We start from the raw sequence: 57,671 nt of genomic DNA, 5'->3' as shown, positions 1-57,671 counted from the left end.
GCAACTTGGTCAAAATCCATTCCAAATCACCTTCGGTGATGGGATTTTGCCCCGTATGTCTCGGGATTTTGCCATATTCATGGCAAAACACCTCGCGGGATATTACCTGTGAACAGTAACAGGTGAAATTCAGTATCAAATATGTGAGAAATGATAAAAAACAACAAAAATCATAAGAAATATTAGCGGATTATACAAAGATATAGTATAATTAAATCATCGTAAGCAAAAACAAAAGGTGAAGTACAGGAGAAAAAGTAAAGATCGGCTATTATCCGGTAATGGTGACGGAGTTTGGTATGTCAGCAGCAAATGGTGGCGGCAGAATCAGTAAGTCTTCGACAGGCAAATACATACGATCAAAATACAGAGCAAGAAGGAGAAGCTGATGAGGCTTCTTCTTTTGAAAAGCAGAGAATGGATATTATGCAGGAAAATCGCATAAAAACTCTTGACGTGACGAAAAATGAGAGGTAAAATAAAAACACCTTTTAACAAGGTAAAGCATAAGAGTAAATTCTATGAAGGGAATCAGTAGAAGCAGAGGAACCTGTCTACAGAGAGCTGTGCATGGTGGGAAGCAGCGACAGAACTGTTTTGAATATCATCCCTGAGAAGGAAGACCGAACGTTTTATAGAACTGCCAGTAGGTTTTCACGGTAGCTCCCCGTTACAGGAGACGCGTATGCCGGTACGTTGCAGAATCGTACTTGTTTCAATGGAGAAACAGGGTGGTTGCGGAATGATATATCTATCCGTCCCTGATGGGGCGGTTTTTTTTATGCCCAAAAGATCTGAAACCAGGAGGTCTGAAACCGGAACAAAATACAAAAAAGGGGAAGAGAGTATGAAAGTTTACAAAAAACTCATGAATGCACTTGCAGCAGTCGAAAAAGTCGTACTGATCGTTTCTACGCTGCTGATCCTGGTGCTGACAGTGGGAAATGTATTTTCCCGTAAAGTGATCCACCGCTCATGGTCATTCACAGAAGAGCTGGTTGTAGCGGTATTTGTTCTCATCACACTTCTGGCAGCAGCACTTGCATGTCGGAAAGGCGAACTGGTCAGTCTGTCACTGTTTACTGACCGTCTCCCGGAAAAACTGAAAAAACCGTCTGTGATCCTGATCACGGTTCTGAGCATTGTTTTTTCAGCAATTCTTTTTAAATATGGTATGGATAAGGTCATTACCCAGCTTGCAAACGGTAAGAGAACCTTCGTACTGAACTGGCCGGAATGGATTTTCTGGTCCTTCGTACCGATCGGTGCAGGATGCATGATTCTTCATTTTATCGAGTTCTGTCTGGATTTCTGTACAGGATATAAAGAAAAGGAGGACAAATAAATGATCAGTGCTGTTTTATTTATTTCATTCTTTATCTTTCTGATCCTTGGTGTGCCGATTGCAATCTGCCTTGGACTTTCCTCTGTATGTGCGATCCTTTACTCGGGAACTTCACTTACGATCGTGGCAACCAACATGTATGCCGGAATCAGTAAATTCCTGCTTCTGGCAATTCCGTTTTTCGTATTATCCGGTAACATCATGGCAAAAGCCGGTATCTCCAAACGACTGATCAACTTCGTTGATACCTGCGTCGGCCATAAAAAAGGTGGTATCGCCATCGTATGTGTTATCGTTGCATGTTTCTTCGGAGCAATCTCCGGTTCCGGACCGGCAACTGTAGCTGCTCTCGGCGCAGTCCTGATTCCGGCAATGGTAGAGCAGGGAGGATTTTCCGCACCGTTCTCCACGGCGTTGATGGCGACATCGAGCTCGATCGCGATCGTTATACCTCCGAGTATCGCATTCGTTGTATATGCATCTATCACAGGTGTTTCTATCGCTGATATGTTTACGGCAGGTATCGTACCTGGTATTCTGATGGGTGTTGCGCTTGTAATTGTTGTTATGCTGGAAGCAAAGAAACACAACATTCAGCCTTCCAGAAAAAAAGCAACTGCAAAAGAACGCTGGGCTACATTTAAAGATGCATTCTGGGGATTTTTGATGCCGATCATCATCCTCGGTGGAATCTACGGTGGTATCTTTACGCCAACAGAAGCAGCAGCCGTATCTGTTGTATATGGTCTGTTTGTAGGTATGGTCATCTATCGTGAAGTCAAATTCCGTGATCTGATCGATATTTTTGTAGAATCAGCAAAAACAACAGGTGGTATCATGCTGATCGTTGCATGCGCATCCCTGTTCTCTTATGTATGTACAAAATTCGGTATTGCAGAAGCTGCATCCGGACTGCTTGCATCCATTGCACACAACCAGTTCGTATTTCTTCTGATTGTAAATATCATTTTCCTGATCGCAGGATGTTTTATCGATGCAAACTCAGCTATGTATATCTTCATCCCGATCATGCTTCCGGTATGCAAGGCACTGGGATATGACGTTGTTGCATTTGGTGTTATGGCAACCGTCAACCTTGCAATCGGTCAGGTAACACCGCCGGTTGGTGTCAACCTGTTCGTTGCGATCAGTATCAAGATCAAAAAAGGCATGGAGGTTACTCTCCAGCAGATTTCAAAGGCAGTCATGCCGATGATCGCTGCTTCTGTAGCAGTACTTCTTGTAATTACTTATATTCCGGCCGTTTCCACAGCTCTGCCGAAAGCACTTGCAAAGAACGGCGCTTATACAGGGGATCAGTCCTCCTCTGACACAGGAAGCACATCTTCCAAAGATGCCGGAGACGACAATGATTCCTTCAATACTATCGCGGATTACAGTGATCTTGACTGGCCGGAAATGACATGGAATTTTGCATGCTCCACAACAGAGACAAGTACATGGGCTGACGGCGGACGTAAGTTCGGTGAACTTATGGAAAAAGCAACCGGCGGAAAGATCAAAGTCAATGTATATGCAGCAGACCAGCTTACCAACGGAAATCAGTCCGAAGGTATTCAGGCGCTGATGAACGGAGACCCGGTACAGATCTCCATGCATTCCAATCTGATCTATTCAGCATTTGACCCGAGATTCAATGTTGTATCTCTGCCGTTCATCTATGATTCTTATGATGATGCAGATGCAAAATTTGACGGCGCAGCCGGAGAGAAACTGAAAGAGATCCTTTCTGAGTATGGCCTGCACTGCATGGGTATTGCGGAAAACGGTTTCCGTGAGCTGACTAACAGCAAGCATGAAGTAAAAACTGTCGATGACATGAAAAACTTAAAGATCCGTGTAGCAGGCTCCAATCTTCTTATGGAATGCTATAAGAGATGGGGCGCAGATGCGACCAACATGAACTGGTCCGAAACCTACACCGCACTGCAGCAGAACACAGTAGAAGGTCAGGAAAACCCGTTACCGGCAATCGATGCGGCAAGCGTACAGGAAGTTCAGCCGTACTGCTCCATGTGGGATGCAATCTATGACTGTCTGTTCTTCTGTATCAATCAGGAAATCTATGACAGTCTGACCGCAGAGCAGCAGGCAGTTGTTGATGAATGTGGACAGAAAGCTGTAGAGTATGAGCGTTACATCAACCGTTCAGGTGACGAAGAGATCATGAGCCGCTGGGAAGAAAGCAATGGCGTAACCTTCACAAAGAAAGAAGATATGGATATTGATTCCTTCAAAGAAGCTGTTGATGGTGTAGACGATTGGTTTGTTCAGGAACTGGAGAGTCAGGGCTATGATGATGCACAGGATCTGGTAGATCTCTTTACAGAAGATTCCATGGATACTGTAGATGATCACAGTGACCTTGACTGGCCGGAAGCAACATGGAACTTTACATGCTCCACAACGGAGACAAGCACATGGGCAGAAGGCGGACGTAAGTTCGGTGAACTGATGGAAAAAGCAACCGGCGGAAAGATCAAAGTCAATGTATACGCAGCAGACCAGCTTACCAACGGAAACCAGTCCGAAGGTATTCAGGCGCTGATGAACGGAGACCCGGTACAGATCTCCATGCACTCCAACCTGATTTACTCTGCATTTGACCCGAGATTCAATGTTGTATCTCTGCCGTTCATCTATGATTCTTATGATGATGCAGATGCGAAGTTTGACGGCGAGGCAGGAGAAAAACTCAAAGAGATTCTTTCAAGCTACGGTCTGCACTGCATGGGTATCGCGGAAAATGGTTTCCGTGAACTGACCAACAGCAAACATGAAGTAAAAACTGTCGATGATATGAAGAACCTGAAAATCCGTGTAGCAGGATCAAACCTTCTTATGGAATGCTATAAGAGATGGGGCGCAGATGCGACCAACATGAACTGGTCCGAAACCTATACTGCACTGCAGCAGAATACCGTAGAAGGTCAGGAGAACCCGCTGCCGGCAATCGATGCGGCAAGTGTACAGGAAGTTCAGCCATACTGCTCCATGTGGGATGCAATCTATGATTGTCTGTTCTTCTGCATCAACCAGGATCTTTACGATACTCTGACACCGGAGCAGCAGGCAGTTGTTGACGAGTGTGGACAGAAAGCCGTAGAGTATGAGCGTTACATCAACCGTTCCGGTGACGAAGAGATCATGAACCGCTGGGAATCCAAGAATGGTGTAACATTCACAAAGAAAGACGATATGGACATCGATTCCTTCAAAGAAGCAGTAGACGGTGTAGATGAGTGGTTTGTAGAACAGCTTAAAGATGCCGGATACAAGGATGGACAGGAACTTGTAGACCTCTTCGAAAAATAAAAATAAAAAGTTTTAAGGCAGAGAAATCCCTGAATTCCAATGGAGTTCAGGGATTTTTCTGCTTGTTGATTAAATGTGCGGACAAGGGTATAATATACTTGTATTATTATGTGATTTTGGAAAATGAGGGGGAAATACACGATGAATCCGATCTTGCAAAAAGATATGGAGGATATTTTTTCACGCAATAACAGCTGGGAACGACTGGAGAACAGTACGGTACTTCTGACGGGTGCGTATGGGATGCTGGCATCTTATATTGTCCATTTTCTGCTGTATGTCAGAAATGTCAAAAATATAAATGTAAAACTGATCGCAGTAGTTCGAAACAAGGACAAATTTGTGCAGAGATTTGGGCATGCAGAGGGATTTGACAGTATAGAGATCATTCAGAATGACCTGTCAGAACCGATAGAGATAGAGGAAGATGTAGACTATATCATTCATGCTGCATCACTGGCAAGTCCGCAGTATTACAGCGTTTGTCCGGTGGATGTACTGAAGCCGAATACAATTGGTAATTATCATCTGCTTGAACTGGCAAAAACCAAAAAGGTAAAGGGTTATCTGCTGTTCAGTTCATGTGATGTTTATGGGACACCGAGAGTTGACGGACTGATTAATGAGAACGCATTTGGACATATGGATACGCTTGACATACATAATTGCTACAGCGAGAGCAAACGTATGGCAGAAACTATGTGCCGTGCATTCTGGGTACAGCATCAGGTTCCTGTCAGAATTGCACGAATCGCACATACATATGCGCCAACGATGGATATTCAGAACGATCCCCGGGTTTTTGCTTCTTTTGTGAAAAACATCGCTGCAGGTGAAGATATTGTATTAAAGAGTGATGGTTCCGGAAAGCGCACATTCTGCTATATTACCGATGCGGTTGCCGGTTATTTTAAGATTCTGTTTGACGGTGCAGAAGGTGAAGCTTATAACGTATGTAATACTTCACAGTTTGTAAGCATTCGTGAGCTTGCCGAGTGTCTGACGGAGATTTATCCGGAAAAAAATCTCCATGTGATCTGTAAACAGCGCAGTGAATCTGAAAATTATACAGAAAATAAGGCTGTTGTCGGGCATGAAAGGATTCCTGACAATCGCAAACTGCAGGAATTGGGCTGGGAGGCCAGAGTTGATATTCGGGAAGGATTCAAAAGGGTGATCCAGTATATTGAAAATGAAAAACAGTGAAACAAAGATTAAAAGAATTTATTTACGGGAGCGCTTATACGGGAATGAAAAATTTCGATTTTAACTTTTATAAAGGCAAAAAAGTTTTAGTAACAGGCCATACGGGATTTAAAGGAGCATGGCTTTGCAGGATTCTGCTGGGACTGGGGGCAGAGGTGACAGGATATGCACTGGAACCACCGACAGATCCGGAACTTTTCGGGCTGCTTGATCTCGAAAAAAATATGAACTCTGTAAAAGGCGATATCCGGGACTTATCCAGATTATCCGGTGTTCTGAAGGAGACACAGCCGGAGATCGTGCTTCATCTTGCAGCACAGCCGATCGTTCGTGAATCTTATGCGAATCCGGTCTATACTTATGAAACAAATGTAATGGGTACAGTCAACATACTTGAGGCAGTAAGAAATGCAGGAAGTGTAGTTTCGTTTTTGAATGTTACTACAGATAAAGTATACAAAAACAATGAATGGGAATGGGGATACCGTGAGACAGATGAACTGGATGGTTATGATCCATATTCCAACAGTAAATCCTGTTCAGAGCTTGTTACACACAGTTACGAAAAAGCTTTCCTTAAAGAAGCCGGTATTGCAGTATCTACTGCGCGCGCCGGAAATGTAATTGGCGGCGGTGACTTTGCTGCAGACCGTATCATTCCGGATTGTGTCAGAGCTATGGCTGATGGCAGAGAAATTGCCGTGCGTAATCCGCATTCCACCAGACCGTATCAGCATGTACTGGAACCGTTGGGTGCATATCTGATGATTGCAGGTGTGCAGTATCAGGACAGCTCGAAAGCCGGTTCCTATAACGTAGGACCGGGAGATGAAGACTGCATTACCACCGGAGAGCTTGCAGATCTTTTCTGTGAGGCATGGGGAGGAAATGCTGCATGGAAAAATCTGTATCAGGGTGGTCCTCATGAAGCAAATTTCCTCAAGCTGGACTGCTCCAGAATCCGCAGTACTTTTGGCTGGAGAGCACGGTGGCACGTACAGGATGCTGTACGATATACGGTACAGTGGTATCAGGCATGGCTTGAAGGTGCAAATATGGCAGAATACACAGACCGCCAGATAAAAGAATATTTCGAATAAAAGAATATTTCAGATAAAAGAACAAAATGGAGAGAAAAGAGGGAATGAAAAAGAATCGGGAAATGTTCAGCGGACTGACGGCATGGCTGGTGTCGGCCTGCTTTTTTCTCGGGTGTTTTGCAAATAAGCAATTGCTGGAAAAAATCAGTAAACTGGGAAACAGTCATATTTTAATCTATGGTCTTACACTGGTTCTGTTTTGCCTGGTGTTTCTGGCAGCTATGGGTGTTACAGGAAGAATGAAGGAGAAACAAAGCTGTTCTGATGGAAATGCGGCAGGGGAGAATTGAGTGACTCGTATCATGGCCATGCATATTTTAATTCGGTTTATAACATTTATCAGGGAATGCCGTATACACACAATGTTACCAGTATTTACGGACACTATGCTTTATTTTTTAAGATTCCGCTGAAATTATTTCATGGGGACTTCAGAGCATTTGTCATGATGCTTGCAATGGTCGGTACACTTGCACATGTATGCGCATTTCTGACATTACAGCTGCTGGTGGAAAGCAGAGTATTGCGGATAGCCGGAGCACTGGCTGTCGCATTTCCAATCCTCGGTATGCGTGGTGGATATTACTGGCAGGTGTGGCCGCACAGAGTAGTTTTTCCGATGATCCTTCTGTTGTATGGTGCAGTGATCCTTAAGAAAAATTACCGGGGATTTATAAGCACGGCGGGTGAAGATCGGAAAGCTTCTTATAAATACAGCAGTACATATTATCGGAATTGCGTGTAGTATTTTGGGCGCGTATGGTGCTGTGAATCTGTATAATGTTTTGAAACACAGTCCGGCAAATTCCATGGAGGATTTTCTGGTACCGCTTCTTTCGAGTAATTATATGGAAGGTATCCTTCATCTTGATATGCCGCTTTATCCATGTGCGTATATGGCAGTGATTCTTTCGGCATATTTTGGACAGCATGGTCTTACATTTATCAGAAATAAAGAATGGAAAAACTTTGGAAAAATTTCATCGGCGCATGTGTTTCGGGCAGGCATCGGACTGATCTGTGCAGCCGCTGTGCTTGCCATGTCTACGGGTACGGTGCTGCAGTTTTCTCAGAACAGTCAGATAAAAGCAAACTTTCATAATATGGAAGATTTTGAGGAACTGGCAGCTCAGGTGGCTGAGATGGTGCCGGAAAACACACCGGCGTTCGGAATCAATATACCGGAAATTTACAGTCTGCTTCATCGAAGAACGGAATGTTTTACAATGGATTTCAGTGATATGCTTGTCCGTCCGGACAGCCTGAAAGAGCTTCAGGATCAGCTGGAACATGCGGAAATCCGGGGGCATTTACCGAAAAATCCTCGATGAGAATCTGGAAACGTAACGATCCGGAGACTTACCGGTGGTTTAGGGAACACTATAAACTAAAAGACACGATTTCTTTCCAGCAGGAAGAATTTCAATATTACATAGAAAAATAAAATACAGAAGGAGAATATTATGTTTGAAGAAATGACAGAACAGCAGGCCAGAGAACAGATTCTGGAAATGACAAGAGATTACTGCAACAAATATCATAATCAAAAGAAACCATATCAGGAGGGTGACCGCATTCCATATGCGTCCAGAGTATACGATGCAGAAGAAATGGTAAATCTTGTAGACAGTTCTCTTGAATTCTGGCTGACAGCCGGACGTTATACAAACGAATTTGAACATGCATTTGCGCAGTATCTCGGTGTGCGTTACTGTTCGCTGGTAAACTCCGGATCTTCTGCGAATCTGCTTGCTTTTATGACACTGACTTCCCCGCTCCTGAAAGAGCGTCAGATCCTTCCGGGCGATGAGGTGATCACGGTTGCGGCAGGTTTCCCGACAACAGTTTCTCCGATGATCCAGTATGGAGCAGTGCCGGTATTTGTCGATGTGGCGATTCCGCAGTACAACATTGATCCATCTCTTCTGGAAGCTGCATGGTCTCCGAAGACAAAGGCTGTCATGCTTGCACATACCCTCGGTAATCCATTTGACCTGAAGACAGTAAAGGAATTCTGTGACCGCCATAAGCTGTGGCTGATTGAGGACAACTGCGATGCACTTGGTTCTGTCTATACGATCGACGGTGAGGATAAACTGACCGGAACGATCGGTGATATCGGAACTTCCAGTTTTTATCCGCCACATCATATGACAATGGGAGAAGGAGGGGCTGTCTATACGGACAATCCGCTTCTGAACAGAATTGCGCGTTCTTTCCGTGACTGGGGAAGAGACTGCATCTGTGCACCGGGTCAGGACAATCTCTGCGGTCATCGTTTTGACCGTCAGTACGGCGAGCTTCCGGTTGGCTACGATCACAAATATGTTTATTCTCATTTTGGATATAACCTCAAAGCAACTGATATGCAGGCTGCAGTCGGCTGTGCACAGCTTAAGAAGTTTCCGTCCTTCGTAGAACGGAGAATCCACAATTTCAATTATCTGAAAGATGCACTCAAAGGAACAGAAGACAAACTGATTCTTCCGGAGGCCTGTGAGAATTCCAGACCGAGCTGGTTTGGTTTCCTGATCACCTGCCGTGATGGTGTGGACCGTAATCAGATTGTTCAGCAGATTGAAGCCAGAGGTGTGCAGACGCGTATGCTGTTTGCAGGCAACCTGACAAAGCATCCGTGTTTTGACCAGATGCGTGCAACAGGTAAAGGCTACCGCATCGCCGGAACACTCGAAAATACAGACCGTATCATGAGAGATACTTTCTGGATCGGTGTATATCCGGGAATGACAGATGAAATGCTGGAAGCTATGGCAAACGCAATCAAAGATGCAGTGAATGGAGTAAAATAAAATGATTTTAGATGAAAAACTGCGGTGGGCAGGATTTTGGATTCTGGATGGGCTGCGTGGCGGTCAGACACGCAAATATTATGACAGAATCCGTTATGCATGGAAAGAAGGAAGCTCTGTTGCAGAGACAGAAGAAAGAATTCAGAATCTGATCAGACATGCAGTAAAAACAACAGATTTTTATAAAGATTATCCGGAAGATATCCCACTTGAGAAACTTCCGGTAGTAAATAAAGATACGTTCCGGCAGCATTATGACAGTTTTCTTTCTTCAACTTATAAAGATGCAGAGGATAATCGTATAATGTGTACCAGCGGTTCAACCGGTACACCACTGCGTATGATCCAGAATAAAGACAAGATCTGTCACAATACTGCAGGTGGGATTTTTCTTGGGGCAGCAGCAGGATACTATATCGGAATGAAAGAGGCATTTATCCGTGTTTGGGTAAACAATGTCCGCAAAAGTAAATTCCGCCTTCTGCAGGAAAATCTCATTATGATGGACAGCTCACGGATGGATGACAAAGCACTTGCCGGAATGCTTAATGTAATCGAAAAGAAAAAAGTCAAATGTCTGGTCGGATATTCTTCCGCACTTGGTGAGCTGAGCGAATATATCCGAAAAAACGGACGGGACTGCAGCAAATTCAGAGTAAAAGCAATCATTCCGATTTCCGAGACGATGCCGGAACCGGTGCGCCGTACACTGTCAGAACAGTTTGGGTGTCCGGTGCGTGCCTGGTATTCCAACGAAGAAAACGGTATTATGGGACTTCAGAACGAAGACAACGAAGGATATCATATTGATACGGAAACTTATTATTACGAAATATTAAAAATGGATTCTGATGAACCGGCAGAACCGGGTGAACTCGGAAGAATCGTGATCACAGACCTTTTTAATTATGCATTTCCGATCATTCGTTATGACAATGGTGATACAGCAGTGGCAGTCCGCAGGGAAAACAACGGTCGTTTTAAACTTTATCTGTCCGTGCTTTACGGACGGCGTAGCGACCTGATCTATGACTGTGACGGCAAGGCCGTTACACCATATATCATTACAAATAATCTCTGGGATATTCAGGGTGTAAAACAGTATCGTTTTATTCAGGAAGACATAAAAGATTATACGATCTGGCTGAATGGAGATCCAAAGAAGATGGATCAGGAAGAAATCCTTCGCAGAATCCGTCCATATCTGGGAGAGGAAGCACGCATTAAAATTGAGATGGTTGATGAGATTCCGGTGCTTGCTTCCGGTAAACGTAAATACATAGAAAACCGCTGTCAGAAATATCAGCAGCATAAAGGATTCTGTGGCTGACATGCAGGAGGTAAAGATTTGAAAGACAGGGAACAGAAAAAAGGAATTGCGGTAAACACCCTGTATACGATGGGCGGACTGCTCTGGATGAATGCAGTCCTGCAGATCGTGGTAACTCCGCTTCTCAATCGACTGATGGGAGCAGAGCAGCTTGGAAATCTTCTTTATATTACCGGTCTTGTGGCAATCATCTGCCCGTCGGTGGGACAGGCATTAAATACAAGCCGCCTTGTTGTTCGCAGAGATTGCGAGGTAACAAACGGAGATTATGACTGGTTACTTCTGCTTTTTGGTGTCATTGGAAGTTTTGTCGCTCTTGTGATGTCAAGAAACAGCATTACCAATATGGCTATGGCAGCCGGCGTTTTTATCATGTTTATGCTGACTGTTTTTCGGTATTATGGAGATGTGGAATATCGTCTGAACCTGAATTACAGGAGATATTTTATTTATTATCTGCTGATTGGAATCGGATATCTGGCAGGATTTGGTATATATTATGTAACAGGACAATGGGTATGGATCTATCTGACCGGCGAGGGTGCCGCGCTTGTTTTTGTGGGAATTACAGGAAAAGTATTTCACAATTTCTGGAACAGGAGCAGATTTTTTTCTACTGCGCTCAGCCGTGGATTTTTCCTTATGTTGTCGTATCTGGTCACGAATACAACGTTGAATATTGACCGTCTTGTGATACGTCAGGTACTTGGAAATGAACAGGTAACATGGTACTATGTGACTTCACTGATCGGGAAGACGCTGGTTCTTCTGATCGCTCCGATCAATACGATCGTGATTTCCTATCTCACAAAAAGAAAAGAACGTCTGACACGTTTACAGTATGGCAAGGCAGCACTTGCAGGAGGAATCGTAAGTTTTGTATTCTTTCTTGCCTGCCAGGTGGGAACACCGCTTTTTGTGTGGCTCTTTTACAGAAATCTCTATGATTCGGTAAAAGGCATTGTAACTGTTGTAAATCTGGCGCAGATTCTTGGATTATATTCTGCGTTTCTGTTTATTCTTGTGCTGACATTCACGGATGAGAGATGGCAGCTTGGTATACAGCTTGCACATTTTGGAATACTTCTTGCAATATCGATACCGGCAGCAAAAATATATGGACTGGCAGGATTTGCCTATGCGTCACTTGGTGCAAATATTCTGCGTGTGGCGGCTGTGATCATTCTGGGACTGGTGAAAGCACAAAACGGAAAGGAAAGTAAAGATGAATACAGGTGAAGTACTGAGAAGGATTGTTTTTAATCTGCTCGATGCCTCAAAGGGTGGCAAACTGCAGAAATTAAAAGAAGTGAATAAGCGGGAAATCGTGGAAGGCGTAACCGAAGAATATATGGAACGCCGCCTGAATACTCTGCTTGACTATGTAAAGAAAAATTCAGCGTTTTACCGCAAACATCCGGAATGGAAAGAACTCAAAGATTTCCCGGTTATGACAAAAGGTGACTTTATTGAACATTATGACGAGGTTCTTGTGGATCACTATCAGGAACAGGGCAAACTTTACCGCCTGAGTACAAGTGGTTCTACGGGTACACCGTTTACAGTATTGTGTGACGGTGACAAAATGAGCCGCATCAATATGAACTTTATTTCCTGTATGGAACTGAACGGCTTTCGTATGGGAATGAAGCGTGGCGAATTCCGTGCGTGGATAAAAGGAAAAAATACGATCAGCAAGTGGAAATCTTTCAAAAATAATCTGATCATGGTGGACATCTCCAATATGAGTGATGAGTCTCTGGAAAAAATCTGCCGCAATATTGAGAAAAAGAAGATTCAGGTGCTGGTTCCGTATTCCAGTGCGCTGACTGCACTGACGCAGTATCTGAAAAGAACAGGAAGAGATATCAGCCACTGGCAGGTCGAGATGATTTATACAATGGGAGAAGCGCTTCCGCAGGAGACATATGATCTGTCAAAAGAGCTGTTTGGTTTTACTCCGGTACGTACTTATGGAAATAACGAGAATGGTTTTATTGCAGTTCAGCTTGGCGAAGATCCGGAATATTCTATTGATATGTTTAATTATTATCCGGAGATCCTTAAGATGGATTGTGATGAACCGGCAGAACCGGGAGAGCTTGGAAGAATCGTTGTGACCGATTATTACAATAAGACATTTCCAATGGTGCGTTATGATACCGGAGATACCGGAAAAATGCGAATCGACCGGGATGAAAAAGGACGCATCCATGGAAAATATGTGGAAATCTATGGAAGACGCGGATCTCTGATGTATAACACAAAGGGAGAACCACTGTCCATTCATGTATTTATGAACACACTTTTGAAATTTGAGGGAGTCGTATATCAGGCGAGATGTATCCAGTGGGGAGAAAAGGAGTACGAACTTCTTGTCAATGCGGACAGGACAAAACTGAATGTTGAAGAACTTCTTGCGGCATACCGCCACTATCTGGGAGAAGACGCGGAAATCCGTGTTACTTATGTAGAGGAGATACCGATTCAGGCATCCGGTAAATTTATGGTCTGCGAGAATAAGTGGGATGGAAGGAAATAAGCTTTATGAGACAGAAAGTATCTGATTATATAGCGGATTATATTGCAAACTGGGGAATTAGGGATGTGTTTACCGTGACGGGTGGCGGAGCCATGCATATGAATGATGCATTTGGACATCATCCGAAACTACACTGCACTTACCAGCACCATGAACAGGCATGTGCGATGGCAGCCGAAGCATATGCACGTATGGATAACCGTATGGCAGCAGTCTGCGTGACGACGGGGCCCGGGGCGACGAATGCCATAACAGGTGTGCTTGGCTGCTGGATGGATTCGATTCCCATGATTGTTTTTTCCGGACAGGCACGGTATGCGACGACAGTTGCAGCTTCCGGATTAAAGCTTAGAAGTATGGGAGTGCAGGAATGCAATATCGTTCCGGTGGTAGCTTCGCTTACGAAATATGCACAGATGGTCATTGATCCAAAAGAAATCCGTTATCATCTGGAAAAGGCACTCTATATGGCGGTGAACGGAAGACCGGGACCGGTATGGCTGGATATTCCGCTGGATGTACAGGGAGCAACGATTGAGACGGAGGAACTGAGCGGTTATGATCCGAAAGAAAATCCGGAAGAAACACCTGTGGAGATCACACAGAATACGGTAAAAGAAATTCTGGACAGGATTGCACAGAGCCGTCGTCCGGTACTGTTTCCGGGAAATGGTGTGCGGCTTGCGGGTGCAATAGAAGATTTTCACAGACTGGTAAATATTCTGGGCATTCCGGTGATCACAGGAATGAGCAGTGTTGACGCTCTGGAATCGGATCATATGTACTTTGTGGGAAGGAGCGGAGGTACCGGAACACGTCCGGGAAATTTTGCACTTCAGAACAGTGACGTGCTTCTTTCCATAGGAAACCGGCAGGGCTTTGCGCAGACAGGCTTCCAGTACCAGGACTGGGCAAGAGAGAGCTTCACAATATTGAATGATATTGATGAAAATGAACTGAAAAAACCGAATCTTCACGTGAGTCTTCCTGTAGTCGGGGATGCGGGCGAGTTGATCCGCAAACTGATCTGTGAGGCAGAGCGTCGCGGGGCAGACGAAAAACATCCGCTCTTTCAGGGAGAGGATTGGGTTCATCAGTGTCAGATCTGGAAACAGAAATATCCGGTGGTGACGGCGAAACATTACGAAACAATAGAAGAAGGCTGTACTAATATTTATGCTTTTTATGAAGAACTGTCAAAGGCAATGCAGGAAGGCGAGACACTGATGGTCAGTGTTGGAACTTCAAGAGTTGCCGGAAGTCAGGCTTTTCGTGTAAAAAAAGGACAGCGTTTTATTACGAATCCAAATACGGCTTCTATGGGATTTTGTCTTCCGGCGGCAACCGGAATCTGCGTGGCACATCCGGGAGAATCGGTGGTCTGTGTCACAGGTGAAGGAAGTCTTCAGATGAATATTCAGGAATTACAGACGATCCGTCAGAATCGGCTTCCGGTGAAACTGTTTGTGATCAACAATCAGGGATATCATTCTATCCGTCAGACACAGCAGAGTTATTTTGCTCCGCCACTTGTAGGAGTAGGTGAGGAGAGCCGGGACTTAAGCTTCCCGGATCTTGAAAAACTGGCACCGGCATATGGCTTTACTTACAGAGCAATTCACCATGCAGAGGAACTTCAGGACGTGATACGGGAAGTGCTGGGGATGGATGGAGCGGCAGTATGTGAGGTCTATGTAACGAAATATCAGAAGACGGAGCCGAAGACCTCAGCGAAAAAGCTTGCTGATGGAAGTATGGTATCTGCACCGCTTGAAGATATGTATCCGTTTTTGGATCATAAAGAGTTGGAAGAAAACATGTATATTCCGCTTCCAAAGAAATACTGACAGCGGAGGAAATCAGAATACAGGAGAATGAAAATGAGGAAGAAAATTTCAATTGTAATACCGACTTACAATGAAGAGGCAAATGTAGTGCCCCTCTCAAAAGCGGTAACAGAAGTGATGGAGCGGGATTTAAGTGAATATGATTATGAAATCCTGTTTATTGACAATCACTCCAAAGACAACACACAGGCACTGCTTCGAGGACTGTGTGCAAATAACAAAAAAATCAAGGCAATCTTTAATGCGAAGAATTTTGGACAGGCGCGTTCACCGGTGTATGGAATGAAACAGGCATATGGAGACTGCGTGGTACGTCTGACAGCAGATTTTCAGGATCCGGTTGACATGATTCCGAAATTTGTCCGTGAATGGGAAAAGGGAACAAAGATTGTCATCGGAATCAAGAGTGCAAGCAAGGAACGCAGGACCATGTACTGGATTCGTTCCTGCTATTACCGGATGATCAACAAAATCACAGATATTGACCATATCAATCAGTTTACCGGTTTTGGCCTGTATGACAAAAAATTTGTTGATGTTGTGCGTGATCTGCATGACCCGCTTCCATATCTTCGAGGCATTATCGCGGAACTGGGATTTGACTATACCGCAATTGAATATACGCAGCCGAAGCGCCGTGCAGGAAAGAGCAAAAATAACTTCTACAGCCTGTATGATTATGCGATGATAGGAATTACTTCCTATTCTAAAGTAGTGATGAGACTTGCAACTTTTGCAGGATTTATTATCGGTGGTTTAAGTATGGTAGCTGCAATTGTTTATCTGATCATGAAGCTGATGTTCTGGAATCGTTTTTCAGCAGGCATTGCGCCATTGCTGATCGGAGTATTTTTCCTCGGAGCACTGCAGCTGTTCTTTATCGGATTCCTCGGAGAATATGTTCTGAGTATTAATACAAGGGTGCTTGACCGGCCGCTTGTTGTCGAGGAAGAACGTCTGAATTTCGATGAAGAGGAAACAGAAAAAGAGGAGGACACACAGTGACAGATACAAAGAGAAAACCGATTTGGAAAAATGAACTGGTGTGGCTTTTTCTGATCACGAGCGGACTTTTTGCACTCCTGTACAGTAAATTTATTCTGGGCGGTTTCGCGTATGTGTTTACTGATTGCGGAGCGGATACTTTGCAGATCAATTATGCACAGTATGAAATGTTTTCTTCATTATTCAGAAGTGGTGACAGCGGTTATATATTGCAGGCCGGACTTGGAATGGATGTGTCTTCTTATTATCCGGCATATCTGATTCCATATAATCTTCTGCTTCTTCTTGCGCCGCAGAGACTTCTGCCGTGGGCAGTGCTTGCATCTGCATATCTGAAACTTCTGACGATATCTCTTGTGGGATATCTGTTTTACCGTAAACTGATGGGTGAGGGAATCGGAACGATGGCAGCTGCACTTGCGTGGACGTTTTCCGGCTATGTGATCCTCTGGGGTCAGCAGTACGGATTTTGTACATGTATGGCACTTTTCACTGTTTTTATGTATTTCCTTCAGTGTTATCTTAACGGAGAAAAACGGTGGAAAAATGCCGGATTTGTACTTACAGTGACAATGTTATTGTTTGCAAGTTATTATTTCCTCTATATGATTGCTTTTTTTGCTGTATTTTATGTGGTTATATACAGCATAATGCAGAAATGCTCCATCAAGTTTGCAGCAGGAAAAATGATCGGCCTTGGGGGAATAGGAATACTCGGTACACTGATCGGTGGAATCGCTCTTGTGCCGATTGCAGATACATTCCTTGAAAGTGCGCGTGCAGGTGCAGTGAGCGGAGGAAGTACTTCAGGTTTGTTCCATCCATATAAGGGAAAAACACTGGGAACAATTTTTGCCCGATTTTTTTCCAATCAGATGCTTGGTATCGATAAAGATTATTCCGGAAATCTCAATTATTATGAGGGTATCGTACTGGCGGTCAGCATTCTGACAGTTTTTGCAATCAGCTATTTTCTTGTAAAAAAAGCGACCAGGGTAAAGGCAATTTTTCTGACTGCGTTGATGGCATTTCTGGTTGTGATGCCGTTTACCAGCCGTGTGCTTGTATTTACCAAAAACTCACATCGCTGGTGCTTTATGATCTGTTTTGTAGAAGCTCTTGCTATTGGACTCTTTCTGCAGGATGTTTTTAGAGAGAGAAATAAAAAAACGGTTTTGTGCGGCGGTACGCTTGCGACCATTATCTATGCAGCAATGCTGGCATTTGTGTACAGCTTCAAAAATATAAAAGTAAATAATAAGATTGCTGCAGAGGTCTGTGCCTTTTTTGTGGTATATCTGCTTCTTATAGTGGGCGGAACGAGAATCAGAAAACTGTACAGGGTATTCCCGGCTGCTGTTTTACTGGTGCTTGTATGTGAGCTTTTTGCACTGAATTATCCATCACTCTGGCACCGTGAGTCACCGACCAGAAGTCAGCTGGCAACCGAGTACTATAATGATGGTACCAAAGATGCGGCAGCTTATCTGAAAGCTCAGGATGATTCTCTTTACCGCATCGAAAAGTCCTACAAGTCGACAGCGGAAAATGATGGAATGGCACAGGGCTATAATGGATTATCGGTTTATATGAGTACGAATCCGTCGTCACTGGTACGCTATCACAAGATGTACGGACCGGAAACACTGTCTGTTAATTTTGTGGATTTTAACAAGGATGATTACATAAGAAATTCGCTGCTTGGTACAAAATATCTGTTTGGCAGTGCCGGTTACAATGCTCCCCAGAAGGTATATACACCGGTGGGAGAAGCCGGGGGCAAAACCATATTCGAAAATAATTATGCACTTCCGTTTGGATATCTTTATGATAAAGAATGGAATGCAGACGGACTTGAAAAATTATCAGGACTTGATAAGACGCTCACTTCTCTTTCCGGATTTTATTATACCGATGCAAAAAAGAGCGGCTCTTATGAGGATGCATCTCTGCCGGAGGGAACAGATACTTCTCTGATGGAGAATGTGAGTGAAGCAGTCGACTGCACGATGGAAAACAATGCTGACGGCATTACCGTTCGTGACCTTGGTGCAGATCCAAATGTGATCTTTCCGGGAGTGGAATCCGACTTTGCAGATGAAAACAAATTATATGGACTTTCTCTGACAATGGACGTATCTGAGGATACCGAGATGGCAGTTTATTATCAGACAGAAGGCGACAGGGGATTTTCGGCAGATAAAGTTTATACTTTCTCCATCACGAAGGAAAATAATACGTGGGAACATGTGGTTCCGGCAGGAATCACAGCGCTTCGTGTCGATGTGAGTAGCCAGATCGATTATGCAGCGATCAAAGATTTTGAAGTGAAATCTTATGATCTTGATGCAACCGGTTATACAGTGCTTAAAAATTCCGGCGTGACGGATGTAAGCTACAGCGACAGCACCTATCAGGCACAGGTGACAAACGATACGCAGGAAAATGAAATGCTGTGTGTACCGTTCTTCTATCAGAGGGGATGGTCTGCCCGAATCGACGGAGAAGAGGTAGAAGTTTCCAATATCAACAGCGGACTTTGTGGAATCGAGATTCCATCCGGAACACATGAGGTTGTCCTGCAGTATGAGACACCATACAGAAGTCTGGGTCTGGGACTGACCATTGTCGGAGTTGTAATCTTTATACTTGTTTTTAGTCAGAATTTATATAAAAATTTCATAAAATTGTGTTAAAATTCGTAAGAGTGTGTTATAATGGATGCATGAACAACAAAACAAGTTGTTTATTAAATATCATCCAAAATAAACAGCAAAGGGGATGGGATTATGAAATTTATTATCAGCGGAAAAAACATCACAGTATCTCCGGGACTCAAAACAGCCGTTGAGGACAAACTCGGCAAACTGGAACGGTATTTCACACCGGACACAGAGGTTATCGTAACCTTAAGTGTTGAAAAAGAAAGACAGAAAATCGAAGTAACGATCCCGATGAAAGGAAACATCATCAGATCCGAGCAGGTAAGCAACGATATGTATGTATCTATCGATCTGGTAGAAGAAGTCATCGAGCGTCAGCTTCGTAAATACAAAAATAAAATCGTAGACAAACAGCAGGCTGCAGCAAACTTCCAGAAAGAATATCTGGACAAAGAATATGAAGAGGATGATGAAGTAAAGATTATCCGTACCAAGAAATTCGGGATCAAACCAATGTATCCGGAAGACGCATGTGTACAGATGGAACTTCTGGGACACAATTTCTTCGTATTCTTCAATGCAGAGACCGAACAGGTCAACGTAGTATATAAACGTAAAGGAAACACATACGGTTTAATTGAACCGGAGTTTTGATTCAAAATCTGAAGTGCACAGACGAAGATGGCATCATGTGTCATGCGTGCATGTAAACATGTTGACATCAGAGGATGTATAGGGCGGATGCCCTCAACCGAAACGAAACGTAGTGGAGTTGAGGTTGGAGCACTTCAGTATAAGATATGGCACAAATACAGTCCCACCCTTCAGCCGAGGGGTGGGACTTGTGGGTAACAGGCAACAGTTAAAAGGAAAGGAAATATGAATAACAAAAAGAATCTCAAGATGAAACCCGTAGGCAGCGAATATATGGAACAGTATAATGCCCTTCTTCGCTATGTTTTTCAGGTTACCGAGCAGGAGTTAAGTTCGATCGGCTGGCAGGAGCGCGAGATCATCCGTGCGAAATTTCCTACCATGGAAAAAGCAGATGTCATTGGATGGTTTGACAACGACACACTTGTTTCACAGGTGGCGGTCTATCCGATGCATGCAAGGATCTTTGGTCAGACCTATGCGATGGGCGGCCTGACAGGAGTCGGTACTTATCCGGAGTATTCCAACATGGGACTGATGCATAAGCTTCTGGAACAGGCACTGAAAAACATGAAAGAGAAAGGCCAGGATATCTGTTATCTTTACCCATATTCAATTCCGTACTACAGACGTAAGGGCTGGGAACTGATCTCAGACAAGATCTCTTATGAAATTAAGGATTATCAGCTTCCGAAGAACCGTCAGGTTCCGGGAGATGTGCGTCGTGTAAAGACTGAGAGTGATGAGCTGAAAGAAACCTACGAACGTTATGCCATGCGTACACATGGGGCAATTCTTCGTGATGATCTGGCATGGAACGAATACTGGCTTTGGGATTCTGATGATATTATGGCTGCAATCTATTACAATGAAAAAAACGAACCGGATGGTTATGTGATCTACTGGATTGCAAATGAGGTATTCCACATCAAGGATATGATTTTTATTAATGAGGATGCCCGCACCGGCCTCTGGAATTTTGTTGCGGCACATTTTTCCATGATCAATCAGGTCGAGGGTGATACCTATACGGATGAGCCGCTGGCATTTCTTCTCGAAGATGCCGGAATAAAAGAAGTGATCTCTCCATATTATATGGGAAGAATCGTAGATTTCGTTTCCTTTATAGAAAAATATCCTTTCAAACCAAGCGTACTTGACCGTGAATGGAAATTCAAACTGATCGATCCGATCATGGAATGCAATCAGGGATATTTTTATCTGACGATCTCTCGTGAAGGCCACGGACAGGTCATGCGGATTATGGAAAAATGTGAGGATACAATTGACATCCAGACCATGACGACAATGTTGATGGGCTATAAGCGACCGGAATATCTGGCAAAGATCGGCCGTATTCAGGCAGCAGAATGGACAATCGATATGCTTGAGGATGCGATTGAGCAGCAGACACCATACATATCGGATTATTTCTGAGTGTAATTTTCAGTAAAGTCAGGGTTTCATTTGAGCAATTTTCAGAAATATTCTCCGAACACTTGACATAGCATAAAATGCGTGTTATATTACAAATAGAACAAGAGGAGATGGAAAGGGATGCGGTGAGAAGAAACTGCATCTCTTTTTTGACAAGTAAACCGGAGGTGGCATTATGGCGAAGAGAGATTATTATGAAGTCCTTGGGATTGGAAGAAATGCCGATGCCAAGGAGATTAAGAAAGCATACAGAAAGCTTGCGAAGAAATATCATCCGGATATGAATCCCGGTGACAAACAGGCTGAACAGAAATTTAAAGAAATTACAGAAGCATACAATGTATTAAGTGATACAGAGAAGAAGAAATTATATGACCAGTATGGCTTTGCCGCATTTGAAGAGGGCGGCAATCCGTATGGAAACGGCGGTCAGGGCACAGCCGGAAATGGTTTTCATGGCGGCTTCGGCGGTTTTGATTTTGGTCAGAACGGCAATGGCGGATATCATGAATATCATTTTGAAAATGGCAATATGGGAGACATGGGCGATATTTTCGGTGATATCTTCGGAAATATGTTCCATGGACAGAACAGTGGCGCAGGCAGTCAGAGCAGCGGCTTTGGCGGTCATGGATTCCATAGTCAGAGTGGCTTTGGCGGTGGCTTCGGAGGCAGAAGTGCACAGGCAAAGGGCAGTGACCTTCACTCGGAGGTAAGCATCAGTTTTGAGGATGCTGCTTTTGGCTGTGACAAGATGCTGAGATTGTCGGATACGTCCGGTAACGGAACTGTTCAGACGTTAAAGGTTCACATTCCGGCAGGAATTGAAGATGGTAAGAGTATCCGGCTGAAAGGTAAGGGAAATCCCGGATTTAACGGAGGACCGGCAGGCGATCTTTTCCTTAAAGTCAGCGTAACACCAAAAGCCGGTTTTGAGCGAAAGGGCATGGATGTCTATACAACGACAGAGATTCCGTTTACAACTGCTGTATTTGGCGGTGAAGCGAAGGTGTCGACGTTATACGGAGATGTGATCTGTAAGATCCCGGAGGGCGCACAGACAGGAAGAAAAATCCGCCTGAGAGGTAAGGGAATCGTTTCCATGAAGGATCCGGCTGTACATGGTGATCAGTATGTGACGATCCGGATTCAGGTACCGCAGGATTTAAGTCTTCAGGCAAAAGAAAAATTAAGAGAATTTCAGCAGATATGTAAGAATGATCAGCAGAGAAGAAGAGGAAGCGTAGCATAAAACGCTTCTTCTTTTTTAGATTTCATAAAGGTCTTTTAGTTTTTATAAAGGAATCATAAAATTTTTGTAAAACAATCCATTTTCGGCATTTTGTGCATTGATTATTTGATAGAATAGGGTATATTATAAGCTACAGAAAAATCAGAAATCCTGAAGACGACAGAATCAGGCTGAGGCCGAAAGGACGGAAAGGTGATAGTTTGAATTATCTGAAGAAATCAAAGCATTTATGGATCATACCGGCATATGGGATTTTTTATATGGTTGCATTTATGCTGATGGAGCAGAGCAATGTAAAAATACATATCATTCATTCTCTTGCAGATGACAGAATTCCATTTTGTGAGTACTTTATTATTCCATATGTAATGTGGTATTTTTTCCTGATCGGTACAGTAATTTATTTTACAATATCGTGCCCGAGCAAAAAAGAATATTATCAGTATCTCGGAACTTTAGGAGCAGGTATGACACTGTTTTTGCTGATTTCCTTTGTTTATCCGAACGGACAGCATTTGAGACCGGATCTTACGACTGCCGGTGACAGTGTATTTCTGAATGTTGTCAGATTTCTGTACAAGATTGACACACCGACCAATATTTTTCCGAGTATGCATGTGTTCAATGCGACGGCAAGCTGTATTGCGCTTTACCAGAATGAACGCTGCCGGAAGAATCGGATTTTCACTGCAGCACAGATTGTTCTCAGTATATCGATCGTTTTATCAACTATGTTTTTGAAACAGCACAGTGTTGCCGATGTAATGACTGCATTGATTTTGAATATCCTTTGTTACCAGTTGTTCTACAAGGTAATTCCCGCCAGACAGGAACGACTGGCAGAAGTATTTACAAAGAAAGAGATTCTGACGCTGCCGAATCTCTTAAGTTCCGTACGTCTCATCCTGGCTATTCTGTTTCTGGGAATCTTTGAGAGATATGGTACCGTACAGTACCGGCCACTGCTTGTACTGCTTGTGATCGCGGCAGCAGCTACGGATATTCTGGACGGCAGGATTGCGCGCTCGTTTAACAGTGTCAGCAAGTTCGGACGGATCCTTGACCCGGTGGCCGATAAAGCTATGCAGGGAGTGATGCTGGCATATCTGGTTCCGCGCTACCCGCTTGCAAAACTTGTGCTGATTCTGTTTGCGGTCAAAGAATGCTACATGATGGTTACCGGATGGAAGGTGATCATGGAAACGAGAACGACCATCGAACCACAGTGGCATGGCAAGCTGAATACGGCAGTGACGTATGTAGTTGTTATGATCCTGATGGCGGGTCCGAGACTTCCGTATTCGACTTCCAATGTACTGATTGGTGCATGTGCCGTATGCATGACGATGTCGCTTGGTATGTATGCATCTCAGTTCCGCGAGATTCTGGAACAGCAGAATGGCAGTTACCGGAAGATGCACGGAAGGTTCAGCCGGGAAAGTTAAATGTAGCTGCATCAATTTCCTGAAGAAGCTGTGCGCGTTCTTTCCGGAACTCAAGTTTTTTACTGAAAACAAAATATTCTTCACATCCGAAAGTGCGGATAAAAGACATGGCATGGCTGTTGTGGCTGAGATCGGAGATCAGAAAGAGTAATTCCGGTCCATCATGAAAAGCAGTTTTTGCAAAGGCAAAGCCCTGTTTCAGTGCAAGCTGTGTCTTCTGTGCGAGATCTTTACGGGAGGTGGCAGAACGGCTCAATGCAGTTCGGAGGACATCAATGATTTCTTCGGGTGTATTGAGTCGCTTTTTTCTTGTTTCTATCAGACAGTTTTCGAGGATGCGGGCTATTTTTTCGGATTCGTCTGTTTCACGACCGTCAAGAAGCTGATTCTGCTGGCGGATTTTTAATGCATTTCGATACTGTTCTGCAAAATCGGTCAGAGAGGAGCCGGCAAGCAGGGCAGCTTTTGCCTGAGAAAGTGTCTCCTGAAGCCGTATTACGAAATGGTCTTCTTTCTCGAACAGCAGGAAATACCTGTTCCATCCATCGAGAAGAAGACTGCATACACTGAGACGTTCATCTGACGGAGCAGAAGATGCCATGGCGCATACTGCATGAAAATTTTTTTCGCTTAAGTTTCCTTCCAGTAGTCCGGCAATCGGGTAATCCCTGCGGTATTTCGCATACAGCTGATAATAAGCGGCAAAATCTCTGGCAATATCGTTGTCCTGAATATACTGGCGGATCAGTTTTTCATCAGGGATGAATCCCAGTTCTTCATATCCGAATAAAATAGAAGAAAGGTCTTCCCAGCCACGGGCGGTCACAAAGGAGACTCCGTCAGCGGTGTTTTCAATGTGATAAAAATGTTCTTTTTTCAGATTTAAGTAGGAAATGACAGAAGTATGCAGGTCTCTGGCATAGGCATATTCCTTCCAGATGTCAAGATCCGGCTCAATATCCATTCTTTTTACGCGGTCAAGCGTGACGATATCAAACTCCCTGGCAGAGCGGTTGTATTCGACCGGGTTGCCGGCAGCAGCAATGATCCATCCTTCCGGGACAGGATGCGTACCGAAGGTTTTGTTCTGGAGAAACTGCAGCATGGTCGGAACCAGCGTTTCAGACACGCAGTTGATTTCATCAATAAAAAGAATACCCTCTTTGCAGGAGGTTTCTTCAATCTTTTCATATACGGATGCAATGATCTCGCTCATTGTGTATTCCGTTATGGAGTATTCTTTTCCCTGAAAGTTCTTTTTTACAATTACGGGAAGTCCGACTGCACTCTGGCGTGTGTGGTGTGTGATCGTATAGGAAACAAGACCGATTCTGCATTCTTTTGCAACCTGTTCCATAATGGCGGTCTTTCCGATGCCGGGCGGCCCGATAAGCAACAGCGGACGCTGGCGCACAGCCGGCATGAGATAGCGTCCATGTGCATCCTTTCTGGTGTAAACCTGTATTGTGTGAAGCAATTCTTTTTTTGCATCTTTGATATTCATAAGGTTATGTATCCTTTCTCCGGAAGGTCTGTATGGGAAGGGCAGAGATCACTGCCTGAAATTCTCATCGTCCAGATAGAGTTTTGCAGCCCATATGGGAACCTGCTGGTGCAGGGCTTTTTCATGATAAAAAACAAATGCGGTCTGATAAGTGGCTGGTCTTTGCGGATAAATTCCGTCACCGTCGGTAAAGTACAGAAGACCTTTTAATTTTCGGAGCTTTCCCTCAGAGCGCAGCGTTTCCACATATTCAAAAACCGGTCTGAAATCTGTGCCGCCGCGTCCGTGAATCTGCAGATTGCCAAGGTATCGTTCCCAGTCTTTTTCACAGGTGATATGTGCACAGTCCTGAATAAAACTGTCACACTGGATGATGTAAAGGTTCATTTTGCGGAAAAAATTCTCATGGTCACTGAGGATTCCGTAAGTTTCTTCCATGAAGCGGCGTACCGTTTCAGTCGTGCAGGAGCCGGAGGTATCAATCGCGATCACAAGCTCTTCCATACGGTTCATTTCCTGATATTCCAGATGCTCGATCAGAGGCATGTTTCCGTAATGATTCAGTCCATAGACATAAGGAATATAATCAAAACCAGATGTGTCGGTGTGCAGTTCTTCTCGTTGAATAGCGAAACGTCTGAGAAAACGGCGGAAGTCATAGCGGTGTTTATGGTGCAGGGCAAGTTTTTCGCTAAGATTGCCGGGAGCCGTTCCACGTCCGGAATTTCCGTACAGCCCGAGACCAGCGGCACCTGATCCGGAATTCCAGATTTTTTTTATTTGTTCGAGAAGTTTTTGGCGGTCAGCAAGTCTCCAGAACCGGTGATCATCGACTGTCGGATGCTCTTTGGGGGATGCATCGGTCATCAGATTTTGATAGATGACTGACGGGGATATGGTATCGCTGTCCCCTGTGATCAACCGATCAACGGAAATGTCGCAGGCCTGATTCCACAGAATGTGGTCAGAAGGTGTTTCCATCACAAGGTGCAGGAACAGGCAGTGATACAATATGTGCAGAAGCAATGATTCCAGTGCGTCCGGATCAGTCTGGAAAGTCCGGATCAGAAATTCAGGAGCAAAATAAATGATGTGTCCGTCTGTTCCGGCAGTATACGTGTCAGAGGATTCCTGAAAAGAAAAATCCCATATTAATTTTCGAAAAAAAGGATATTTTACAGAAAGCTGTTCCCGTGTCAGATTCCAGATTTTCAGGCAGAGAGGACAGGATTCTGCAGATACTGTACGATTCATAAAAAACCCCCTGAGAACGGTCTAAAGAGTAAATTCACGGTCATGAAAACCAAAGCGGTCTTTTTTCAGATTCATAAGAAAAGAGAGGATTTCTTCCCGCTGATTCTGAACAGCCACATCAATAAAAGAATTGAGGGTGGATTCCGTGACAGGAGCAAAGCTGCACAGTGCCTGTACCCGAGTCAGATCTCCGTCGCGGATCAGAGTGGAAAGTGCAGGACGAAACCGCAAAGACAGGTATTTCTGATATTTATTTTTCCATTCAGGGTCGTCGATTTCAATAAAGCGCAAAAGTGCGATCGACAGACGGCGCGCTTCCTGTCCGGTGGAAAGAAATTCCTCTTCATATGAAGTCATTTTGGATGCTCCTTTCAAATGCGGGGAATAGTTATAATGATGTTAGATACATATGGTATGTAAACTGTAAGCTGCTGTGAACGGAGTGAACAGCAACAACGGTAACTTTATATTTCAGTGTATCATTTCGGCGGGAGTTGTCAATGGAAAAGAAATAAGGTATAATCACCATAGTTATAAGTTACAGAGTACGATAAAGTCACAGATGGAGGAAAACATGGAGAACGTATTTATTATGGATCATCCGCTGATCCAGCACAAAATTTCTATGCTTCGCAACAAAAATACAGGAACAAACGAGTTTCGTAAACTGATCGAAGAAATAGCAGTACTTATGGGATATGAAGCGCTGAGAGATCTTCCGCTTGAGGATGTTGAGGTCGAAACACCGATCGAGACATGTATGACACCGATGATTTCCGGTAAGAAACTGGCTGTTGTTCCGGTGCTTCGTGCAGGCCTTGGTATGGTAAATGGAATCACTACGCTTGTTCCGTCTGCAAAGATCGGTCATATCGGACTTTACAGAGATCCTGAGACACATGAACCACACGAATATTACTGTAAACTTCCGGATCCGATCGAACAGCGCCTGATCGTTGTCACAGATCCGATGCTTGCAACCGGCGGTTCCGCTGTTGATGCGGTCAGAATGATCAAAGCTCATGGCGGAAAGAACATCAAATGTATGTTTGTTATTGCAGCACCACAGGGTCTGGAGCGTCTTCACAAAGAACATCCGGATGTGCAGATCTATGTAGGACATCTGGACCGTGAACTGAACGACCATGCTTACATCTGCCCGGGACTTGGCGATGCAGGCGACCGTATTTTCGGAACTATTTAATTACGATATCGGGGAAGCAAAAAGAATGACAAAAGAGAAGCTGGCACTGGAAGTGATCGACCGACTGAAAAAAGAATATCCGGATGCAGGCTGTACACTGGATTATGATCAGGCATGGAAACTGCTCGTCAGTGTCCGTCTGGCAGCGCAGTGTACCGATGCAAGGGTAAATGTTGTTGTAGAAGATCTGTATGCAAAATACCCGGATGTTGCGTCACTTGCCGCAGCAGAACCGGAGGATATAGAGACAATCGTCCGTCCGTGCGGACTCGGCAAAAGCAAGGCGCGGGATATCAGTGCCTGTATGCGTATCCTGCACGAACAGTATGCAGACAATGTACCGACGACTTTCGAGGAACTTCTGAAGCTTCCGGGAGTCGGACGCAAGAGTGCAAACCTGATCATGGGTGATGTTTTCGGGAAACCGGCGATTGTGACGGACACACATTGTATCCGTCTGTGTAACCGCATCGGTCTGGTTGACGGAATCAAAGAACCCAAAAAGGTTGAGATGGCTCTCTGGAAGATCATACCGCCGGAAGAAGGCAGCGATTTCTGTCATCGTCTGGTATATCATGGACGCGAGGTATGCACGGCAAGGACAAAACCTTACTGTGACAGATGCTGCCTTGCGGATATCTGTGCAAAGAACATATAAGATGCAGGACAGCCTGTGGCTGTATTTTTCGGCTCTCCATGATCGGGGAGCCGATTTTTTACAGGGATTTCCTGTAATATGAAAACAAAGGAGAATGTATCAGATGAAATATGCAATCATAGGAGCCGGGGGAACAGGGGGATGCCTTGGATTCTTTCTGGAAAAAGCAGGAAAAGACGTGACATTGATTGCCAGAGGAAAACATCTGGAAGCAATCAGAAAAAACGGACTGACGATACAGAAACTGTGGGATGAAAGCAGAGAAACACTTCCGGTAAAAGCATGCACCGCAGAGGAATATAAAGAAACACCGGATGTGATACTGATTTGCGTTAAAGGCTATTCCATGGATGAAACGGTTCCGGCCATAAAGAAAATTGCAGGAAAAGAAACGGTTGTAATTCCGATTCTGAATATATATGGAACGGGCGGCCGTCTGCAGAAAAAACTTCCGGAGCTTACTGTGCCGGACGGTTGTATTTATGTTTCTGCCAATATTCTGGAACCTGGTGTGATCCTTCAGCATGGAAAAATCCTAAGAGTGGTGTTTGGAGCAAGAAAACCGGAAGAAGAGACAGAAAAAATGCGTGAAGTGGCAAAAGACATGGCATCGGATGAGATGGAGGTTGTCCTGTCCGAAAATATACGCAGAGATGCCATGGTGAAATTTTCCTATGTCTCACCGATTGGGGCAGCAGGTCTTTACTGCAATGCCGTTGCTGCTGATTTTCAGCGGGAAGGCGAGCAGAGAGAGATGTTCAAGGCACTTATACGCGAGATCGTTGCACTTTCTCACGCAATGGGAATTGAGTTCGAGGAAGATCTGGTTGAGAGAAATCTTAAGATACTGGCGTCACTTTCTCCGGAAGCGACGACATCCATGCAAAGAGATGTCATGGAAGGAAAACGTTCGGAGATGGATGGGATGGTATATGAAGTAGTACGAATGGGCAGAGAATACAAGGTGAGCATGCCGCAATATGAAAAAGCAGCTGCATGCTTCAGAGAACAGGGAATTTTATAAGAAGAAGAACTGAAGGTTATTAAATATGTCAGACAATGATTATCCGGCAGATCAGGAGGAGAAACATGGCAAAAAAGATTGGGATCATTTCAGATACACATGGACTTCTGAGACCGGAAGTTCTCAAAATACTGAAAACCTGTGACTGCATCCTGCATGCCGGGGATGTGGACCGGCCGGAGATTCTGGATCAGCTTCGGCCATTGGGAAGTCTTTATGCGGTCAGGGGAAACAATGACGGAGACTGGGCGCGGGGAATTGCAACTGCACTCAGGTTTAAGATAGAAAATATTTCTTTTTTTATGACACATAATAAAAAAGATGTGGCATGGGATCTCAAAGACACGCAGATCGTCATATTCGGGCATACACATACGTATTTTGAGAAGATGATCGACGACCGGCTCTGGCTGAATCCCGGAAGCTGTGGAAGGAGCCGGTTCGGTCAGGAACCGACGATGGCAGTTCTATATGTAGATAATAAAAGCTGGAAAATAGAAAAAATTAATCTTTCTGCATAAAAAACGAACATATATTTGGATTTATTTGCTTCATCCCGTTTTATTGGACATAATATGTGAGATACTTCTTATACAAGAAACGAGTGTTCGGAAAATATGTTCGATACAGGAGGATGTAAAGATGGTCAATACAGCTGATGCAGGAAGAAGAGCTTATGGAAACGAGAGAAATCACGGAAGAAGAAACCGCCGGAAGTTATCCAGTGTGATGGCGATGGTTCTCGGTGCGCTTGTTACGATTGAGATTATGATCATGGGAGCAATGCTTTTGAAAGTCGACTTTCATTCGGCGGACAGGATTGCTCTCGCTCTTGGTTTTATGGTATTATATTCGGGAGTGGTAGCTGCTTTGACTGACAAATAAGAGGAGTAATTCATGCCGAAATCATTTAATCAGAAACTGAAAATCTTATATCTGATGCAGGCGTTTATGGAAAGGACAGACCGTGAACATCCAATGTCTGTTCCGGATTTTATCCTGTATCTTGAGGGATATGGAATCAGTGTGGAACGCAAGACTGTTTATGAGGATATAGAGACTCTGCGCATATTCGGCATGAAGATTGAGAATCGCAGAGAAAGGCCGTCCGGTTATTATCTGGCAGACAGGGAGTTTTCGTTTCCGGAGCTTAAGATTCTTATGGATGCTGTACAGTCGTCACGTTTTATTACGGAGCGACAGTCCCGGGAACTGGTACGCAAGCTGGAACATCTGACCAGCATCAGTGAAGCGAAGAGACTGCAGAATCAGACTTCGGTTCTTTCAGGGAGTAAGGCAGTCAACCGCGAGATATATGACAGCATTCAGAAGATATGTGATGCCATGGCGGATAACCGGCAGATCTGTTTTAACTACTACGAGTGGGATTTTTCCAGAGAGTTAAAGCCAAAGCGGGACGGAGCACGTTACCGGGTGAGTCCGTGGAAGATGATCTGGAACAACGAAAACTATTATCTGATCGGACTTGACGAACGAAATGGTATCGTAAAGCATTACCGCGTCGATAAGATCATGCATGTAAGTATCGAATCACAGAAACGAAAAGGAGAGGACATTTTCCGAAACTTTGACTTTCCGAAATATGTTTCCGGTACATTCGGTATGTTTGGCGGGAAAGAGCAGACTGTCAAGATGGAGTTTGAGAATCATTTTGTAGGAGTGGTGTTGGATCGGTTTGGACAGGATGTTATGTTGATACCGAAGGATCAGGAGCATTTTACAATGCAGGCGCGTATCAGCATCAGCCCGCAGTTTTATGGATGGCTTGCCGGTCTGGGGACAGGTGCAGTGATCGTATCACCGGAGAATATCCGCAGGGATTACATATCTTTTTTAAAAAAGACTCTTAAAAATTATGGAGAGAATAGTATATGACAGTTAAATCAAGATTATTGGAGATTCTGGAGAAACAGAAAGGCGAGACACTTTCAGGAGAGAAACTTGCCGAGGAACTTCACTGTACCAGAGCAGCAATCTGGAAAGCTGTGAAGTCCCTGCGGGAAGAAGGATACAAGATAGAAGCAGGACAGAATAAAGGCTATATGCTGGCAAAGGCGAACGATCGGCTTTCCGTTGAGGCAATACGGCCTTTTTTGTTATCTCCGGAGGTTTATATAGGAGTGTATCAGGAAGTCGATTCTACGAATCGTGCAGCGAAAGCCGTAGCAGTGAATGGAGAAGCCGGACATGGAAGCTTCGTTCTGGCAGGAAGTCAGAGTGCCGGACGCGGCCGACGGGGCAGGAGCTTCTATTCGCCGCAGGATGCGGGGATCTATCTCAGTGTGATCCTTGAACCGAAGGGAAGCATTCAGGAAAGTTTGCTTCTGACCGCTGAGGCAGCTGTGGCGGTTTATAAGGCAGTAAAGAAAGTAACGGGAATCTCTCTGGATATTAAATGGGTGAATGACCTTTATCATAACAGCAGGAAGGTATGCGGCATTCTTACAGAGGCAGTCACTGACTTTGAGAGTGGTAATATCGAATTTGCAGTGGTAGGAATCGGACTGAATCTATTTGAAGCGTCTGATGGATATCCTGATGCACTGCAGGGAATTGCCGGAGGCATTTATGAAAGTCGTGAGGCAGCCGCAGGCCTCGACCGCAGCCGTCTGGCAGCGGAGATCGTGAATACTCTTCTGGAAGAAACGAAGGAATTAAAGCTTCCGGACGAATATATACAGCATAATATGGTGCCGGGAAGGGAAATATGTATTTCAGACGGAAATAGTATTTGCAGGGCAAAAGCACTGGAAATCTGCCCGGATGGACGTCTGAAAGTACAGGAAGAAGACGGCACCGTATCCATTTTATCCTACGGAGAAGTATCAATTATAATGTGAAGTTATATTAAATATAATTGTGAAAAATGTATAAATTTCGACATTCCTTTTTGGACAAAATAGGGAGAATGAATATTGACTTTTTTTTGACAAAGAGCGTAAAATAGTGGCATCAAATGGCAGACCGGTCATACCAATTTTGAATATATTTGAGCGGTCGAGAGAAAAGGAGGGAGAAAGACGGGAAATTTATCAGCCACACTGGCAGAAGAGCTGGAAAGCAAGACTGCCTTTACGATACCGGTGTTTGGCGGAGTGCCGATCGCAGAGAGTGTAGTTGTTACATGGGTGATCATGGCGGTTTTACTTATACTTTCTCTGATACTGGTTCGTAATCTCAAGGTTGAGAATCCGGGCAGGAAACAGCTTCTTCTGGAATCAGGAGTAAGTTTTCTTCAGGATTTCTTTATGGGAATTCTGGGAGAAGAGGGGAAGAGATATATCCCTTATCTGATGTCTACCGTAATTTACATTGGAATAGCCAATATTGCGGGTGTGTTTGGTTTTACACCACCTACCAAGGATATGAATGTGACCATAGCACTTTCGCTTATGAGCATTATTCTGATTGAGTACTCAGGATTTCACAAACGAGGACTTAAAGGTTTTCTGCATAGCTTTGCAGAACCAGTTCCGATCATGCTTCCAATCAATATACTGGAACTGGCAATCAGGCCGACATCATTATGTATGCGATTATTTGGTAACGTTCTTGGAAGTTTTGTAGTTATGAAACTGCTGGAGTTTATATGTCCGGCAATTCTTCCATTACCATTCAGCCTGTATTTTGATTTCTTTGACGGATTCATTCAGGCGTATGTATTTGTGTTCTTAACATCACTGTTTATCAAGGAAGCAATCGAGTAAACAAATGTTTAAGCAGAATTCAATATTTATTTGAAATTTAAATTTTGTCAATTCAGGAGGAAAAAATTATGTCAACATTAGTAGCAATCGGAGCAGCTATCGCAGTACTTACAGGTATCGGAGCAGGTATTGGTATCGGTATCGCAACCTCTAAGGCAGTAGAAGCTATCGCAAGACAGCCGGAAGCAGAAAGCAAAATCAGTAAGAACCTTCTGTTAGGATGTGCACTTGCCGAGGCAACAGCTATTTACGGTTTCGTAATCGGTCTTCTGATCATCATCATGCTCGGCTAATAACGATATGGAATTAATCAGAAGAGAGGCAGGTGGACAACGGTGATAAAGATTGACATCAACCTTGTCTTTACGATCATCAACCTGTTGGTTCTGTATCTTATGATGAAGAAGTTTTTATTCGGACCGATCATAAATGTGATGGACCAGAGAAAAGCTATGATCGACCAGCAGTTTGCAGAAGCTAAGGAACGACAGGATAATGCAAAGGAACTTCAGGAACAGTATGAGGGAGCTTTGAGATCCGCAAAAGAAGAATCCTACCAGATCATGGAGCAGGCAAAGAAAGAAGCGAAGGCACAGGCTGACAACACCGTCAAAGAGACAGAAGCCAGAGTGGACGCGATGCTTGCAAAGGCACAGGAAGATATCCGCATGGAACGTGAGAATGCAATGCGCCAGATGAAAGGCGATGTAGCATCTCTTGCCATGGAGGCAGCAGCCAAGATCATGGGTAAGAACAGTGGGGCAGATCAGGATTTATCCTTATATGATCAATTTATAGAAGAAGCAGGTGATCCGGATGACAGTGACCGCCGTTAATTATGCAAAGACATTGTATGAGCTTTCTGTTCCCGCAGAAGCTGTACAGATAACAAAAGAAATATTCCGTGAGGTTCCGGGGCTTAAAGAAAGTCTCGCGAATCCACTGGTGTCTTTTGAGGCAAAGAGCAGAGTGATTGACCGGGTAATTCCTGATGAAATGAAAAATTTCATAAAGGTTGCCTGCAAACACAGAAATATAAGTCTTCTGGAAGAAATTTTTGAAGACTATGAGGAAATATGCCGGAGACAGAAACGTATCCTTCATGCAGTGATGCGATATGTGACGCCTCCGAAAGCTCAGCAGCTCGAAGGCATCAAAGCATTTTTGTGCCGGGAATTTCAGGCAGAGAGCGCCGAAATAGAGATGATAGAAGACAAAAGTCTGATCGGAGGATTTATCCTTCAGGCAGACGGACGTGAATTTGACTGGAGCATGCGAGGACGTTATCGTATGCTGCAGCAGAAACTGACCCGGAGGTGAAAACGTTGAGCGCAATCAACCCAGAAGAGATTATTTCTATTCTGAAGGAAGAAATAGAAAATTATGATGAGATCAGCCAGAATCAGGAAGTGGGAACGGTTATCTCCGTAGGTGACGGAATCGCTACCGTATACGGAATTGACCATGCCATGTATGGTGAGGTTGTAGTATTTGAAAACGGACTCAAGGGAATGGTTCAGGATATCCGTACCAACAGCATGGGATGCATCCTGTTTGGTAAAGATACAGGAATCAAAGAAGGTACAAAGGTAACCCGTACCGGCAAACAGGCAGGTATTCCTGTCGGCAACGGTTATGTAGGCAGAATTGTCAATGCCCTTGGTGCTCCGATCGACGGAAAAGGTGAGATCAAAGAAGAAGGATATCGTCCGGTAGAAAATCCGGCACCTGGAATCATTGATCGTAAATCCGTCACAGTACCGCTGGAGACAGGTATTCTTTCATTGGATTCCATGTTCCCGATCGGTCGTGGACAGCGAGAACTGATCATCGGTGACAGACAGACCGGTAAGACATCACTCGCAATTGACACCATCCTGAACCAGAAAGGTAAGGATGTAATCTGTATTTATGTAGCAATCGGACAGAAAGCATCTACTGTAGCGAAAGTCGTATCCAACCTTGAGAAATACGGTGCGATGGAATATACAACTGTATTTTCTTCAACAGCCAGTGACTGTGCACCGCTTCAGTACATTGCTCCTTATGCAGGAACTGCACTTGCAGAGTTCTTTATGTATCAGGGCAAAGACGTACTGATTGTTTATGATGATCTTTCCAAACACGCAGTGGCATACAGAGCACTGTCACTGTTACTTGAACGTTCCCCGGGACGTGAGGCATATCCTGGAGACGTATTTTATCTGCATTCCAGACTTCTGGAGAGATCCAGCCGTCTGAGTGATAAACTTGGAGGAGGTTCTATTACAGCACTTCCGATCATCGAGACACAGGCAGGCGATGTTTCCGCATATATTCCGACCAACGTAATTTCTATCACAGATGGTCAGATCTTCCTTGAGAGTGACCTGTTCTTCTCAGGAATGAGACCGGCCGTTAATGTTGGTCTTTCTGTATCACGAGTTGGTGGTGCAGCACAGACGAAAGCCATGAAGAAAGCTTCCGGAAGTGTCCGTATCGATCTGGCTCAGTATCGTGAGATGGAAGTATTTACCCAGTTCAGTTCAGATCTGGATGATGCGACCAAAGCACAGCTTGCATATGGAGGCTGCCTGATGGAACTTCTGAAACAGCCACTGTGCAATCCGCTGAAACTTCACGAGCAGGTTATTACATTGTGGACAGCTACCCATAAGAAGATGGTTCATTTGGACAAAAAGGATGTAAAACAGTATCAGAAAGATCTGCTTGCATATTTTGATAATGTTTATCCGGAGATCGGTAAAGAAATTGATGAAACCGGACTGCTCAGCGATGAACTTGGAGAAAAGATCCTTCAGGTTGCAGATGAGTTTAAAGACCGCGCAGCTACTAACTAATTTATGTGTATAGAATGCCGTCTCTGTTCCCGATATTTACAGTGAACGGCAGGAGGAACTTATGGCAAATGCAAGAGAAATAAAAAGCAGGATCAACAGTGTTCAGGACACAATGAAAATTACCAATGCCATGTATATGATTTCCTCTTCCAAAATGAAAAAAGCCAAAAAGATATTGTCTGATACGGAGCCTTATTTCTACAACATGCAGAGTGCGATTGCACGTATTCTCCGACATATTCCGGATACGCAGCATCCGTTTTTCAGTGTTCGTCATCTGATTCCTGCGGAGGAACGAAAGATAGCGACAATCGTGGTTACCGGTGATAAGGGAATGGCTGGTGCTTATAATCACAACATCACCAAAATGACAGAAGAATTTATGGCAAACACTCCCGGTTATCACAAGCTCTATGTGCTTGGTGTCGTAGGCAGACAGTATTTCAGTAAGAAAAATGTGGATATGGATGGAAGCTTCCGCTATACCGTGCAGAAGCCGACCATGCACAGGGCAAGAATGATTAGCGAGGAAGTTATAAGAAGCTTTCTGGACAGAGAAGTGGATGAGGTGCATATTATTTACACACAGATGCAGAATGCAGTTGTGATGGAAGCAGTAAATATGCAGCTTCTTCCTTTAAAAAAGACCAGCTTTTCGCCGCTTCAGATTCCGGCAGAAATCCATCAGGAGGAAATTGAGATGTTTCCGTCTGCAGAGGGTGTGCTGGATACCATGATTCCGAATTATCTGACCGGTGTGATCTATGGATGTCTGGTTGAGGCATATGCCAGCGAGAATAATGCCAGAATGACCGCCATGCAGTCATCTACAGACAGTGCAAAGAAAATGTTACAGGATTTGTCAATCCAGTACAACCGTGCACGTCAGGCAGCAATCACGCAGGAGATCACAGAGGTTTGCAGTGGTGCGAAAGCCCAGAAAAGGAAGGGACGATAATGAGTAAAGGTAAGATCGTACAGGTCATGGGACCTGTTGTAGATGTTGTTTTTGAAAATGGAGATCTGCCGGATATCAAAGATGCTCTTGAAGTAGAAAACAATGGTAAGAGATGTGTTATGGAAGTATCTCAGCATCTGGGAAACGATGTGGTACGTTGTATCATGTTGAGCGCCAGTGAGGGACTTCAGAGAGACAGAGAAGTCATTGCGACCGGAAGCGGAATCAAGGTTCCGGTAGGTGACTGTACTCTTGGACGTTTGTTTAATGTACTTGGTGATACCGTTGACGGAGGAGACCAGCTGGACGATGCAGAACACTGGGTGATCCATCGCGATCCGCCAAGTTTTGAAGAACAGAAACCGGCAGTTGAGATTCTGGAAACAGGAATTAAGGTTATTGACCTGCTCGCCCCTTATGCAAAGGGTGGTAAGATCGGTCTGTTCGGTGGTGCCGGTGTTGGTAAGACAGTCCTGATTCAGGAGCTGATCCAGAATATTGCTACAGAACACGGTGGATATTCTATTTTCACCGGTGTAGGAGAGCGTTCCCGTGAGGGAAATGACCTCTGGAGCGAAATGAAAGAATCAGGTGTACTGGAAAAGACAGCCTTAGTGTTCGGACAGATGAATGAGCCGCCGGGATCCCGTATGCGTGTTGCTGAGACGGGGCTTACCATGGCAGAGTATTTCCGTGACCAGGAACACAGAGATGTACTTCTTTTTATTGATAATATTTTCCGTTTTGTACAGGCTGGCTCCGAGGTTTCCGCACTTCTGGGACGTATGCCGTCTGCAGTAGGTTACCAGCCGACACTTGCTACTGAGATGGGTGAACTTCAGGAACGTATCGCTTCCACAACATCCGGATCTGTTACATCTGTTCAGGCAGTTTATGTACCGGCCGATGACCTGACTGACCCGGCTCCGGCAACGACATTCGCACATCTGGATGCGACGACTGTACTTTCACGTAAGATTGTAGAGCAGGGTATTTATCCGGCTGTTGATCCGTTGGAATCTACTTCCCGTATTCTGGAAGCTGATGTTGTCGGTGAGGAGCACTATGAAGTTGCACGTCGTGTACAGGAAATCCTTCAGAAGTACAAAGAACTGCAGGATATCATTGCAATTCTTGGCATGGAAGAACTTTCTGATGAAGATAAAAACACTGTATTCCGTGCAAGAAAGATTCAGAAATTCCTGTCTCAGCCATTCCATGTAGCTGAGAACTTCACAGGTATTCCTGGAAAATATGTTCCGCTGAAAGAAACGATCCGTGGATTCAAAATGATTATCGACGGTGAGATGGATGAGTATCCGGAAAATGCATTCTTCAATGTAGGAACTATAGACGAAGTAATTGAAAAAGCAAAAACTCTGGAACAGTAAGGAGTGAGGCTTATGCAGAATACATTCGGTCTTGAAATATACGCTGCGAACAGACAGTTCTTTGCGGGAAGAGCCTGCTCATTGATCATTCCGGCTGAAGATGGCCAGAAAGAATTTCTTGCTCATCATGCCAATATGATCTGTGCGATCGTTCCGGGAGAACTCAAATTTGAGGATTCCGAGGGAAACTGGACAGAAGTAGCGGTCAGTTCCGGATTTGTTGAGATGATCAACAATCGTGCGAAACTGTTCTGTCTGACTGTAGAGCGTCCGGAGGAAATCGACATACGAAGAGCGGAAGAAGCACGTGATCGTGCTGAAGAACAGCTCCGTCAGAAGCAGAGTATTGTAGAATATCAGAGAAGTCAGGCAGCTCTTGCAAGAGCAATGACAAGACTTCGCGTGACCAAAAACCTGAAAAATTAAAAATTCCAGGCGATAATATTTAAAAAAAAATTCACATAAAAACTTTTAAAGAGACAGACGATGCAAATTGTTTAAGCAATTTGCATCGTCTGTCTTTTTTCTGTTCAGGAAACAAAAGCTGTGCTATACTGAAAACATAAAAAAGAAGTTCTATACAGTGCAGATAATTTATCAGAAAGAAGGATTTGACAGCATGAGCGAGACAAGAAAACTCTATTATGAAGATGTATACAAAAAAGAATTTACTGCGAAGGTTCTGGAATGCAGAAAAGGTGAAAAAGGATTTGAGATCATTCTTGATCAGAGCGCTTTTTATCCGGAGGGCGGCGGTCAGCCTTGTGATCTTGGTACATTAAATGAGGTAACAGTTCTGGATGTACAGGAAAAAGGTGAAGAGATTGTTCATTACACAAAAGAAGCAATTACAGTGGGAAGCGAAGTAATCGGAAAAATTGACTGGGAGCGAAGATTTGACCTGATGCAGCAGCATTCCGGTGAGCATATTGTCAGCGGTCTGGTGCATGAAGCTTATGGATATGACAATGTGGGCTTCCATATGAGCAGTGACGTGATCACAGTAGATTTAAGCGGTGTGCTGACAGAGGCACAGCTTGCGGAGATTGAAGCAGAGACCAACAAAAAAATCTGGGAAAACAGCGAAGTTGAGATTACTTATCCGTCAAAAGAAGAACTGGAGAAACTTTCCTATAGAAGCAAGAAAGAACTGACCGGACAGGTGCGTCTGGTACGTTTTCCGGGTTCAGACCTCTGTGCCTGCTGTGGAACGCATGTCACACATACAGGAGAAATCGGAGCAGTCAAGATCCTTACAGTCGAAAATTTCCATGAGGGAATCCGCCTGACTATGATCTGTGGAAAGAGAGTTATGGATTATCTGAATATGGTCAATGACCAGAACCGTCAGGTTTCTGTAAAACTTTCTGCAAAGATTGGAGAAACAGCAGCGGCTGTAGGACGTCTTCAGGATGAAAACTTCCGTCTGAAAGGACAGGTTGCTCATGTGGTGGACGAGCTCTGCAGGGCTGAAGCAGATCGATGGGAAGGAGAGGGAAGTGTTCTTCTTTTCCATGATGGACTGGAGGCAGATCAGGTGCGTAAGATGGCAGATGCCGTGATGCAGAAATGTTCCGGATGCTGCGCTGTATTCTCCTCGAACGGAGATGGAAGCTACAAATATGCGATGGGTGAATTGAATGGAGATCTCAGACAGTTCACAAAGGAAATGAACGCGGCACTGAATGGCAGAGGCGGTGGAAAGCCGTTCTTTGTGCAGGGCTCTGTGAAGGCATCCGAAGAAGAAATCCGTCAGTTTTTCCGTCAGTGATCGGTGGTGACAGAAGATGTTTGGAGAATGTCATGCACACATATTTATGAATGGTATTGATTATCACAGAGCTGTTCAGACACATAAAGTAAAAGCTGATGAAGCAGCTGTGCGCAGTGCTCTGGATGCATACAGAAAAGCAGGTGTGACGTTTGTGCGTGAAGGTGGTGATCCATACGGGGCATCTTTACTGGCTGGCAGACTGGCTCCTGAATATGGGATTGAGTATCGCTCTCCGGTATTTGCTATACATAAAAACGGACATTATGGAAAAATTGTGGGTCGTGGATTTGATACGCTTAAGGAATTTCATCAGAGAGTACTGGAAGCAGCGTCAGAGGGAGCGGATTTTATCAAGATCATGACCACTGGGCTATTGGACTTTAATGATCACGGAAAAGTAACGGGAACTCCGGTGGATGCAGCGGAAGTCAAAGAGATGGTACACATTGCCCATGAAGAGGGATTTGCCGTTATGAGCCATACAAACGGGATTTATGGTACAAGAGCTGCAATCGAGGCAGGTGTGGACAGTCTGGAACATGGTAATTACATGGATGCCGAAACGATAGCTATGCTGGCAGACAGCAATACCGTATGGGTGCCAACACTTGTCACGGTAAGAAATCTGGCAGGCTGCGGGCGTTATGAAGACAGTGTTTTAACCCAGATTATTCATCAGGCAGAAGTACTTGTGCGGCTTGCTTATCAGAAAAAAGTAAAAGTAGCACCGGGAAGCGATGCCGGAGCCTATATGGTGCCTCATGGAAAGGGCATTTTACAGGAATGGGAGGCATTCAGGCAGATTCTTGGCGATTCCGGGGAAGTGAAAGAGTGGCTGAAGACAGGAGAAAAAGAAATCCGGGACAGATTTAAAAGAAAATAATATAGAGAGAAGGACAGGCAGACAGAGTGTCTGGACGTAAAATAGAAGATCTGCAATCACAGATCTTCTATTTTTATTGCCGTATAAATATTGGTTTCTTTGGAATCAGCAGGGCTGAATGTGATTTTTACTGAACTTCCGGTCAGCAGCCCGCCGGATGAAGAGTTGGTGGCTTTTTCCGTATTGCAGGTAATATCTGCGCCATCGTAAGTACGGAGTGTGATCGTGTTGGCGGTAGAAGCGATGATGTCTCCGGAGATAGTAAAACTGATATCACGTTCGCTTAATTTATCCGGATTTTCACCGGTAATTCCGAGAACACTGAGGCCATCCAGTGTGGTTCCGTTAAAATCACCTGTGTAAATAATATTTACATGTGATCCGGTCTCAGCACCGCCTTCGAAATAGCAGGGGAGTGCAGACATATCCAGATTCAGGACAGTGGTGGTGTTTTCGATGGATACCTGCAAAACATTGGTCTGAATGTTTTGGATCACAGCGCGCAATTTATTTTCCTTTTTTACTTCTGTACCTTCCTGTGGTGCAGGAGTCGGTGTCGGATCAGGAACATTAAACGGATCTACATCAGAAACACTGAATGTTTTTGTATGAGAGCCGTCGGCAGTCGCGGTATTTCCGTCTGCAGCGGCAACAAGGTTGCCTTTATAGTGGATGTATACCCAGTTTCCGGCTTTAATTCCGGCCTGATAATATTGCTCGGTACCGGTGACCGGAAAAGTGACAGTCTGATTTTTATCTGATTTGACAGTGATGCAATTGGCTGTCAGCACCTGTACCTGTCCGCGGAAAGTCTGATCTTTAAGAGTGGTTGTCTGATGATAGTCGTCAACTACTTTCAGGGCATGCACGGCTCCTGTATCGGTGCTGTCGAGCTGGCCTTCATATACAACACTGACGGCATCTCCGGCAAGCATACCGTTGCTGCATTCCAGCGTTGCCTGAGAAATATCAAAAGTATAAGATTCTTCATCGCTCAGGAGCGTGATCTGATTGCCGGTAAAATTCTGAAGTTCTCCACGGATCTCATCCATATAGACACGGGTACTTTCAGGATTGATATTCTGAATGGCAGCATCATCTGAAGCGGTAAAACGGTCGATCACACTTCCGAGACTGCACCCGGAAAGGGAGAGTGAAAGCAGACAGGCAATGCCGATGGTAATTAATTTTTTCATTCTATATTGTTCTCCTTTGTGGTGTCAGGCTGTACACGGAACCAGTACGTATAGGAATCTGTAAAACCGAGAGATGTGTACAGATTTTTGGCGGCTGTATTTCCCTGCACTACCTGAAGGTAGGCATTTTTGGCGCCTTTTTTCATGCATTCACTTAGAAGAGCGGTACAGATCTGGCGGGCATAACCCCTGCCACGGTATTTTTCTTTGACATGGATCGCGTAGATACCAATGTAGTCACGGTCAAGGATTCCGAGACCGGTAGCGATGATCTTGCCCTCTTTCCAGATAGAAGCACAGATGGTCTCTTTCGGAATCGCACGGTACATGGAAGGTACGACTGCCCGGTGAATCGGATTGGTCATTCCCTTCAGGTCAAAAAGGCTGTTGATCCAGATATCCGGAATTTCATTAGTAAGCGTGACATCCGGATAATGGGTGTCAATATGTGCGTCTGACAGAGCCATTGTCATGACCTCTGTCGTATGTTGGATTTCGTAGCCACGATTTTCCAGTGTGTAATCAAAATCCGGTGATACAACAGGACTGATTTTAAAGATAGCCGGAGAGCCGAGACGCTTGTAGACGTTTTCGCAGTAAGCGACTTTTTCTCTCCATGGAAGCGTGGAATTTCCAAATTGTTCCACACTGTTGGTACGGTGTGTATAAAAATAAGAAAAACGCAGAATCCAGCCGTCATAAAGCTCCATTTTGTGTGATGGCCATGCATTCAGCGACATATCTTCGATTTTTTTGATGTTTTCCATGGCAGTATGTGTCCCCCCTCCGTTTTCGTGCTGTCTTTTATTATACAGAAGAGAGTGCGATTGTGCAACCTGCGCATCTGTCAGAATATGGGAGAATTTGACGAACGAATTTTCTTTACAAGAAGAACGAAGCGCTCTATAATAAAGCTCACCAGAGATCTTCTGGTATTCCTTCCGTCAGATCTGACGGGTAATCCCAATTTTTTATTAGTTTGAGAAAGGGGTGTGAGTAAAGTAATCATTCGTCAGATGCTGCTTCTGACGATTGCGGGTATCGCGGTGTTGATGGATCTGTATGAGATGCGGATAAAAAACAGCTGGATCATTTGCTCATTTATTGCAGGGCTGAGTTACAGTATATGGTCCGGAAACCGGCATGGTATAGTGCAGTATGTTCTTGGAACGGCTGTGCCGCTTGTGCTTCTGGGATGGCTGTTTTATTTTCGAATGCTGGGTTCAGGTGACATAAAGCTTTTCTGCGTGCTTGGCGGTCTGATGGGACCGTATCACATATTATGGTGTATGTGGTATGCGGTTCTTGCAGGAGCAGTACTATCGCTGGCAATCTTGTTTTTTTGCGGCGGCTTCCACCAAAGATTTCACTATCTGGAACAATACGTAAGACAACTTATCGAAACTGGCAAACAAAGTCCGTATTATCGGACAGGAACTGCTTTTGAAAACATTCATTTTACGATTCCGATCTTTATGAGTGTGATGTTGTATACGGGAGGTATCTATTGAAAAAACAAATTTTTGCAGTCTGTGATCTCGAGGCGGAATATGCCCGCAACTTCATGGATTATCTCAACCAGAGAAAGAATATTCCTTTTGAGATTCAGGCATTTACCAATGTCAGCAGTTTTGTAGCATATGCAAAAGAAAATCCGGTCGAGCTTCTTCTGATCTCAGCGGAGGCAATGTGTCATGAGGTCGGTGAGCTGGATATCGGCAAGATCGTGATTCTGACCGAGGGCAGCAAACCGGATGAACTGGACAGATATGCCGATGTTTATAAGTATCAGGCATCTTCGGATATCGTCCGTGAGGTGATGGCGTGTTATGGTGCAGAAAAGGCCGTGCTTCCGGCGCAGATGCCGGTGCTCAAAAAACGACGGAACTTCTGGGGATTTATTCACCGCTCGGATTCTGCGGGCAGACTTCTTTTGCGCTGGCACTGGCTCAGATCCTGGGCAGAGAGAAATCCGTTCTTTATCTCAACATGGAAGAGTATTCCGGGTTTGAAGAACTCTTTGAAAAGGAATACCCCTATACACTCAGTGATCTTCTGTATTTTGTACGACAGGAGAAGGCAGGCATTACCGTAAAAATGAACAGCATGATTCAGAGTATGGGAAGTATGGATTTTATACCGCCGGTACAGTCCCCGGAGGATATCCGGGGGACAAGGTGGCAGGACTGGGAGCGTCTTCTGCAGGAAATCGTTCTGCACAGTTCCTATGAGGCAGTCGTATTGGATGTGGGCGATGGAATAGAAGAAGTATTTCAGATTCTTGACTTGTGTACGAGAGTCTATGTGCCGGTGCGCGACGACCGCATCTCAAAGTGCAAAATGGAACAGTTTGAAAAACTTTTGCGTTTGCGTGATTACTCGCAGTTACTGGCAGGAATAGAAAAAGTATTGCTTCCGATACTATCCCAAAATACGGACAATGAATTTCGGGTAGAGGAACTGGTCTGGAGTGAACTGGGAGATTTTGTAAGAGAATTGCTTGAGAAAGAAAATCTCTGAAGGTAATTTTCAGAAAGGAAAGCAGATGAGCAGGGAACTATTTCAGGAACTTCGTGCACTTCTGATGGAGCGGCTGGATCTCGCAAGAGAGCTGAGTGACGAAGAAATCCTCGAGGAGATCGATGAGCTGATACTCGGGCGGATGCGGGAGTACTGTCTTTCGCTGAAAGAAAAGGTACAGCTTCGCCAGGAACTTTTTCATTCTGTTCGCAAACTGGATGTTCTGCAGGAACTGATCGAGGATGAGACAGTGACGGAGATCATGGTGAACGGACCGGATGCCATCTTTGTGGAGCGTGCCGGAAAACTGAAAAAATGGGATAAAACATTTACTTCCGGAGAAAAGCTGGAAGATGTCATTCAGCAGATCGTAGGTAAGTGCAACCGGGTGGTCAACGAATCAATGCCTATTGTGGATGCCCGTCTGGATAACGGTGCCAGAGTCAATGCGGTGATCCGCCCTGTGGCGCTCAACGGTCCGATTCTGACGATCAGGCGCTTTCCGGATACGCCGATCACGATGGAAAAACTGATTTCACTTGGAAGCCTGCCGCCGGAATGTGCAGAATTTCTTGCGGCACTTGTGCGTGCACGATATTCTATGGTCATCGGAGGCGGGACAGGAAGCGGCAAGACAACGTTTCTTGGCGCACTGTCCAATTATATTCCGCCGGATGAACGGCTGATCACGATCGAGGACAATGCAGAACTCAAGATACAGGGAATTGCCAATCTGGTGCGTCTTGAAGCAAAGATGGCTAACATGGAAGGTGCGACATCGATTACGATTCGTGACCTGATCAAGACTGCGCTTCGTATGAGACCGGATCGGATTATTGTCGGTGAGGTACGTGGCGGTGAAGCGGTCGATATGCTGCAGGCACTTATATGTACTATATAACAATTATATATATAACGTATATAAGGATGGAAAATATAGATTAGAGGGAAGGCATAGGAACGATATGAACATTAAGTATAGGTTATTGTGTAAAAGGTTAATAGAGGAAAGGAAGAGAGTAGGTGTCATTCAATATTATAATGTACTGTTCATAATGGAGTTATTGTCAGATAAAGACATATGGTTTTTAGAACAGTGGGTGAACGGTATAAATAACATATATATGAAGGATATACATAACTGGTGTAGAATGCATTTTGTTAAATATCACACTGTATTTGTTTACAGGAAAGAGTATCCGGTAAAAGCAAATATTTGGAATGGATATTCATATATAAGGTGGCGGATGGAGCGGATGATGAATTTGGAATAAGATAAAATAGTGCTTGCATGAAAGGGAGTCTTAGAGTAGGGTATTCTTTTGAAAGTATGGATAGAACGAAGGCTGAAGGCTCTGCGCTATTCGTTTGGCAGAGCCTGAGTATTGTCCTGATCCGTAGAAAATAAATCTAACTGACCTTCTGGAGTGGAACTTTGACCGGATTCATCTTCAGTTGATTGTTCTCTTTTTTTGGGTGTTTTATGAGTGTATAATTTCTCAAAAGGAAGTGAATACTTGGATTTTTTATTGTATTCTAGTAAAAGAGCTTCTGCAAACCCTAATGAACCGGCACGACGTTCTCTGGCAGTACGACTGATTTCTCTGACAGAGACACGTCCTACTTTTTCTTTAAATGTGTCATCTTTCATTGTTTCTCCATAAGCATTATCCAGACGGGCAATAGCATTAAGCATATTGGAGCTAAAGGACATAGGCGCGCCTTCCCATGTGGCAACGCAAAGGCGTAAAACACGATCAAGAGTGTGAAAACCATATTTTTCATAGATATTAATTAAAGTGGATACAGCACATATACCTCCGGGGCGAGAGGAAGAAGTAATAGAGAGATCATATGATTCAACAAGGTCACGAATAATAAGTTCTCTATCATTACCAGCTTCAATATTAGCCATGAATATTTCATAAGGTAGTAACGATTTGACATATTTCATCTGATTTGCAAAAATATCTGCTTCTTGAGTGTAAACAAGATCATCATAAACCATGCACCAGACAGGAGTTTCTCTTGATCCAGAGACGAGAGCGACAATTTCTATAGTGTGTTGTCCGTTGAACACATAATTTATCCCATCACGTCTACTTACTTTTACAGGGTTTATCTGATAAAGGTCAAAATTAGCTGCAGCACGCTGAACGTGTTTGATAGAAAGATTACGTTGGTAATCTTGATTTGAACATAAATTTTTAATAGGTATTTGCTCAAAATGCACTTGGGGAACAAACTTTTGTAAATCTTCGGTATTTCCATCCATAATTATATTTCCTCCAATTTTTTCAAAATATTATTTGTGGTTGATATTAGGCACATAAGCTGATATTTAAGCTTATATTTTGCTGTATCAGATGCAATTTTAAAATCTGAAACTTTTAATACTCTTTCGATAGAACTGTTCCATGAGGGAATCGTCAACGTAAGACTTGCAATTTCCGCATCTGGATCAAATTGTGGCAGATTGCGTATAGATGGAATAGAAACGGAAGATTCTTTCTTTAATATCGGTTTGGCGTAATTATTCCACAGTAATTCCCTTTTCATATCATGATAACTGAGATGTTCTATCTTTTCGGCAAGAAGGTAGTTATTTAGACTTAAAAGCTGCTCTTTTGATAATCCTGAAAGTTCAATAATATTAGCTTGGGAAATCCAAAGCTGACCAGAACGAACTCGTTTGACAAGATCCGGAACTTTTTCATCAATTATATCTAGTGCACTACTGTAAGCAGAATATTTGTAAACGGTAGCCATTGCTACATTACATTCTTCGGATATTTTTTTTGCTGCGATGCTTGCACCGGAAATATGAGATTTATTCGTAGATGAAAGTTGTCTTGAAACTAAAATTTTTTCAGCATCATATTTTTTCCCAATCAGGTATTTTTTATTGATATTGGTTAAATCCTCTCGTTTAAGTTGGTCAGTACATATCCATGAAATTACATCTTCTTTACTGGAAAAATGGAGTCTTTTTATTCGGAAAGGAATACTGTGTTTACGAAATAATTCATATGCTTCTATACCATTAATGACAATACCATTCCATGTGCAGATGGGGGTGTGATAGGAATGACATAATATCTGTTGCTCAAGTTGTTTATAATCTTTTTCACTGAGATATTGATACAAATTGGTGAATTCTAGTTTTGTTTTTAATGTATATATACTATAATTGCGCATACTCATCTCCCATTATTTCTGATTTGAATTCTGTTTGTGGCAGTTTTGTGATGATGTTATCCATGGAAAATAGAGCTATTTTCTTATCTGGGTAAATATTGCCTTCTAAACGAAAAATGTTAAATTTCTCCCAAGAAAGGTTAAGCTGGGAAAGTGAATATAGTAATTCTCGGCTGTACAATTCATAACTGTTACCATTGATGACAAAATAATCCTTAACTTTATGTGCCAATTTATCCTCTGCACAACTAGCCTTTATACCTATCATTTTTTGATCAGGATTAACAAGAAGTTGAATATATTCTGGGTTACCAATTTGACGGAGTGTATTGCGGTGGATTCGTATACGATTCTTTTTAAAGTCAATACATATTAGTGGATGGGAAGAGTGTTTGTTGTTCATAGGATTTTTCCTCACTTTCTGCTGTTGATGGTTCTTTTGCTTTTTCTATGGATTTATCAGTTGCCTTCTTCTTTTCTTGTATGTCAAATACTGCGTAGCCTTCAAATATATTGACTTGCATTGATTTCTGATGTTCTTCCACTGGAATACCGAATTGATTCTTCCATTCTTCAGGATAAGAAGGTGTCCTAGCAGTGGTTACAGTTCCATTGTCTTTTAGTGTACGAGGAAATATTTCAGGTGAAGTTAAATCGAAAATGAACAGTATTTCATTGCCAGAACGAATTAATTTGCCGAGAATCTTGTACCGATAATTAGGATTCCAATCCATGAGAGATATCACTTTAGCAAAGAAAATTCGACAGGTGATTTGTTTTGGCGAACGCTTTTTTCCAGAGGAACACCAACGAAAAGAGTCTTTTTCTTCTTCTCGACAGGGACGGACAGCCAGTTTTTTTTCAATGGGATTGACTAATATTTGCACATATTCGACATCGGGTAGCTTTTTTATGCAGGCGGTATTTACAGATACCTTGTAGTTATTAAACGTAAACGAAGGTTCGTAAATATGAGCGAAGAATTCGCCACGTACAACTTGATAACCGTCATAGCTGAAAGAATCATCGTCAATGACTTCCATTTGATTTGAGGGGCTGGGTGCGACTGTTATTGGCATAGGTGTGTTGATTTTCATCATATCAGAAGGTTCTGTAGTCATATTCCATTGATTTATAGGTTGCTCGCTCATTGGGTGTCTCCTTTAATTTCTGTAATAATATTCTTTATATTTTGTATAATGGTTTCTTTGGGAGTGGTTTGTAGCTCGGGTTCTTTATAAGGTTTACTTTCTGAAGCAGTTTGCCAGTTTTTGTCCACTGTAAATTCTGTTAATTCTGGCGCTTGAGACTGAGTATAGTAATTATTACCGAAGCTATTCATCCAGTCGGCAGGATAAGCTAACACACTCTTAGAATCAGATATTGTATCAGGCGTGTTGTTATTGGGGGCGGATACTTCGTTGGTACTTGTCGGGATTCGTATTTCTGTATCGTCCATGTTGAAAATAAGGACATTTTCATTGTCTTTTTGGTGGGCAACTCCTAATATTCTATATTTGCATTTTTTGTCCCACTTAAATATCTCGTATAATGTTGGCAAAAATGCAGCACCGGAAATTGGTTTTGGAATAAGTTGACCATCTTTGAGACGTGACCACTGCACTTTATTTTTTGTTTCAGAGGAACATGGTCGAATAGCAAGTAGTTTTGAGCTCGGGTGTATTAGCATTTCGACAAATTTTATGTTTGGAAATTTCCGTATAGCATCTTTGTTAAAAGAGATCTGTTTATATGAAAAAGAAACAGAAATCCGACCAACCGAGGAGAAAAATTGTCCTCTAGCAACTTCATAGTCTCTTAAATCGAAGGAACCGGCGGAAGCAGTAATTGTATCAGGTGCATTCATATTTGCCGGTTTAAGGACGCTTTGAGATGCTTCAAAGTAGTCTCTGGATTTAAATCCAGACCATCTTGGATTAATGCTTATAAATCCACTTAGAGAGCCTTCTTGTATCACATGTAATTCTGGTAAAATCTCTTTATTTCCATATTTCGCATTTGTAATTAATTTTTGAACAGCTATGAAATCATCTCGGGAGATAATAGCTTCATGATGTCCGACTTTTCTGTATTGATTACGGTCTTGATTGTTTTTCCTTGATTTATGGTCAAGATAATTCGGAGTCCATGTTTTTCTCGCCAGAACATCCCCACAATGGCGTTCATTTTGAAGGATTTGTAGTATGGTACTGGATGACCAGACATCATTATTCTTTTTTGTTTTACAACCGAGTTCTGTCAAAGAATCAGCAATTTGTTGAGTACTACTTCCATTAAGATACATATAAAAAATAAGCTGCACAATTTTAGCTTCATGTGGATTGATTACAAGATCTCCATTTTCGTCTTGGTCATATCCGAGCAGAGGAGGTGTAAGGAATATTCCCCGACGAAAACGCATTTCAATGGAAGAATTCATAATTTCACTTTTGGTATGACTTTCTTCCTGCGCAAGTGTTGACATGAATGACAGAATCATTTCGCTTTTGGGATCAAGAGTATTTAAATGCTCTGTTTCAAAAAATACACCGACGGGTGGACGGAGTGAAGAAAGCTCTCGTACATATCGGATACAGTCAACAACGTTTCTTGCAAATCGGGATACACTTTTTGTTATGATTAAATCAATTTTTCCGCCTTCACAATCTTCAATCATTTTTTTGAATGCATCTCTATGTTGAAGCGAAGTGCCGGAAATGCCTTCGTCGGCATATATTTCTACAAGCATCCAATTCGGATTTTTATTTACTACATCCTGATAATGATTTTTCTGTAATTCATATGAGGATGTTTGGCGTGGATCATCCGTAGATACCCTTGCATATACAGCTACTCGTAGTTTTTTTTCTGTTTTAAAAATATCCTCTGGTGGAAGTGCCGGAATTACTTCCAGTTCTTCTGGATCAATACCTTTGTATCTTTGCCGGATTCTGGCTTTCTGTTCATCAATATTACTGCTTCGTTCTTCACTTTCTTTCATCAATAGCGACATCCTTTATAGTTGATATAACTATCATAGAATTTTTGGATTGAAAAAGACATAAACCATCGGTTAAGTGATTAACGGATGGTTTATGTAGAAATAGATATTTGATTGTTATTGAATGATTTAATAATCATTCGGGTTATCAGCATCGTAATTGTGTTTTGAGGATAGATGCCAATCATTGATTCGTAAAATGTTTTTTATGGCTGAAAGAACCTCGAATATGTAACGTTTTTCAGTGCTGGTACAATCTGCCATTAATAAATCAATGTCAGTTTGATATTCCGTAGGATTGTATAACAAGTTCCCATAGAGTAATTCATCAATAGTAATTTCAAGTGCGTTGCTAATTTTGATTAAAGATTCTAAACTGGGTTTACGCTTGGCATTTTCAATATAGCTTATATAAACAGTAGAAAGATCAGCAATTTCAGCCAGCTCCTCGGCAGATAATCCTCGTTGTTTGCGGGTTTCTCTTATACGTTTGCCTATAAGTGCATAATTTATTTCCATGTCCTCACCTCCTTTCCATCACAACTTGACTTTCTTGTGTTGTAGATAGAAAAAATGGTGAGCTATACAACAGCAATTAGTTGTATAAAGAGAAGTATATCATATGTATATAGCAAAAAGAAGATTGTCGATTGATGGGAGAAAAAGGCGATAAGTTGTAATTGAACAACAGCGAAAAAAGGGTTATCATTTATGTATTAAAAATTATGTCTGGGAGGAAAATACATGGCAGATAAAGAGGAAATCAAAACACTGGAGGAATTAGAGGAAAAAGGAAGAGTACTGCGGGAGTACAAAGAAAAATTCCGGCAGATGTGCCAAGAGAATAAAATGATAAAGGGTTCGACAGTGCTGAAACTATATGATAAAATTGAAGAAATACAAAGAGAATATGAGCATTTAGATAATAAGCTGACATTAATGGAATACAACTTTATATAGTTCTATTTTTTTTGTTTTAATACTACTGTTTCCCTTAGTAAATACTTGTAAGATACATCTCTAATAATTTTGCGGATTTCTAGTTACAATTAAGGTAACTACTATCGGAAAGAGGTGTATTTACTTGCGTACAGAGGATTATATTGCGGACAATATTATAGCTTTATGTAAAAAACGTGATATGAGTAAATATCGGCTGTCACAATTGACTGGTATATCTCAATCTTCGATTGGAAAAATTATTGCTAAAGAAAGTTTACCAACTATGCCTACTGTAGAAAAGATATGTGATGCACTGGGAGTAACAATGGCACAATTCTTTGCCGGAATGGATGTTCCAGTAAGCTTATCAGAATCACAACAAGAGGTTCTGAATATTTGGAATAATCTTGATGAAAAAGAACAGAATGTAGTGATACAAATGCTCCGGGGACTTCAAAAATAAAGGAAACAGTTGTAACGAAAATGTTGACTGTTTCTTTTTTTATGGAGTTGAGAGATTATGGTGATTGAAAAGAAATATTATGATATTGCACAGCATGAATTGGAAGAAATGCAAAGAGAAATTAATGAAGAAAAAGCGCAAATGTCAGAAGAAGAGATACTAGAGGATAAAAAATGGCATGATGAACAATTGGAAACAATTATTAAAAAGGCAGAAGCTCATATGCGTCGTTTTAAGAAAGTTCCAGATCCTCAAAAAGTAGTGAAATTCACTTTTTTACAAAAAGATGCATTGGAAATTGCACGAAATATGCAGATGAATATAAAAACTGAGCGTAAAGAAGATGATTTATGGGGGACGATAGAAATGTCATTTAATAATATGTGGTTTTTAGATTCGGCTCCTAGTGAATGGAAAGATATTTGGAATAACTTGCTGAAAGAAGCTCAGAGAGTGTATATAGAAGCAAAAGATAACATGATCATGTATCAATATTATTATGATTTGGCGGTAGAAGTTCCTTGTGTGCAGACACAATACAAATAATGATATATGAATGCTGTTCTGTAATAATTTTATGATATACTGTGGATATGATATGTAAAAATAGTCGGAGAAAGATTTGTGAATGCACGATTATTTAGGAGGAAAAAAGCATGACAGATGCAGAACAAAGAGAGGCTGCCCGTCAATTTGTAAACCGATGGATGGGAAAAGGGAAAGAAGATGAAGATGGACGTTCTTATTGGATTGATTTATTGACGAATGTTTTGGGAATGGATAATGTGACAGAACGTTTGAACTTTGAAAAGAAAGTTGTAATTGATGGAAATACAAAACGTATTGATGTGTATATTCCTGAAACACGAGTAATTATTGAACAGAAGAGTCTTGGAAAAGCATTGGATCAGAAAATCAGGAATTCAGGAGATGTTGATCTTACTCCATTTGAACAGGCAGACAGATATAATGGAAAGCTGACTTTTGATGAAAGAGCTCGGTGGATTGTTACGTCAAATTTTGCTGAAATTTGGATTTATGATATGAACCAGAAACAGCCAGAACCGACAAAGATTGCTTTAGATGAATTACAAAGCAAATATCCATTGTTGGACTTCTTGGTGAAAAAGGAAGTAAAGACAATATCGCATGAAATGGAAGTATCAATAAAAGCAGGAGGTATTGTTGGGCTTATTTATGATGCGTTTTTAAAACAATATCGTATACCAGATATTAAGGAAAAGGATGAAACACTTGAGCAGAGAGAAAAAAGAGAGCATAAACTAAAGAGCCTGAATGCTTTATGTGTGCGAATTGTTTTTTGCTTGTATGCAGAAGATGCTGGTATTTTTGGAAAGAGAAATATGTTCCATGATTATTTGGAAACATATGAAGTAAAGGATTGCCGGAGAGCTATAATAGAATTATTTAAGATATTGGATACACCTGTATCAGAGCGAGACGAGTATTTAGAGGAAGAACTTGCTCAGTTCCCGTATGTAAATGGTGGGTTATTTGCTGATGAAACTATTGAGATACCACCTTTTACAGAGAAAATTAAAGAATTACTTCTTACAAAAGCGTCAGAAGATTTTGACTGGAGTGATATTTCTCCAACTATATTTGGAGCGGTATTTGAATCTACATTAAATCCTGAGACCAGACGTTCGGGAGGAATGCATTATACATCTATTGAAAATATTCATAAAGTTATTAGTCCTCTTTTTTTGGAAGATTTGCAGAAGGAATTTGATAGTATTAGAGCAATTCAAGTGAAGCGTACCAGAGATAAAAAATTGGAAGAATTCCAAAATAAATTGGCATCACTTACATTTTTTGATCCTGCGTGTGGTTCCGGAAATTTCCTTACAGAAACATACCTGTCGCTTCGTCGTTTGGAGAATGAGGTGATAAAGGAAAAAGTTGGCGGACAAATGACATTGGTAGAGGTAAATAATCCAATTAGAGTTTCTATTCAGCAATTTTATGGAATAGAGATTAACGATTTTGCAGTTACAGTTGCGAAAACGGCTTTATGGATTGCAGAATCTCAAATGTTGGAAGAAACGAAAAATATTGTGTATGGATTTAATGACGATTTTCTTCCTTTAAAGACATATGTAAATATTACAGAAGGAAATGCATTAAGAATTGATTGGAATGATGTAATTCCTGCAGAAAAATTATCGTTTATAATGGGAAATCCGCCATTTGTAGGAGCACGTTGGATGGCGTCGGAGCAGAAGGAAGATGTTGAGAAGATATTTGAAGGATGGAAGAGTATAGGAAATCTTGATTATGTTAGTTGCTGGTATAAAAAAGCGGCTGACTATATGGGAAATTATAATATCAGAGCAGCATTGGTATCAACTAATTCAATTACACAGGGAGAAAGTGTTTCGATTCTCTGGAAACCGCTTTTTGAATCAGGTGTACACATTGATTTTGCATACAGAACATTTATATGGGATAGTGAAGCGTCAATAAAAGCGCATGTTCATTGTGTAATTGTTGGCTTTAGCAGAGCTGTAAATAATAAGCAGAAAATAATTTATTCAGGTGAGAACGCAATTCCGGCGAATAATATTAATGGATATTTGCTTGATGCAGAAAATATATTCATTGAAAAAAGAATGAAACCATTGTGTAATGTTCCTGAAATAGCATTAGGTGGGCAAGCAATTGATGGTGGATTTTTAATATTGACGGAAGAGGAAAAGGAAGAGTTTTTGGAAAAAGAACCACAGGCTTCTCCGTTTTTTAGACATTATATGATGGGAAAAGATTTTATTGATCGAAAGCCGAGATATTGTATTTGGCTTGTTGGAGCTGATCCTGGATTATTAAAAAAATGTCCGATGATATTAGAACGAGTGAATAAAGTACGTGAATTTAGACTTAGTAGTACAAGAGCGAACACAAAAAAAGCGGCTGAGAATCCAACTTTATTTGCATCAATACTTGAACATAAAAATCAATATATTGCGATTCCCAAAGTTTCTTCTCAGAATCGTAGATATATTCCAATGGATTATTTAGATGGTGAAATTATTCCGGGAGACAAATTATTCACTATGCCCAATGCATCATTTTATGAATTTGGTGTATTGATGTCGAATGTTCACATGGCATGGATGCGAGCAGTGTGTGGAAGATTAAAAAGTGATTATAGTTATTCAAACACAATAGTGTATAACAATTTTCCGTGGCCTGTAGTAACGGAGAAGAATCGGGAACAAATTGAAAAATCGGCACAGGAAATTTTGAAAGCAAGAACATTATATCCTAGTAGTAATCTTGCGGCTTTATATGATCCTTTAACAATGCCAGCCGAGTTACGACGAGCACATACTGCAAATGATAAAGCTGTTATGGCTGCGTATGGCTTTAGTACAAAAATGACGGAAGCAGATTGTGTGGGAGAGTTGATGAAATTATACCAGAAAATGCAATGATAAAAGTTTATAGAGCTGTTTTTTGCTCAAAGTAAAATATTTGAAAACATAGAATATTCCAAATCCATAAAAGATGAATGAAAACCAATATGGGAATTTTACATGTGTTACAAAATTTGTAAAATTTTCATATTGGTTTTTTTGTAATCTGTAAAAATTATAAATTTGGATATCGAGTAAGGTTTCGGATTTTTGATTTTTATGTATTTTTCAATTTTGGATATGGCTCCGAAATTGGCAATTTTGCGGAAGTGTATCCACACTTCCTGTCCTTGCTATTTTTTAATCACATGGTGATTTCACAGGGATATAGGGCTGTTTAGCCTATTTTTTCTCCCTGTGCTGTGACCGAAGAAATTCGAGGAACCAATTATATATTTATGCTGAATGTGAGGAACTGGGGAGCACAATCCTCAGCAAGATTCCAACATCCGAAAAATGCCGTATTGCTAAAATAGCGATATGGTATTACCGGGGTGGATCTTGCTCTAATGTGTACAGTAACCTCGGCATAAATAGAAAGAATGGGTTTGGGGAATCCCCAGCAAGATAAAAACTTGATGAAAGAACATTTGTCGGAAAGACAATATTGTTAAACACAGGTGGATCTTGCTCTGGGGTAAGAAAGAAGTATCTTTATATTATCAAAATGATATTTGGAGTTTATGTTGTTGGAAAGTCGTAAGCAGGAAGATAACTTCAAGTTGTTGGTGCAAATATAATGAATAGAAGTGTCCGGTACATTTTTGGTGATGGGTATTTTGGTGGAATCCATTTTTATTTATTTTGAATAATAAAATTTTGAATTTGCAGCCGATTCTGCCTGCCGGACAATGTTTTTAGATATCTGTAAACGTCACGGACTGGAACTTGATGAAGAACCATCGTATGATGGAAGAAAGTATTTGGAAACACGATAGAAGCAAACGCTGTACTTATCGTCTTGTCTGGCAGGGAAGATTATTAGGCATTAACCAGAGAGATATCGGCAGAGAAAACAGAAGTGATAGACAATGATATTTGTTAGATATGCTTCTTGTCGTTGGCTGTATCATATTAAAACGCTTTTTACGTTAAAAAAGTGCTGTGATCACAAGGCTTTTTTCAAGCAAAAATGAAAAGGCTATATATAGGTAGCCTGTGAAACTGGAAGTGCCCATTTTGGGCCTGATTTAAAGAATAATGTTCTGACAGAGACCAATGGAATGACTCTCTGCTGGGGCTCCAAAAGAAAGGAAAAATGATTATGGAAAAAATGATGAATACAAAAACAGAGGGTAACACATTTACAAAGAAAATCGGGCAGACAGTCTATGTTGTCCGTTATCATTTCAATGAAAATGCAAAGGAAACAATGCAGGAGAAGATTAACCGGATGCTGGTTACAGAAGCAAGTCGACAGGCAGTATATTAAAATTAGGTGGATGTAATTGAAGAAAAAATATGATATCATGTGAGTAACAAATCGGTATTTATAAAGGAGAATATTGATGAAACTATTTTTATGTTCGCACTTTTCAAGTGTAGGAAGTCTGATAAAAGAAGAAATTGAAAATAAGAAAGTCGCATTTATTCCAACAGCTTCGTTGCGTGAAGGCTACACCGGTTATGTCGGCTCGGCTCGAAAATTATTCAAAAAGTTGGGAGCAATCGTAACTGAAATTGATATTTCAACGGAGGCTTATTCAACGATACAGTCTGTTTTT

General features: G+C 42.6%; 55 protein-coding genes, 1 pseudogene and 1 other annotated feature. Of the genes and pseudogenes, 45 read left to right on the top strand and 11 right to left on the bottom strand.

The features are described 5' to 3' along the window. Positions 1-512 precede the first annotated feature (512 nt). Positions 513-766 (top strand) — a binding site (T-box leader). Positions 767-847: 81 nt separating this feature from the next. From H8Z79_RS12920 to H8Z79_RS12835, 18 genes are all read left to right on the top strand, one after another. Next, on the top strand, positions 848-1,345 hold the full coding sequence (locus H8Z79_RS12920; protein WP_118041060.1) for a TRAP transporter small permease: 498 nt from the start codon (positions 848-850) through the stop codon (positions 1,343-1,345). Next, entirely contained in the window at positions 1,346-4,681 is a 3,336-nt protein-coding gene (locus H8Z79_RS12915; RefSeq protein WP_118048993.1) for a TRAP transporter large permease subunit, read from the top strand. A gap of 141 nt (positions 4,682-4,822) precedes the next feature. Continuing rightward, a complete protein-coding gene (locus tag H8Z79_RS12910; protein ID WP_207662820.1) occupies positions 4,823-5,887 on the top strand; it encodes an NAD-dependent epimerase/dehydratase family protein in 1,065 nt (354 codons plus the stop codon). 44 nt (positions 5,888-5,931) lie between these two features. Next, complete coding sequence (gene rfbG, locus H8Z79_RS12905) at positions 5,932-6,987, top strand: CDP-glucose 4,6-dehydratase (RefSeq protein WP_118048992.1); 1,056 nt, start codon at positions 5,932-5,934, stop codon at positions 6,985-6,987. A gap of 44 nt (positions 6,988-7,031) precedes the next feature. Beyond that, entirely contained in the window at positions 7,032-7,277 is a 246-nt protein-coding gene (locus H8Z79_RS12900; RefSeq protein ID WP_147349001.1) for a hypothetical protein, read from the top strand. Continuing rightward, positions 7,274-7,732, top strand: coding sequence for a hypothetical protein (locus H8Z79_RS12895; protein ID WP_118040978.1), 459 nt, complete (start codon positions 7,274-7,276; stop codon positions 7,730-7,732). The genes H8Z79_RS12900 and H8Z79_RS12895 overlap by 4 nt, the downstream gene beginning before the upstream one ends. Before the next feature lie 22 nt (positions 7,733-7,754). Beyond that, positions 7,755-8,318, top strand: coding sequence for a hypothetical protein (locus H8Z79_RS12890; RefSeq protein WP_147417392.1), 564 nt, complete (start codon positions 7,755-7,757; stop codon positions 8,316-8,318). Positions 8,319-8,450: 132 nt separating this feature from the next. Continuing rightward, positions 8,451-9,797 (top strand): lipopolysaccharide biosynthesis protein RfbH, encoded by a 1,347-nt coding sequence (gene rfbH, locus H8Z79_RS12885; RefSeq protein ID WP_187002863.1) that lies wholly within the window; start codon positions 8,451-8,453, stop codon positions 9,795-9,797. Between the two features lies 1 nt (position 9,798). Beyond that, positions 9,799-11,127 (top strand): phenylacetate--CoA ligase family protein, encoded by a 1,329-nt coding sequence (locus tag H8Z79_RS12880; RefSeq protein WP_118040984.1) that lies wholly within the window; start codon positions 9,799-9,801, stop codon positions 11,125-11,127. A gap of 18 nt (positions 11,128-11,145) precedes the next feature. Continuing rightward, positions 11,146-12,366 (top strand): lipopolysaccharide biosynthesis protein, encoded by a 1,221-nt coding sequence (locus tag H8Z79_RS12875; RefSeq protein ID WP_118040986.1) that lies wholly within the window; start codon positions 11,146-11,148, stop codon positions 12,364-12,366. Beyond that, positions 12,353-13,669, top strand: a complete 1,317-nt coding sequence (locus tag H8Z79_RS12870; protein WP_118040988.1) for a phenylacetate--CoA ligase family protein — start codon at positions 12,353-12,355, stop codon at positions 13,667-13,669. Before H8Z79_RS12875 ends, H8Z79_RS12870 begins: the two co-directional genes overlap by 14 nt. A gap of 5 nt (positions 13,670-13,674) precedes the next feature. Then, entirely contained in the window at positions 13,675-15,516 is a 1,842-nt protein-coding gene (locus tag H8Z79_RS12865; protein ID WP_118040990.1) for a thiamine pyrophosphate-binding protein, read from the top strand. A gap of 33 nt (positions 15,517-15,549) precedes the next feature. Continuing rightward, the gene (locus tag H8Z79_RS12860; RefSeq protein ID WP_118040992.1) at positions 15,550-16,521 is read left to right on the top strand and encodes a glycosyltransferase family 2 protein; all 972 of its coding nucleotides are present in this window, start codon (positions 15,550-15,552) and stop codon (positions 16,519-16,521) included. Next, positions 16,518-19,217: a YfhO family protein gene (locus H8Z79_RS12855; RefSeq protein ID WP_118040994.1), complete on the top strand. Its 2,700-nt coding sequence runs from the start codon at positions 16,518-16,520 to the stop codon at positions 19,215-19,217. Before H8Z79_RS12860 ends, H8Z79_RS12855 begins: the two co-directional genes overlap by 4 nt. Positions 19,218-19,310: 93 nt before the next feature. Further along, positions 19,311-19,838 (top strand): ribosome hibernation-promoting factor, HPF/YfiA family, encoded by a 528-nt coding sequence (hpf, locus tag H8Z79_RS12850; protein ID WP_015540739.1) that lies wholly within the window; start codon positions 19,311-19,313, stop codon positions 19,836-19,838. A gap of 225 nt (positions 19,839-20,063) precedes the next feature. After that, positions 20,064-21,275, top strand: coding sequence for a GNAT family N-acetyltransferase (locus H8Z79_RS12845; RefSeq protein ID WP_015540740.1), 1,212 nt, complete (start codon positions 20,064-20,066; stop codon positions 21,273-21,275). A 175-nt stretch (positions 21,276-21,450) separates the two neighbouring features. After that, positions 21,451-22,527, top strand: coding sequence for a DnaJ C-terminal domain-containing protein (locus H8Z79_RS12840; protein ID WP_182001894.1), 1,077 nt, complete (start codon positions 21,451-21,453; stop codon positions 22,525-22,527). 200 nt (positions 22,528-22,727) lie between these two features. Further along, complete coding sequence (locus H8Z79_RS12835; RefSeq protein ID WP_182279260.1) at positions 22,728-23,972, top strand: CDP-alcohol phosphatidyltransferase family protein; 1,245 nt, start codon at positions 22,728-22,730, stop codon at positions 23,970-23,972. Here the strand turns inward: H8Z79_RS12835 and H8Z79_RS12830 are convergent. The 3 genes from H8Z79_RS12830 to H8Z79_RS12820 are packed head-to-tail and all read right to left on the bottom strand — an operon-like array spanning position 23,956 to position 27,087. Next, the gene (locus H8Z79_RS12830; protein ID WP_118040998.1) at positions 23,956-25,476 is read right to left on the bottom strand and encodes an ATP-binding protein; all 1,521 of its coding nucleotides are present in this window, start codon (positions 25,474-25,476) and stop codon (positions 23,956-23,958) included. The two genes, H8Z79_RS12835 and H8Z79_RS12830, sit on opposite strands and share 17 nt — an antisense overlap. 48 nt (positions 25,477-25,524) lie before the next feature. Next, complete coding sequence (locus H8Z79_RS12825; RefSeq protein ID WP_118041000.1) at positions 25,525-26,730, bottom strand: vWA domain-containing protein; 1,206 nt, start codon at positions 26,728-26,730, stop codon at positions 25,525-25,527. A 21-nt stretch (positions 26,731-26,751) separates the two neighbouring features. Beyond that, positions 26,752-27,087, bottom strand: a complete 336-nt coding sequence (locus H8Z79_RS12820) for a hypothetical protein (RefSeq protein WP_118041002.1) — start codon at positions 27,085-27,087, stop codon at positions 26,752-26,754. 217 nt (positions 27,088-27,304) lie between these two features. On the opposite strand from H8Z79_RS12820, the gene upp reads away from it, so the two are divergent. From upp to H8Z79_RS12735, 17 genes are all read left to right on the top strand, one after another. After that, complete coding sequence (gene upp, locus H8Z79_RS12815) at positions 27,305-27,934, top strand: uracil phosphoribosyltransferase (protein WP_015540745.1); 630 nt, start codon at positions 27,305-27,307, stop codon at positions 27,932-27,934. 25 nt (positions 27,935-27,959) lie between these two features. Beyond that, the gene (locus H8Z79_RS12810) at positions 27,960-28,592 is read left to right on the top strand and encodes an endonuclease III domain-containing protein (protein WP_118041004.1); all 633 of its coding nucleotides are present in this window, start codon (positions 27,960-27,962) and stop codon (positions 28,590-28,592) included. 103 nt (positions 28,593-28,695) lie between these two features. Next, positions 28,696-29,616: a ketopantoate reductase family protein gene (locus H8Z79_RS12805; RefSeq protein WP_118041006.1), complete on the top strand. Its 921-nt coding sequence runs from the start codon at positions 28,696-28,698 to the stop codon at positions 29,614-29,616. A 65-nt stretch (positions 29,617-29,681) separates the two neighbouring features. Beyond that, positions 29,682-30,137: a metallophosphoesterase family protein gene (locus H8Z79_RS12800; RefSeq protein ID WP_118041008.1), complete on the top strand. Its 456-nt coding sequence runs from the start codon at positions 29,682-29,684 to the stop codon at positions 30,135-30,137. A 121-nt stretch (positions 30,138-30,258) separates the two neighbouring features. Next, positions 30,259-30,501 carry a hypothetical protein gene (locus tag H8Z79_RS12795; RefSeq protein ID WP_015540749.1) on the top strand — a complete coding sequence of 81 codons (243 nt, stop codon included), beginning with the start codon at positions 30,259-30,261 and terminating at the stop codon, positions 30,499-30,501. A gap of 12 nt (positions 30,502-30,513) precedes the next feature. Next, positions 30,514-31,512 carry a helix-turn-helix transcriptional regulator gene (locus H8Z79_RS12790; protein ID WP_118041010.1) on the top strand — a complete coding sequence of 333 codons (999 nt, stop codon included), beginning with the start codon at positions 30,514-30,516 and terminating at the stop codon, positions 31,510-31,512. Further along, the gene (locus tag H8Z79_RS12785; RefSeq protein ID WP_015540751.1) at positions 31,509-32,477 is read left to right on the top strand and encodes a biotin--[acetyl-CoA-carboxylase] ligase; all 969 of its coding nucleotides are present in this window, start codon (positions 31,509-31,511) and stop codon (positions 32,475-32,477) included. The genes H8Z79_RS12790 and H8Z79_RS12785 overlap by 4 nt, the downstream gene beginning before the upstream one ends. Positions 32,478-32,678: 201 nt before the next feature. Then, positions 32,679-33,344, top strand: a complete 666-nt coding sequence (locus tag H8Z79_RS12780; protein ID WP_118041012.1) for a F0F1 ATP synthase subunit A — start codon at positions 32,679-32,681, stop codon at positions 33,342-33,344. Positions 33,345-33,412: 68 nt separating this feature from the next. Next, positions 33,413-33,637, top strand: a complete 225-nt coding sequence (gene atpE / locus H8Z79_RS12775) for an ATP synthase F0 subunit C (RefSeq protein ID WP_015540752.1) — start codon at positions 33,413-33,415, stop codon at positions 33,635-33,637. A gap of 42 nt (positions 33,638-33,679) precedes the next feature. Beyond that, positions 33,680-34,180 carry a F0F1 ATP synthase subunit B gene (atpF, locus tag H8Z79_RS12770; protein ID WP_118041014.1) on the top strand — a complete coding sequence of 167 codons (501 nt, stop codon included), beginning with the start codon at positions 33,680-33,682 and terminating at the stop codon, positions 34,178-34,180. Then, positions 34,161-34,664 carry an ATP synthase F1 subunit delta gene (atpH, locus tag H8Z79_RS12765; protein ID WP_015540753.1) on the top strand — a complete coding sequence of 168 codons (504 nt, stop codon included), beginning with the start codon at positions 34,161-34,163 and terminating at the stop codon, positions 34,662-34,664. The genes atpF and atpH overlap by 20 nt, the downstream gene beginning before the upstream one ends. Positions 34,665-34,669: 5 nt before the next feature. After that, entirely contained in the window at positions 34,670-36,184 is a 1,515-nt protein-coding gene (gene atpA, locus H8Z79_RS12760) for a F0F1 ATP synthase subunit alpha (RefSeq protein ID WP_182279261.1), read from the top strand. A 61-nt stretch (positions 36,185-36,245) separates the two neighbouring features. Continuing rightward, the gene (gene atpG / locus H8Z79_RS12755) at positions 36,246-37,142 is read left to right on the top strand and encodes an ATP synthase F1 subunit gamma (RefSeq protein ID WP_118041018.1); all 897 of its coding nucleotides are present in this window, start codon (positions 36,246-36,248) and stop codon (positions 37,140-37,142) included. Next, positions 37,142-38,533, top strand: coding sequence for a F0F1 ATP synthase subunit beta (gene atpD, locus H8Z79_RS12750; protein WP_015540755.1), 1,392 nt, complete (start codon positions 37,142-37,144; stop codon positions 38,531-38,533). Before atpG ends, atpD begins: the two co-directional genes overlap by 1 nt. Before the next feature lie 12 nt (positions 38,534-38,545). Then, positions 38,546-38,959: an ATP synthase F1 subunit epsilon gene (gene atpC, locus H8Z79_RS12745; RefSeq protein WP_015540756.1), complete on the top strand. Its 414-nt coding sequence runs from the start codon at positions 38,546-38,548 to the stop codon at positions 38,957-38,959. 193 nt (positions 38,960-39,152) lie between these two features. Continuing rightward, positions 39,153-40,304, top strand: a complete 1,152-nt coding sequence (locus H8Z79_RS12740; protein ID WP_118041064.1) for an alanyl-tRNA editing protein — start codon at positions 39,153-39,155, stop codon at positions 40,302-40,304. Positions 40,305-40,320: 16 nt separating this feature from the next. Then, positions 40,321-41,190 carry an amidohydrolase family protein gene (locus tag H8Z79_RS12735; protein ID WP_015540757.1) on the top strand — a complete coding sequence of 290 codons (870 nt, stop codon included), beginning with the start codon at positions 40,321-40,323 and terminating at the stop codon, positions 41,188-41,190. Positions 41,191-41,246: 56 nt separating this feature from the next. On the opposite strand, the gene H8Z79_RS12730 is transcribed toward H8Z79_RS12735, so the two are convergent. Together H8Z79_RS12730 and H8Z79_RS12725 are read right to left on the bottom strand one after the other, a co-directional pair. Continuing rightward, positions 41,247-42,386 carry a hypothetical protein gene (locus tag H8Z79_RS12730; RefSeq protein WP_015540758.1) on the bottom strand — a complete coding sequence of 380 codons (1,140 nt, stop codon included), beginning with the start codon at positions 42,384-42,386 and terminating at the stop codon, positions 41,247-41,249. Beyond that, positions 42,383-43,153 carry a GNAT family N-acetyltransferase gene (locus tag H8Z79_RS12725; protein WP_015540759.1) on the bottom strand — a complete coding sequence of 257 codons (771 nt, stop codon included), beginning with the start codon at positions 43,151-43,153 and terminating at the stop codon, positions 42,383-42,385. Before H8Z79_RS12725 ends, H8Z79_RS12730 begins: the two co-directional genes overlap by 4 nt. 225 nt (positions 43,154-43,378) lie before the next feature. Between H8Z79_RS12725 and H8Z79_RS12720 the strand changes: the two genes are divergently transcribed. From H8Z79_RS12720 to H8Z79_RS12710, 4 genes and pseudogenes are all read left to right on the top strand, one after another. Beyond that, positions 43,379-43,897: an A24 family peptidase gene (locus H8Z79_RS12720; protein WP_118041020.1), complete on the top strand. Its 519-nt coding sequence runs from the start codon at positions 43,379-43,381 to the stop codon at positions 43,895-43,897. Beyond that, positions 43,894-44,481 (top strand): hypothetical protein, encoded by a 588-nt coding sequence (locus H8Z79_RS16965; RefSeq protein WP_225876992.1) that lies wholly within the window; start codon positions 43,894-43,896, stop codon positions 44,479-44,481. Before H8Z79_RS12720 ends, H8Z79_RS16965 begins: the two co-directional genes overlap by 4 nt. Before the next feature lie 2 nt (positions 44,482-44,483). Continuing rightward, on the top strand, positions 44,484-44,906 hold the full coding sequence (locus H8Z79_RS16960) for a P-loop NTPase family protein (RefSeq protein WP_225876991.1): 423 nt from the start codon (positions 44,484-44,486) through the stop codon (positions 44,904-44,906). 25 nt (positions 44,907-44,931) lie between these two features. Continuing rightward, positions 44,932-45,792, top strand: a pseudogene (locus tag H8Z79_RS12710) (CpaF family protein); the annotation flags it as partial. A 474-nt stretch (positions 45,793-46,266) separates the two neighbouring features. On the opposite strand, the gene H8Z79_RS12705 reads toward H8Z79_RS12710, so the two are convergent. The 6 genes from H8Z79_RS12705 to H8Z79_RS12680 all read right to left on the bottom strand — a co-directional run bounded on the left by H8Z79_RS12705 (position 46,267) and on the right by H8Z79_RS12680 (position 51,624). Beyond that, positions 46,267-47,181, bottom strand: a complete 915-nt coding sequence (locus H8Z79_RS12705; RefSeq protein ID WP_117592861.1) for a DUF6551 family protein — start codon at positions 47,179-47,181, stop codon at positions 46,267-46,269. Between the two features lie 2 nt (positions 47,182-47,183). Further along, positions 47,184-48,104 (bottom strand): hypothetical protein, encoded by a 921-nt coding sequence (locus H8Z79_RS12700; protein WP_117592863.1) that lies wholly within the window; start codon positions 48,102-48,104, stop codon positions 47,184-47,186. Beyond that, positions 48,091-48,507: a hypothetical protein gene (locus H8Z79_RS12695; protein ID WP_044999283.1), complete on the bottom strand. Its 417-nt coding sequence runs from the start codon at positions 48,505-48,507 to the stop codon at positions 48,091-48,093. The genes H8Z79_RS12700 and H8Z79_RS12695 overlap by 14 nt, the downstream gene beginning before the upstream one ends. Beyond that, positions 48,467-49,255, bottom strand: coding sequence for a hypothetical protein (locus H8Z79_RS12690; RefSeq protein WP_055145192.1), 789 nt, complete (start codon positions 49,253-49,255; stop codon positions 48,467-48,469). Before H8Z79_RS12690 ends, H8Z79_RS12695 begins: the two co-directional genes overlap by 41 nt. Further along, positions 49,252-51,105, bottom strand: a complete 1,854-nt coding sequence (locus H8Z79_RS12685; protein WP_118213163.1) for a recombinase family protein — start codon at positions 51,103-51,105, stop codon at positions 49,252-49,254. Before H8Z79_RS12685 ends, H8Z79_RS12690 begins: the two co-directional genes overlap by 4 nt. A gap of 129 nt (positions 51,106-51,234) precedes the next feature. Further along, positions 51,235-51,624, bottom strand: a complete 390-nt coding sequence (locus tag H8Z79_RS12680; RefSeq protein ID WP_008374249.1) for a helix-turn-helix domain-containing protein — start codon at positions 51,622-51,624, stop codon at positions 51,235-51,237. Between the two features lie 225 nt (positions 51,625-51,849). Between H8Z79_RS12680 and H8Z79_RS12675 the strand changes: the two genes are divergently transcribed. From H8Z79_RS12675 to H8Z79_RS12650, 6 genes are all read left to right on the top strand, one after another. Then, complete coding sequence (locus H8Z79_RS12675) at positions 51,850-52,065, top strand: hypothetical protein (RefSeq protein WP_013976761.1); 216 nt, start codon at positions 51,850-51,852, stop codon at positions 52,063-52,065. Between the two features lie 124 nt (positions 52,066-52,189). Further along, positions 52,190-52,510 (top strand): helix-turn-helix domain-containing protein, encoded by a 321-nt coding sequence (locus H8Z79_RS12670; protein ID WP_013976760.1) that lies wholly within the window; start codon positions 52,190-52,192, stop codon positions 52,508-52,510. 57 nt (positions 52,511-52,567) lie between these two features. Continuing rightward, the gene (locus tag H8Z79_RS12665) at positions 52,568-53,056 is read left to right on the top strand and encodes a chemotaxis protein CheY (protein WP_117649579.1); all 489 of its coding nucleotides are present in this window, start codon (positions 52,568-52,570) and stop codon (positions 53,054-53,056) included. Between the two features lie 110 nt (positions 53,057-53,166). Next, on the top strand, positions 53,167-55,965 hold the full coding sequence (locus tag H8Z79_RS12660; protein ID WP_117592868.1) for a DNA methyltransferase: 2,799 nt from the start codon (positions 53,167-53,169) through the stop codon (positions 55,963-55,965). Positions 55,966-57,211: 1,246 nt separating this feature from the next. Continuing rightward, the gene (locus H8Z79_RS12655; RefSeq protein ID WP_015513594.1) at positions 57,212-57,379 is read left to right on the top strand and encodes a transposon-encoded TnpW family protein; all 168 of its coding nucleotides are present in this window, start codon (positions 57,212-57,214) and stop codon (positions 57,377-57,379) included. A 76-nt stretch (positions 57,380-57,455) separates the two neighbouring features. Next, positions 57,456-57,671, top strand: a 216-nt coding sequence (locus H8Z79_RS12650) for a Type 1 glutamine amidotransferase-like domain-containing protein (protein WP_187002862.1), incomplete at its 3' end; no start/stop codon positions are given.

Origin of the sequence: Blautia intestinalis, from assembly GCF_014297355.1 — a bacterium.
GTDB lineage: Bacteria > Bacillota > Clostridia > Lachnospirales > Lachnospiraceae > Blautia_A > Blautia_A intestinalis.
Note: the sequence above shows the minus strand (reverse complement) of the source record. Positions and strands in the feature narration are given on the sequence as shown.

Bases quoted from the DNA above. Each gene is read 5' to 3' on its own strand.
- H8Z79_RS12820 (WP_118041002.1), bottom strand. From the start codon at position 27,087: ATGACTTCATATGAAGAGGAATTTCTTTCCACCGGACAGGAAGCGCGC.
- H8Z79_RS12865 (WP_118040990.1), top strand. From the start codon at position 13,675: ATGAGACAGAAAGTATCTGATTATATAGCGGATTATATTGCAAACTGG.
- H8Z79_RS12675 (WP_013976761.1), top strand. From the start codon at position 51,850: ATGGCAGATAAAGAGGAAATCAAAACACTGGAGGAATTAGAGGAAAAA.
- H8Z79_RS12655 (WP_015513594.1), top strand. From the start codon at position 57,212: ATGGAAAAAATGATGAATACAAAAACAGAGGGTAACACATTTACAAAG.
- H8Z79_RS12840 (WP_182001894.1), top strand. From the start codon at position 21,451: ATGGCGAAGAGAGATTATTATGAAGTCCTTGGGATTGGAAGAAATGCC.
- H8Z79_RS12680 (WP_008374249.1), bottom strand. From the start codon at position 51,624: ATGGAAATAAATTATGCACTTATAGGCAAACGTATAAGAGAAACCCGC.
- H8Z79_RS12830 (WP_118040998.1), bottom strand. From the start codon at position 25,476: ATGAATATCAAAGATGCAAAAAAAGAATTGCTTCACACAATACAGGTT.
- H8Z79_RS12725 (WP_015540759.1), bottom strand. From the start codon at position 43,153: ATGGAAAACATCAAAAAAATCGAAGATATGTCGCTGAATGCATGGCCA.
- atpG (WP_118041018.1), top strand. From the start codon at position 36,246: ATGGCAAATGCAAGAGAAATAAAAAGCAGGATCAACAGTGTTCAGGAC.
- H8Z79_RS12685 (WP_118213163.1), bottom strand. From the start codon at position 51,105: ATGAAAGAAAGTGAAGAACGAAGCAGTAATATTGATGAACAGAAAGCC.
- atpH (WP_015540753.1), top strand. From the start codon at position 34,161: ATGACAGTGACCGCCGTTAATTATGCAAAGACATTGTATGAGCTTTCT.
- H8Z79_RS12700 (WP_117592863.1), bottom strand. From the start codon at position 48,104: ATGCGCAATTATAGTATATATACATTAAAAACAAAACTAGAATTCACC.
- H8Z79_RS12730 (WP_015540758.1), bottom strand. From the start codon at position 42,386: ATGAAAAAATTAATTACCATCGGCATTGCCTGTCTGCTTTCACTCTCC.
- H8Z79_RS12900 (WP_147349001.1), top strand. From the start codon at position 7,032: ATGAAAAAGAATCGGGAAATGTTCAGCGGACTGACGGCATGGCTGGTG.
- H8Z79_RS12805 (WP_118041006.1), top strand. From the start codon at position 28,696: ATGAAATATGCAATCATAGGAGCCGGGGGAACAGGGGGATGCCTTGGA.
- H8Z79_RS12870 (WP_118040988.1), top strand. From the start codon at position 12,353: ATGAATACAGGTGAAGTACTGAGAAGGATTGTTTTTAATCTGCTCGAT.
- H8Z79_RS12660 (WP_117592868.1), top strand. From the start codon at position 53,167: ATGACAGATGCAGAACAAAGAGAGGCTGCCCGTCAATTTGTAAACCGA.
- H8Z79_RS12695 (WP_044999283.1), bottom strand. From the start codon at position 48,507: ATGAACAACAAACACTCTTCCCATCCACTAATATGTATTGACTTTAAA.
- hpf (WP_015540739.1), top strand. From the start codon at position 19,311: ATGAAATTTATTATCAGCGGAAAAAACATCACAGTATCTCCGGGACTC.
- H8Z79_RS12735 (WP_015540757.1), top strand. From the start codon at position 40,321: ATGTTTGGAGAATGTCATGCACACATATTTATGAATGGTATTGATTAT.
- H8Z79_RS12860 (WP_118040992.1), top strand. From the start codon at position 15,550: ATGAGGAAGAAAATTTCAATTGTAATACCGACTTACAATGAAGAGGCA.
- H8Z79_RS12915 (WP_118048993.1), top strand. From the start codon at position 1,346: ATGATCAGTGCTGTTTTATTTATTTCATTCTTTATCTTTCTGATCCTT.
- H8Z79_RS12880 (WP_118040984.1), top strand. From the start codon at position 9,799: ATGATTTTAGATGAAAAACTGCGGTGGGCAGGATTTTGGATTCTGGAT.
- H8Z79_RS12920 (WP_118041060.1), top strand. From the start codon at position 848: ATGAAAGTTTACAAAAAACTCATGAATGCACTTGCAGCAGTCGAAAAA.
- H8Z79_RS12800 (WP_118041008.1), top strand. From the start codon at position 29,682: ATGGCAAAAAAGATTGGGATCATTTCAGATACACATGGACTTCTGAGA.
- upp (WP_015540745.1), top strand. From the start codon at position 27,305: ATGGAGAACGTATTTATTATGGATCATCCGCTGATCCAGCACAAAATT.
- H8Z79_RS12910 (WP_207662820.1), top strand. From the start codon at position 4,823: ATGAATCCGATCTTGCAAAAAGATATGGAGGATATTTTTTCACGCAAT.
- H8Z79_RS12740 (WP_118041064.1), top strand. From the start codon at position 39,153: ATGAGCGAGACAAGAAAACTCTATTATGAAGATGTATACAAAAAAGAA.
- H8Z79_RS12690 (WP_055145192.1), bottom strand. From the start codon at position 49,255: ATGAGCGAGCAACCTATAAATCAATGGAATATGACTACAGAACCTTCT.
- H8Z79_RS12795 (WP_015540749.1), top strand. From the start codon at position 30,259: ATGGTCAATACAGCTGATGCAGGAAGAAGAGCTTATGGAAACGAGAGA.
- H8Z79_RS12790 (WP_118041010.1), top strand. From the start codon at position 30,514: ATGCCGAAATCATTTAATCAGAAACTGAAAATCTTATATCTGATGCAG.
- rfbG (WP_118048992.1), top strand. From the start codon at position 5,932: ATGAAAAATTTCGATTTTAACTTTTATAAAGGCAAAAAAGTTTTAGTA.
- H8Z79_RS12785 (WP_015540751.1), top strand. From the start codon at position 31,509: ATGACAGTTAAATCAAGATTATTGGAGATTCTGGAGAAACAGAAAGGC.
- rfbH (WP_187002863.1), top strand. From the start codon at position 8,451: ATGTTTGAAGAAATGACAGAACAGCAGGCCAGAGAACAGATTCTGGAA.
- H8Z79_RS12845 (WP_015540740.1), top strand. From the start codon at position 20,064: ATGAATAACAAAAAGAATCTCAAGATGAAACCCGTAGGCAGCGAATAT.
- atpD (WP_015540755.1), top strand. From the start codon at position 37,142: ATGAGTAAAGGTAAGATCGTACAGGTCATGGGACCTGTTGTAGATGTT.
- atpC (WP_015540756.1), top strand. From the start codon at position 38,546: ATGCAGAATACATTCGGTCTTGAAATATACGCTGCGAACAGACAGTTC.
- H8Z79_RS12705 (WP_117592861.1), bottom strand. From the start codon at position 47,181: ATGGATGGAAATACCGAAGATTTACAAAAGTTTGTTCCCCAAGTGCAT.
- atpE (WP_015540752.1), top strand. From the start codon at position 33,413: ATGTCAACATTAGTAGCAATCGGAGCAGCTATCGCAGTACTTACAGGT.
- H8Z79_RS16960 (WP_225876991.1), top strand. From the start codon at position 44,484: ATGAACAGCATGATTCAGAGTATGGGAAGTATGGATTTTATACCGCCG.
- H8Z79_RS12825 (WP_118041000.1), bottom strand. From the start codon at position 26,730: ATGAATCGTACAGTATCTGCAGAATCCTGTCCTCTCTGCCTGAAAATC.
- H8Z79_RS12665 (WP_117649579.1), top strand. From the start codon at position 52,568: ATGGTGATTGAAAAGAAATATTATGATATTGCACAGCATGAATTGGAA.
- H8Z79_RS12810 (WP_118041004.1), top strand. From the start codon at position 27,960: ATGACAAAAGAGAAGCTGGCACTGGAAGTGATCGACCGACTGAAAAAA.